Source organism: Bacillus sp. FJAT-25509 (genome assembly GCF_001420605.1).
In the GTDB taxonomy this organism is placed as follows: Bacteria; Bacillota; Bacilli; order Bacillales; family Bacillaceae_G; genus Gottfriedia.
The window spans coordinates 173,014-230,424 of the sequence record NZ_LJIZ01000032.1; the positions used below are offsets into that span (position 1 = coordinate 173,014).

Sequence of the window (57,411 nt, forward strand, 5' to 3'; positions counted from 1 at the left end):
GTAAAGTACGTTTTTCTCCAGCTGTACTTCGTTTAGCACAAGAAAATAATCTTGATCTTTCATTAATTCCTGGTACAGGAAATAATGGTCGAGTTACTCGAAAAGACGTTTTAAATGCAATCGCAAATGGTGTACCTCAAGCGGCACCAGCACCTGTTGCAGTTGAAACTCCTGCTCAACCAGTTGTAGCACAAACTGCTCCTGCTGCCCAAGTAGCTAAAGCACCTGCTGCAGCACCAGCACCTGTTATTCCTACAGCAGTTGGTGATATTGAAATTCCAGTTACAGGCGTACGTAAAGCAATTGCTTCAAATATGTTACGTAGTAAACATGAAGCTCCACACGCTTGGATGATGATCGAAGTAGATGTTACAAACTTAGTAAATTACAGAAACAGTCTTAAAGATTCTTTCAAGAAAAAAGAAGGTTTCTCTTTAACATTCTTCGCATTCTTTGTTAAAGCTGTAGCGCAAGCACTTAAAGAATACCCAATGATTAATTCAATGTGGGCTGGAGACAAAATCATCCAAAAGAAAGATATTAACTTATCGATCGCTGTTGCAACAGACGATGCATTATTTGTTCCAGTAATTAAAAATGCTGATGAGAAAACAATCAAAGGTATTGCACGTGAAATTACAGAATTAGCTACAAAAGTTCGTACTGGTAAATTAAAATCAGACGAAATGCAAGGTGGCACATTCACAGTAAATAACACTGGATCATTTGGTAGTGTTCAAAGCGCGGGTATCATTAACTACCCACAAGCTGCAATTTTACAAATTGAAAGCATCGTAAAACGTCCAGCTGTAGTAAACGGTATGATTGGCGTTCGTGATATGGTTAACCTGTGCTTATCACTTGATCACCGTGTACTTGACGGATTCATTTGTGGTAAATTCTTAGGAAGAGTAAAAGAAATCCTAGAAAATACAACAAAAGAAAATACGAACGTATATTAATTCTTAAACGAAAGAGGTTGTCTTAAGGTGGCAACCTCTTTTTTTTATGTTTAAAAATAGATTTGTTGCTGAGGTAGTGAAAATAGACATATAAAATCACGCATAATGAAAAACGCCACCGAGATACCCCTCAACCATGCAAAGGTAATAAAAAAAGGATATATTTGTTTCCTCTTTCCTGAATTTATAAAATGCCCTTTTGTAATGACCTGTGATAAAATTAAATAATTATAAAATTCTGTATTTTATTAAAAAAGGGGTGGGCATTATGCTAGTTGAACAAAACGGCTATTACATATCAACTAATAAAGAATTATTAAACAGAGAAGTTATTTATCATTTTTTAGACAAAGATTCATATTGGGCAAATGAAATTCCTTATGAGTACATTGAGCGATTTATCAAAGGATCTTTCTGTTTTGGTGTTTACAAGGGGAGTCCAGGAGAAAATGAACCAACACAAGTAGGCTTCGCTAGAGTAGTTTCAGATGGCGTCACATTTGCCTATTTAGCAGACGTATTTATTCTCCCAGAATATCGTAAACAAGGCTTATCAAAATGGCTAATGGAACAAATCATGAGTTATGACAAACTCTCAACTGTACGAACATTCATGCTTGGTACAAGAGATGCTCACAACTTATACCGCAAATTCGGCTTCGAAGTGATTGATAATAGTAAAAACCGATTCATGGCTATATTAAAAGACAATCTTTATCGTGATACGAAAAACAATAGGGAATAGGATGTCATTCCTCTTCTCTATAGCCCTTATGTCTCCATGCAATACCATTTCCTAAAATAACTTTAGCATTGGCTATATTAGAAGCTTTCCCCCCTTTCCTAAGTCTTTTACGCAACCTCCAGTTCACTTTTAGGTCCCTGAACTAAAACCTTTACAAACTGTAACATTTGTAAGATAATTTACAAATATGTGACATCTTAGAGAAATAGGGGGGGATAAGATGTTTAAAAATTTATCTGCCGTACATCCTGTTGCTTGGAATATCGTTATAGGAACTTTATTCGTTAGGTTTGCTAGCACAGTAAGTATGCCGTTTTTAGCTATTTATTTAACTTCAGTTAAACATATCTCACCTGCAATGGTTGGGCTCATGTTAACAGTTTCATCTTTTTTAGGGGTACTTTTCAGTTTTATTGGAGGAACTCTTTCTGATCGTATTGGAAGAAAAACTATTTTATTATCGAGTATTTTCTTATGGTCTATTACATTAGTTGGTTTTGGACTAGGAAATTCTTTCGTCTGGTTTTTCGTGCTGAACTCGATCTTAAATATTTGTTCATCATTTTTCGAACCTTCTTCAAGAGCATTACTTTCTGATTTAACCGACGAAAAATCAAAACTGTTAGTCTTTAATTTGCGCTATGCTGCGATTAATGTTGGAGTTGCAGTAGGTCCTTTAGTTGGTTTATATCTAGGAAGCTCTAAAAGTACATTGCCATTTGTATTATCTGGAATTGTGTACTTTTTTTATGGTTTAACATTATTATTTATGTTATCAAAATATAAAATTGGAGAAGGAAAGTCTGCTTCAACAACTAACAAAGTTACGATGAAGGCGTCGTTTTCAATTTTACGTAAGGATATCATCTTTGCTTTAACAATTCTAACAATCTGTTTTTATGGGCTTGGTTATTCACAAAGCTTTTCAACAATGTCTCAATATTTCGCGAATGCACCACAGTTTCATAATGGAGTTAAACTGTATGCGTATTTAACAACAATCAATGCAGTAACTGTAGTAATACTTCAATTCCCAATTGTAAGTAGAATGAAGAATTTTTCACCTACTGTATCTATGATGATTGGAAATGTGATTGTTAGTTTAGCGGTTGCTGGATTTGGGTTATTTACTAACTTTTTCTTATTAGCAATCGTAATGATTGTGTTAACTGTAGGAGAAATATTTGCATTTACATTTACAGATGTATTTGTCGATCAGCTTGCTCCTGAAGAATTAAAGGGTACTTATTTTGGGGCAATGGGATTCTCAAAGCTTGGCTTCGTTTTCGGGCCAGCGCTTGGTGGAAGTTTATTAGCTTACTTCGGATATGAAAATGGCGGCCGTGGTTTTGTTATTATTAGCGCAATCGCTTTTATAAGTTTTCCAATGATGTATTTTGTAAATCGACTTTTTCAAAAAAGAAATGCAGTCAAGGTTGAATCGGATACAAAATTAACGGTTAATTCTTAAAAGAACGCAAATAAGCGTTCTTTTTTTGTTAGAATAAATATTTTTTCCATTCATTTCCAGTAACTAATTGTGATACATTTAAAGTAAGAATAAAAATAGCGAGGATGGGGAGTTATTTTGAATAAATATGGTAGGCTTTCTTTAATGATGGTTGGTATCAGTATAGTTATAGCTCTTTTTATCCATGATCACACTCAACAACTAGGCATATTCCTTTTATGCTTTTTAATCTTATCAATAACAGGGGTAATTTTTGCATTCCTCTCAAAAAAACTTACAAATATTATTCTTGGCGTCGTCTTAAATGTTGTCACATTTATTTTTTTCTTCTTATTAGTATTTTCGTTCGGTATTGGTGAAGCTTAATTATTAGAGTTTTTTCATTAGATACTAAAAAAGTATGCTTTCGTTCATTTCCTCATATATTTGTATAAACAAACGATATGGAGGGAGAGATATGGACGAACTTCTTTTTGATCAGTTTAAGTTATTAAGTTGGGACTGTATAATATTAGAAGGTGCTAGTGAGCAAGAAGAAGAACTAATGAAAAATGTATTATCCACGTTACATTCAGTCGGATTAAAAAATAAGATTGATGCAAAAGTTTTATTTATTGCAGGAAATGTGGAAAAGATTGATCAGTTTGTCATAAAAAATCCATTCGTAACCGTAATAAGAGTTGTTGAAGAATTAAATGAAGATTACCAATACGCCATATCTACTTTAGCTCATTTGCCGAATGTAATCGTAGAGTTAGTGAATGATTAATTAATGCGTTAAAAAGATTCATTTGAAATAATAAAACTAACAGGTTCAAAAGCTTGAATTAATAGCCGCTTAATTGGTAAGATGAAAAAAAGAGCATGTAAGGAGTAGATGAAATGAATATGAATTTTAATTTTTTTATGAATGATGTTGTCCATACTGCACGTCAAGAAATCGTAGCGGCTGGTTATGCAGAGTTAAAAACACCTGAGGACGTCGAGCAAGCACTAGAAAAGAAAGGCACTACACTTGTAATGGTAAACTCAGTATGTGGTTGTGCTGGTGGTATTGCGCGTCCTGCAGCAGCACATTCAGTGCACTATGATGCAAGACCAGACCAATTAGTAACTGTGTTTGCAGGGCAAGATAAAGAAGCTACTGCGAGAGCACGTGAATATTTTACAGGTAAAGCACCATCTTCTCCATCGTTTGCACTTTTAAAAGATGGTGAGCTTGTTGCGATGGTTGAGCGACATGAAATCGAAGGCCATGATCCAATGCAAGTTATTCAAAAACTTCAAAATTACTTCGATCAATTTTGTGAAGAAATTTAAATAAAAAAGTACAAAAATTTATGGGGGAAATTCCATAAATTTTTGTACTTTTTTTGTGCATAATAATATTATTATGTAAACTGAAATGAAATGAACCGTTCTAATTAATGGATAGTTTGTAAATAAAATAAAAAATAAAAAAGAAAGATAATGCAGCTAAGGAGCATGTAAAAATTAATAGCATTAATGCATCCTTATATGCTGTTTCGTCATATTTTACTCGAAAAGCGAAAGATTCTAGTTTATGTTTTTTGGATTTTCTATATTGGTTTAAATCGATAATATTTGATTGATCCACAACACACCTCTCCTTTGTAGTACTAATATATTATTTAAATTTTAAAATATTCTAAAAAATTAGTAAAGTTGTTTTACAAACAAATAAATAGCAAATTATGCCATAATTAATAGAGATAAAATATACTAATATGCTTGAAAGGTAAGTGGGAATTTGTGAAATATACTTTATGCTTTATCAAACGAAATGATGAACTATTAATGTTAAATCGTATAAATGCTCCTACAATGGGAATTTGGAATGGTGTTGGTGGAAAAATAGAAAATGGGGAAACAATCGAAAGATCAGTGCAAAGAGAGATTGCAGAAGAAACTGGAATACATATTGAGTTGAAAGATATTACTTATAAAGGGAAAGTGACCTGGCATGAAGAAGATGTGGATTTCGGAGGTATGTATGTATTTCTGGCCGAGGTTTCTAATAACCTAAAATATGATACGCCTTTAAAAACAGATGAAGGAATTTTAGATTGGAAAAAAATAGATTGGGTAATAGATGAAAAAAATCAAGGAGTAGGAGAGTGTATTCCATATTTTCTTCCTATACTATTAAAAAACGAGCGGAATCATCATTATTCCTTTTATTATAAGGAGAATAAGGTTGTTAATGTAGTAATAGAAGAGGAAGTTTTAGTATAATAAAATAATTTATAAATGAATAATGTAATCATTTTTATGAAAATACCATTTCCATAATGGTATTTTTTTTATGAATAAGCATGAAAACGCTTAAATTTGGGGGAATTTATGTTTTTGGTAATTTAAAATGTAGTAATATGCGAGATTTGTCGAAAACTTTTTGAAAGGTTTGAAAAGTTTGATAACAACTCTGTCATTCACCTAGATGAATAAATATATAAATGTAGTGAATATTAATGAAAAAATTTTTTAAATAATATCCTTGTAAAATTAGGCTGTATCTAATTTTTTTGTCGAAAACCTGAAAAATATAGTTGCATATTTATTAGTATGTGTTAAAATTCATTTTGTGGAATAATTATTCATTCGAAAAAAATGGTTGTTTAATAGAATACTAAAAAGATAATATAAATAATAAGTTTGAATTTTTAAAAAATTAGGGGGAAGCATTAATGAAAAAATTAGTCGGAGTTTTAGCTGCATCAGCATTATCAATTGGAATGTTATCTGCTTGTAACAAGTCAGATGATAAAACCTTAATCTTAGGAACAAGTGCGGATTATAAGCCTTATGAATTTATTGACACAAAAGATGATAAAATAGTCGGGTTTGATGTTGATTTAGCTAAAGCGCTTGGTAAAAAAACTGGTTACACTATTAAAGTAAAAGACATTGATTTTAATTCATTAATTACTGCGATGAATGCAGATAAAGTAGATTTTATTATGGCAGGTATGAAAAAGACACCTGAGCGTGCGAAAAATGCAGATTTCACTCAACCATATTTCACTGATCAAAATGAAATAGTTGTAAATAAAGATTCAAACATTAAAAGTGTTAAAGATTTAAAAGGAAAAACAGTCGGTGTACAAGCTGGTTCAATTCAAGAAACAAAAGCAATTGATGTTTCTAAAAAAGTTGGATTTAAAGTTGAAAACCGTAACCGAATCCCTGAGATGGTAGAAGAATTAAAAGCTGGAAGATTTGATGCTGTTGTTATCGAACAATCTGTAGCAAGTGGCTATTTAAATAAATTACCTGAAATGCAAGGTGAATTAATGCAAGAATTCTTTGAAACATCTGGATCAGCAGTAGCTCTTCCAAAAGGTAGTAAATTAACACCTAAATTTGATAAAGCACTAAAAGAATTAAAAGAAGATGGAACTATTGATAAATTAGTTAAAAAATGGTTCGGAGAATTGAAGTAATACGTAAGTTTTTAATAGATTAAAAGATAAAGCTATAGGGTATGGCAGAAGATATAAAAAATGATAAGTTTTGTTGTAATCAGGGGAGGAATTATTGATGGAGAGAGATTGGAGTCACTTATTAGAAAAAATGCCTTTACGTCTTGCGCCAAGCATGGCAAAGGATCATCCTAACTTACCGGTTGTAAAGGAAGAAGGCTGTTACTACTATGGTGTAGATGGTAAGGAGTACTTAGACTTTACATCTGGAATTGCTACTACAAATGTTGGACATCGTCATCCAAAAGTAGTACAGGCAATTAAAGATGGTGCTGACTCTTTAGCTCATGGTCCGTCGGGTGTTATTATTTACGAATCGATTTTAAAGCTAGCAGATGAGTTGGCTGAAATTCTTCCTGGTAACTTAGATACTTTCTTTTTTGGTAATAGTGGAACTGAAGCAATTGAAGGTGCTATTAAGCTAGCTAAACATGCTACTAAACGTCCATATATTGTTTCATTTATTGGTTGTTTCCATGGCCGTTCTATGGGAGCATTAAGCGTTACGACATCAAAAAGTAAGTATCGAAAATTTTTACAACCAACAGGCTCTTATCAAATACCGTATGCAAATGTTTCAGAATGCCCTGAAGGTTATGATGAAGAACAATATGTAGTAGAACAATTAGAAAAAGATTTTAAACGTTTATTTAATCATCAAGTAACACCAGAAGAAGTAGCTGCAGTTATTGTAGAGCCAGTTCTAGGTGAAGGTGGATATATAGTACCACCTAAAGCATGGTTAAAGAAAATACGAGAAATCTGTGATAAAAATAATATTTTACTAATTTTTGATGAAGTTCAAACTGGATTTGGTCGTACAGGAGATTGGTTTGCTGCACATACTTTTGATGTAACGCCAGATATTATGGCAATTGCAAAAGGGATTGCAAATGGTATTCCTTTAAGTGCGACTGTAGCATCAAATGAACTAATGAAACAGTGGCCACTAGGTAGTCATGGAACAACATTTGGAGGAAATCCAATAGCTTGTTCAGCTGCACTGGCTGTTTTAGAAATTATTAAAGAAGAAAAGCTTTTAGAAAATACGAAAGAAGTTGGAGCTTACGCTGTAGAAAAACTGAATGCATTAAAAGAAAAGCATCCGGTAATTGGAAGCATTCGCTCAATTGGGTTAATGATCGGCATTGAAATCATTAATCCCGCTACAAAAGAACCAGACGGTGATGGATTATTTAAAATTCTTGATCTGGCTTTGGAAAAAGGTGTTTTATTCTATTTCTGTGGTAACAACAGTGAAGTCATTCGAATGATTCCACCATTAACAGTTACGAAGAATCAAATCGATGATGGGTTAGCAATCTTAGATGAAGCATTAACTGAATATGAGCAATCCATTGGATATGAATTATATGAAACAAAGGGCATTGGTTTCTAAACCAGTGCTCTTTATCTAAACAGACTTTGTCGAATAAACTTGGCAATTTAAAAGACAAATAGTAAAGGAGTACTACAATATGAACTTAGATTTTTCTCAAATTGTCCCTTCAATTCCATATATATTGGCCGGATTAAAATTAACACTTCTAGTAGTTGTTTGTTCAATTTTATTAGGTCTTGTTTTAGCAATATTACTTGCATTAATGAAAATTAGCCGTGCAAAATGGCTAGTTGTAATAGCAGATTTTTATACATCAATTTTTCGTGGAACACCGATGGTTTTGCAATTAATGATTATTTATTATGGTTTACCACAATTAATTGGTGTCGATATCGAAAAGTTTCCAGCAGCCGTATTGGCCTTTGGATTGAATTCAGGAGCTTATGTATCAGAGATCATCCGTGCAGGTATACTAGCAGTAGATAAAGGTCAACAAGAAGCTGCATCAGCTTTAGGGATCCCTTATCGTAAAATGATGTCAAAAATTATTTTACCTCAAGCATTTAAAAATATTTTACCAGCTTTGATGAATGAGTTTATTACGTTAACTAAGGAATCAGCAATGGTAACAGTAATTGGTGCATCTGATTTAATGAGAAGAGCTTTCTTAGTAGGTGGAGAGACTTACTCATTTATGGAGCCACTTATTTTTGTAGCTGCAATCTATTACATTATCATTATGATTTTATCACTTCTAGGTAAATCTGTTGAAAGGAGAATGCGTACAAATGATTAGAATTACTAATTTAAATAAAAGCTTTGGAAATGTTCATGTATTAAAAGGAATAACAACTATAATTGAGCAAGGATCTGTTGTTGCTGTAATTGGCCCATCTGGTTCTGGAAAGTCTACATTTTTACGTTGTATGAATTTATTAGAAACTCCTTCAAATGGTGAAATTTGGATGGATGATATTGAAATTACAAATCCTAAAAGTAATATAATGAAAATTCGTGAAGAAGTAGGTATGGTATTCCAGCATTTTCATTTGTTCCCACATATGACAGTTCTAGAAAATATTACGTATGCTCCGATTAATGTAAAAGGTATGAGTAAGGCTAAAGCAGAAGAAAATGCGAAGGCTCTACTTGAAAAAGTTGGTCTTCTTGAAAAAGCAAACGTATATCCTCCTAAACTTTCAGGTGGTCAAAAACAACGTGTAGCTATAGCAAGAGCACTTGCAATGGAACCTAAAGTAATGCTATTTGATGAACCAACATCAGCTTTAGATCCAGAGATGGTAAAAGAAGTACTTGAAGTAATGAAATCATTAGCTCATACTGGTATGACAATGGTCATCGTTACACATGAAATGGGTTTTGCAAAGGAAGTTGCAGATCGAATTCTATTCCTGGACGAAGGAAATCTAGTTGAAGATGCAACGCCAATCGAATTATTTACAAAACCTAAAACAAATCGTGCAAAGTTATTCTTAGAGAAGGTTTTATAAGACATTTAATCACTTATAATATGAAGAATCCCTACTTTTCAGTTGAAAAGAGGGATTTTTTTATTGACAAAAAATTCTTTGATTTGGTTTTAACTTGTCTAATTATGTTTTCAGTTTGTAAGTCAGCGGAAGTTTTTTGTATTTCAAGTTGATCTTGAGTTTTAATTCTACAAAAAATAATTTAAAAATTAGAACTTGTTAATTCTTGTCTATCGAAAACATTTATTAAAGTGTTTCTAAATGAAATACAATTATCTTAGTTTCTGAATATTCTTTCATTTATTTTTAGCAATAATATTTTCAAATTTTTCAAGAAATAAAAACTTGAAAGGGGAGTATGATGATGGAATTGGACCAAAACTCTAGTACGAGTATGAGTGAAAGCAAATACTCGGAAGTTGCAAAATCTCATGAGTTTAAACAGTTACTGAAAGCAAAAAGAAAGTTTATCCTACCAATGTCTTTATTCTTTTTTTGTTTTTACATTGCATTACCTTTAATGACTTCTTATTCTAAAGCACTGAATACAAAAGCAATTGGGGAGGTCACATGGGCGTGGATATTTGCATTCGCTCAATTTGTTATGACATGGGTACTATGTATGATGTACAGTAAGAAAGCTGCATCCTTTGACAAAATGGCAGATCGAGTATTGGAAAAGTTAAATAAAGGAGGGGAGGAAATTTGAATACGACGGCATTTACTTTATTTTTAATTATCGTACTTGGAACGCTAGTTATTACATATTTCGCTTCTAAAAAAACAAAAGACGCGAAAGATTTCTATACAGCCGGCGGTGGGTTAACTGGATGGCAAAATGGATTTGCAATTGCAGGAGACTATATGTCAGCGGCATCCTTTTTAGGAATTGCAGGTGCGATCGCTTTAACTGGATTTGATGGATTTTTTTATAGCATCGGATTTTTAGTTGCATATTTAGTTGTTTTATATTTAGTAGCTGAGCCTTTACGAAATCTTGGTAAATATACGTTAGCAGATATGATAGCAGCGCGATTTGATCAAAGAAAAGTAAGAGGGGTAGCCGCGTTAAACACAATGACAATTTCAATCTTTTATATGATTGCACAACTAGTTGGTGCTGGTGCACTGATTAAATTATTACTAGGAATTGATTATACGACTGCTGTTTTAATAGTAGGTATATTAATGACTGTTTATGTAATATTTGGAGGTATGAGGGCTACTAGTTGGGTTCAAATTGTAAAGGCAATACTTCTTATGCTTGGAACATTAGTTATTTCAATCATCGTATTTGCTAAATTTAATTTCAACATTAACGAAATGTTTAGCCAAATGAGAACTGCAACTCCACTAAAGGACTCATTTTTAAATCCAGGTGTAAAATACACAAATGGATTAGACACAATTTCACTTAATTTAGCACTTGTTCTTGGAACAGCTGGATTACCTCATATACTGGTCCGTTTCTTTACAGTCCGTGATGCGAAAACGGCACGAAAATCAGTCGTATATGCAACTTGGTTAATCGGAGCGTTTTATATTATGACGATTTTCCTTGGATTTGGGGCAGCTGCATTTGTTGGAAATTCTGAGATTATAAAAGCAAATCCAGCAGGAAATATGGCGGCGCCACTTTTAGCTGAAGTATTAGGTGGTAACTTTTTATTTGCTTTTGTTTCAGCTGTAGCATTTGCAACTATTCTTGCAGTAGTAGCAGGTCTTGTACTAACTGCTGCATCTGCTTTTGCACATGATTTTTACAATGAAATTTTAAAACAAGGTAAAGCAACTGAAAAAGAGCAAGTTTCAATGGCTAGATATGCCTCGATTGGTGTTGCTTTAATCTCAATCTTACTTGCAATATTTGCACAAACATTAAATGTTGCCTTTTTAGTATCTTTAGCATTTGCTGTTGCTGCAAGTGCGAACTTACCAGTCATACTCTTTACAATCTATTGGAAACGTTTTAATACGACGGGCGCAATTACTGGTATGTTAACGGGATTAATATCTGCCATCATACTAGTAGCAATAAGTCCAAATATTTGGAGTCCAATTGAAGGAAAAGCCATTTTTGTTGGAGATCCATTAATAAATTTAACGAATCCAGGGATTATATCGATTCCTTTAGGATTCATAGCTGCATATTTAGGTACAGTTCTTTCAAGTAAAAAAGAAAATGAAGCTAAATTTGATGAAATTCTTGTGAAGTCTAATACCGGCCATGGTGTATCTGGTATTTCTACGCATTAATCATAATTAGAAAAAAAGAAACTGAAGAAAATTCCTCAGTTTCTTTTTTATTTAGGAAACAAATTAATTTACTCATCACTTTGTTTTAATTTTAAAGGTTTTGTAGAGATAATTGTTTCAATGTTTTTACTGATTAATTTATTATTTTTACGATTTTCGATTCTTGCTTTTGCTATTTCAGCAAGTTCTCGTTCTTCTTCAGTTTCAAGAATGATAGTTGGAACTGGTACCGTTTTATTATCTTTCATTCCAACAAATGTTAAAAATGAAGTAGCTGCAACTCGGCGATTGCCTGTAATCAAGTTCTCTGCAATCGCTTTTACGAAAATGACCATAGATGATGTTCCTGTAACTACGACAAAGGATTCATAAGAGATACAATCCTCTTCTGTAACAGGATGTAAGAAGTCTACATGGTCAATCGAAGCAGTAACACATTTCAATCTTGAATGTTTAGAAGCAGTAATTGAAGCAGTCATATCCATGTCAGCAAGAATTTTTCCACCAAATAAAGTTTGGTGATTGTTTAAGTCAGTAGGGAAAACTCGAACAGTTAAAGCTGACCGTGACTCATGGCAATATTTTGAACTCATAAATTCACACCTTTTATTAGAATAATGATATTTTTACCAATCTATTTATTATTAAGCGTAAATATGAGATGAAATTTTCATTAGATATATTTGAGAATGTGCCCTATTATCGTAAAGATTGAACGTACGCTTTAATGGAGCTTAGGCAACGTTGTTTTTATCAATCTTGATCATATTTTTATCTTTTCTTAACTTTAACCTATTAAATGAATCAAATAGCTCATAAAGTAGAACATAAATAATAGGTGATATTATGTATAGAATTGGTTCAAGGATTGTTAAAACAGCGTTAGGGAGTGCGGTAGCAATTTTTATTGCACAATCGGTGGGAGTTCATTTTTACGCGTCTGCTGGAACATTAACAATATTATGTATACAAACAACCAAAAAGCGTTCATTAGATACAGCATTAAGAAGGTTCGCTGCATGCTTACTAATCATACTTTTTTGTATTTTTTTCTTTCATATTTTTGGCTATACACCTTTTGCAATTGGATTATTACTTTTATTTTTTATTCCAAGCTTAGTAAAACTTAAAATTCAAGAAGGAGTCATTTCTAGTACGGTGATCATGCTACATCTATATGGTCTTAAAAAAATTACAGTTCCGATCATAGTAGATGAAATAACTGTAATTGTAATAGGAATTGGTGTAGCTTTACTTTGCAATTTATATATGCCTAGTTTAGATGATCAAATAAAAAACTATAAAGTACAAATAGATTCTAAATTTTGTTTTATTTTTGAGAAGATTTCTATTTTTTTAAAAGAACCAGCTAATAAGTGTTTTTTAGAAGAATATGATGAAACAGTAAAATTGCTTCAAGAAGCGAAAAGAATTTCTAAATTAGAAATCGATAATCATTATTTTAAATCTTCGAATGATGAAGATTATGAATACTTTTTATTAAGAGAGAGGCAACTTGAAATTATTCACCGTATTATTGACACGGTTTGTGACATTAAAGTGAGTAACGAACAATCTCATATTTTATCCAAGTTTTTTAATGACTTAAGTTTTTCAATCAATCCAATTATAAGTGGCGTTATATGCTTACATCAGTTAGAAGAAATCTATCATATGTTTCGTGAAATGCCACTCCCACAAACATCTGATGATTTTGAAACAAGAGCAGCGGTTTTAACAATCATTAATGAAATGGAAAGTTTTTTGATTATGAAATCAAAGTTTAAGGGAAAATACGTTAAGTGAAATTAAAAAGGAGTTGCTTTATTTGCTTAAACTAGTTCTATCACTACTTTTAGTAATTGGTCCAGTATGGCCACTTGGCCAAAACCCGAGGGTAGGCGAACCATTTATTATCATTAACAAAGAAGTTAATAATTTAGCATATATAGAAGATGGTAAAGTCCTAAGGATCTATCGAATTGCTACCGGAAAAACAGCAGATTTAACTCCTGAAGGTATTTTTAATATTACTTATAAAGCCAAAAATCCATATTGGCGCAAAAAGAATATTCCAGGAGGCGATCCTAAAAATCCTCTAGGAACTAGATGGATTGGTTTTGACGCATTAGGTACAGATGGTTCGATTTATGGTATTCATGGAAATAATGACCCTTCAACAATTGGTAAATATATATCAAATGGTTGTGTAAGAATGTACACAAATGATGTGAATGAACTTTTTGATAAAATCCCATATGGAACGAAAGTATTAATCACAACATCAACAAATTCATTTGAACAACTAGCTCGTGAACAAGGTGCGATCAGATAATAAAGAGGATCCACCATCAAAATCTCAAGATCTTGATGATGAATCCTCATTTTACATATTCTTTTTTCTTTTATAACATAGCAGCGATACCTGCAAGTAAAGTAGTAGCAAGCATTGAAATTAACATAATCATAACGACTACTTTTTGTGTTTTTTTTCTCATGTGATTACCACCTTATATTAAAGAATTACTATTTATTAATCATTATAAGAATAATACAAGTGTTGTCCTATTTTAGCATAAGTATGATTATTTTTACAGTATTAGCAATATATCAACGAAAATCACACATTTATTCAAATAAAAAGGTCTCATAAGCATTTATAGCTTACGAGACATCCCTGTTTTTACTTGGAATTTTACTTAATTCCAACCGCATCAAATGCTTTGTTTACTGTAGTTACTTCAGCGGAGCTTGTACCGTAAAGGTCAGAAGCTGCTTTAACACATGCTGCACGTGCTTGGCTGAAAGTAGAGGAAGCTGTTAAGTAAACAGTATTTGCACGATAGAAAATTTGAGCTAGTTTATCATTTCCGATTCCTGTAACAGTCACGCCGTATGCAGTTCCACCTTTAGCAATTAAATATGCAGCTTTATTAATAATACCGCTATTTGTATGAACTCCTCCATTGTCAGATGTTCCAGTGTAACGTTTTGAATAGTTGTCTGGATCTCCATATTTAGTTGGATCACTCATCGAACGAAGTGCATCACCTGCAATTTTTGGCGTATAAATATCTTCACCAATCTCGTAATCAGGGTTTTTATTATTATAGAACTCTATTAATGTACCAAAAATATCAGAAATTGCTTCGTTTAATGCACCAGATTCATTCTGATAAGTTAAATTTGAGCTCTTTTCTGTTACTGCATGAGTTAACTCATGTGCTACTACGTCAATACCACCTGATAATGGAATAAATGTTGTACCATCACCATCGCCATAAACCATTTGCGTACCGTTCCAAAACGCATTGTTGTAATTACGGCCATAATGGACACTCGATTTTAGTGCACCGCCTTTAGTATCATAGGAATTACGTCCAAAAACATTTTTATAATAATCAAATGTTAATCCAGCAAAATAATGTGCATCAACTGCAGCGGCATCATAAGTACTATTTAGAAGGTTATCTGGACTCGTCCAAAGTGTACCTGCAAGACGTGTTTTGTTAGCCGCATCATAAGTGAAAATACCACCTGAGGCTCTAGTATTATCTTGTAAATAATAAGATGAACCTGATAAGGTCATGTTTAGTGTTTTTGAATCACCAAGCACGCCAACTCCTGTTCCAGTTGTATTCGTACTACTCGCTGTACCGCCCGGTTTTGCAGCAGGGGCACTACTATCTGCTTCATCTAAATTATTATAGCTATTTAATATTTTTCCTGTTGATGCATCAATGAAATAATTAAAGTTACCAGGTTTAGGAGAAAGGAAGTTTAAGTTTACAAGGTAAGCGTAAGTAGCTTCATCACCATTTGTATAAACTACTAGATCAGCTGTAGGGTCTTTTTCATATGTAGGAGTATAACCAAGATCGGCTTCTGCAATTTTAATTGATTTGTTGGCATTTACTTTCTTTTCAGATTTAAGTCCTTTTTTCGTATCTAGATTAGGAGCTACCGTACCAGAGAAAACTGTTAGAACACCATCGTCTGCAACTAATGCTGTTTGAGTAGAACCCCAAACGGGTACACCATTATATACTTGTTGCAGTCTAAGAGCGGTGCCTAACATATCTTTATTGCTAGACTTGATGATGAATGATTCTTCTGAGGATTTTGAATCGAGTTTGAATTTATCTTTGTTAGCATTGAGATAACCATGTACAATGCCCTCGGGACTTTGAGTTGATGACTTTGTCAGCTGACCTGAAACAAATTCAGGAGATCCTACAGATTCATTATACTTGTAGCTAGATAACACATTTTTTGGTGCAGCATATGTATTTGTTACTGAAAAACTACTTGCTGCTAAACCTAAAGATAACCCAACTGCCAAAACTTTTTTGTTCACTTAAATTCCTCCCTAGTTAACAAATAGTGATAACGTGGTAATAGTATCATGTAATCTAGTAAGTTTACAAACTACAAAAAACTGCATTAATTGCACTTTTTTTTGAAAAAATAAGTCTTTTATATCGTGTCTATTTAACCTCTCGATTGTTAAGTAGACATATTGTTGTAATAAAAGAGAAAAGTGAGAAGAATGCCGTCGAACTTTTTTTGCATACTTTAAATTTTGGTTTTTTGCTTAAATCATGGTATTTTTTTTCCTCTTTAAAGGAGCAGAATCTGATCGGTGTTCTAGGTTTCAATATTACATCTGCATTGTTATCGCTACGGTTTTAATCATGTTTGTCCACTTTCTTGAATATTATTTAAATAATAGCTTATGTACTTTTGAACAGATTACAGTACATAAAAAATCTCATATGTTTCTAAAAAAAGCATTGATTTGAAGGAGAGGGCAAAAAAATGTTCACAAATATAGATCATATGGCAATCTGTGTAAAAAATTTAAACGAGAGTATTAAAAAGTATGAGGGTGATTTAGGTTTATCATATTCATACCGTGAAATAGTGGATGACCAAGGTGTAGAAGTCGCGTTTTTTAAAACAAATAAAATTAATATTGAATTAATCCAACCACTTTCATCTACGAATCCTGTACATAAATATATTGAAAAAAAAGGGGAAGGGTTGCATCATATTGCTTTTAAAGTAGATGACATCGAAAAATCATTATTAGAACTAAAAAAACGACAATTCAATTTAATCCATCACTCACCACGTAATGGGAGTGAAGGTTCAAAAGTTGCCTTTATACACCCTAAACAATTCGGAGTATTAATCGAAATTGTTCAAAAAAGGGGGGAGTTTAATGAGCAAGTATGATGATTTATATAAACTATATGAAAAGAAATCTGAAATAGAGCAAGGCGGAGGATTTGAACGGATTGAGAAACAACATGAACGTGGAAAGTTTACAGCACGAGAAAGAATAGACATGCTATTAGATGAAGGTAGTTTTGTTGAGTTATTTAGTTTCGTCCAGCACCGTTGTTCAGATTTTGGAATGGATGAACAAAATGGTGCATGTGATGGAGTGGTCACAGGTTACGGAAAAATTAACGATCGAACGGTCTTTGTCTTTTCACAAGATTTTACCGTGTTCGGTGGTGCATTAGGTGAAATGCATGCGAAAAAAATAAGTCAATTAATGGACATGGCAGTACAGTGTAAGGCTCCGATTATTGGATTAAATGATTCAGGTGGTGCGAGAATCCAAGAAGGTGTCCTTTCTTTAGATGGTTATGGACATGTGTTTTATCGAAATACGATTTATTCTGGGGTAGTACCACAAATTTCGGTTATTATGGGGCCTTGTGCAGGTGGTGCTGTCTATTCTCCAGCAATTACAGACTTCGTTATAATGGTTAATGGTACTAGCCAAATGTTTATTACTGGTCCTAAGGTAATTGAAAGTGTAACAGGTGAAAAAATCTCAGCAGAGGATTTAGGTGGAGCTAAAGTCCATAATGAGATCAGTGGGAATGCCCATTTCCAAGCTGAATCGGAAGAAGAAGCTCTTAAAATCGTTCGAAATTTAATAGAGTATTTACCGGCTCACTGGGAAGAAAAAGCACCTACTAAAATGAAAACTGAAAAAGATCTTGATGATTTAATGGAGCTTATACCTGATGAAAGTAGTCGACCTTATGATGTTAAAAAAATAGTAGAAATGATTGTAGATGATGATTCCTTATTTGAGGTTCAAAAATATTTCGCTAAAAACTTAGTTGTGGGATTTGCTAGATTAAATGGTGAAGTAGTAGGACTAGTTTGTAATCAACCTAAATTTATGGCTGGAGGTCTAGATTTACATTCAGCTGATAAAGGGGCAAGATTTATTCGTTTTTGTGATAGTTTTAATATACCAATCATCACGTTTGTTGATGTGACGGGGTTTTTTCCTGGTGTAAAACAGGAGCATGGAGGTATAATAAGGCATGGTGCTAAGCTTTTATATGCGTACTCTGAGGCAACAGTTCCAAAAGTTACAGTCATTACGAGAAAAGCATTTGGTGGAGCTTATGTTGCATTAAATAGTAAATCGATTGGAGCGGATTTAGTATTTGCATGGCCAAACGCTGAAATCGCTGTAATGGGTGCTGCAGGTGCTGTAAATATCTTATACGGAAAAGAAATCTCTCAAAGTAATCGTCCAGATGAGTTAAGATCTGAATGGATGGATCAATATAAAGAGAAATTTTCTAATCCTTACGTTGCTGCAAAATATGGTCTAGTTGATGATGTTATTGATCCAAGAATGACTAGAAAAAAGCTTATTCAATCTTTAGAAGTATTAAAAAACAAAAATGAAAAGCGCCCAGCTAAAAAACATGGTAATATACCTTTGTAGACATTTTTTTACATATACAATTTGGAGGCATGACAGAAATGATTAATGAACAACGTATAGTCGATGAATTTTTAGAATTAGTACAAGTAGACTCTGAAACTAAGTTTGAAGCTGAAATTGCAAAGGTTTTAAAACAAAAATTAGAAGCTCTTGGAATGAATGTTTTTGAAGACGACACGATGGGTGTTACAGGTCACGGTGCTGGAAATATTGTTGCTACAATTCCTGCTACTAAAGAAGGCGTTGACGGTATTTTCTTCTCTTGTCATATGGATACAGTAACTCCAGGTAAAGGAATCAAACCATCAATCAAAGATGGATACATCGTTACTGATGGAACTACAATTCTAGGTGCAGATGATAAAGCTGGTATCGCAGCATTTTTAGAAGCTGCAAAAATCATTAAAGAACAAAATATTGAGCATGGTGAAATCCAATTCATTATCTCAGTTGGTGAAGAATCTGGATTACATGGTGCTAAAGCAATGGATCCAAAATTAATCACTACTAAATTTGGATATGCATTAGATAGCGATGAAGAAGTAGGTAACATTATCGTAGCAGCTCCAACTCAAGCTAAAGTAATTGCTACAATTTATGGTAAAACTGCACATGCAGGTGTTGCACCTGAAAAAGGCGTTTCAGCGATTACGATTGCTTCTAAAGCAATTGCAAGAATGCCACTTGGTCGAATCGACGAAGAAACGACTGCTAATATCGGACGTTTCGAAGGTGGTAGTGCAACAAATATCGTATGCGATCAAGTGAATATTTTAGCTGAAGCTCGTTCATTAATCGGTGAAAAAATGGAAGCTCAAGTAGCTAAAATGAAAGCTGCCTTTGAAGAAGCAGCTACTGAAATGGGTGGACGTGCTGAAGTAGAAGTACAAATTATGTACCCAGGATTTAAATTTGGTGAAGGAGACCACGTTGTTGAAGTTGCAAAACGTGCAGCAGAAAAAATTGGACGTACTCCTGCATTACAACAAAGTGGTGGAGGATCTGATGCGAACGTATTCGCAGGTCACGGTTTCCCAATCGTAAACTTAGCAATCGGTTATGAAGAAATCCACACTACAAATGAAAGAATGCCAATCAAAGAGTTAGTAAAAACTGCTGAAATGGTCATTGCAATTGTAGAAGAAGTTGCAAAATAATTAAGTAAAAAAAGGGCTGTCTTATCTGTCAGATTAACTGACAAATAGGCGCCCTCTTTTTAATTTTAAACATAACTAATATATAGAATCTACTAATGAGAGGGGTATCTCATTAGTGCCATTGATTTTTATATGATTTGAACTTTATTTTAAAGATAATTAGCAGCTTTTTATCCAATTTTTAATCGAATTAGAGCAAATTTGCTAGTTTTTCATTTGAAAGGATCAACTATTGTACGATTTTTGGCTTTAATACCTTAACGAGTATGAATAATTATTTATTTGCGATTCTTTGGAATTTAATTGCGATTTTCAGATTTACACCGGGAGTCGAGTAACATTCGCACATTCGCTCCAATCAACTTATCTATCAAAAGAAGACGAGACACTATTATGTCTCGTCTTTTTTGTGTTATCACATATGTATTTCTCAAGACTCTAAAAGCCTACTCTAATTTGTAGTTAATCGTTTTCTAAATAGGAAAAAGAATAAAATTGCAATCAATAAGGCAGTTGAAAACATGACTAAACTGTACTTTGCAAAAATTGTGGCCACTTTATCCCATTGTTCACCTAAAATTTTTCCTAATGTTATAAAAGTGAATCCCCAAAGAATTGCTCCAATAAATGCAAACGTCGCAAATTTTCTAAAGGAATATTTATTAATAGCTGCAAAATAAGCAGTTAAATGTCTGATTCCAGGTATAAAAAATCCTATAATAAGAATATACGGTCCAAATTTTGAGAATAAGTTTTTTGTGATATCAATTTTTTTCTCTGTAATATGAACTTTTGGTCCATATTTTTTTAATAAAGGTAAACCAAATATGTATCCGAGTAAATAACTTAATGAGATTCCACAAATGATTCCGATAAAAGCACAAGCTAGAGAAGGTAAATATGACATTCTACCTTGAAATACATTATAACCTACGTATGTTAAAAGAATTTCATCTGGTAATGGCAGACCTATTATTCCACCTATTAATGCTAAAATGATGCCAATATAACCATAGTGACTAATTAATCCGTTTAAATGATGAACCATTAATAATACACATCCTCGATTTTTTCCGCTTAAATTAGATTGTGATAATATCATTGTGTACAAACAAATGTATTTTATAGCATTTTCTTTAATATGGCAATTCAAAATTCAAATAATTTTGTTATTATTAGAATAATTTAATACTATTTAGAAAATAAAGAAATTTAGGTGGGGAAAATGATTAATTTTTTTGAGATAAATCAAATTAAATATAGTAGTAAAGAAACAATCATGATGTTTCATGGTTGGGGTTCAACGATTGATTCACAAATACAACTTGGTAATCAGCTATCTGAATTAGGATTTAAAGTTGTTATTCCCGAAATTAAATATTTCGATCAAAAGGTTTTACAAACATACTTTTGGAAAACGATATTTGAAACGATTGAAGAAGAAGATGAATTGATCGATCAGCTTAATTTACAAAAAGAAAATACAATTCTGTTAGGTAGTTCAATGGGTGGTTTTATAGCAAGTGGAATGTTTTTTTCCAATACTAATTATGCTGGATTAATTAATATTAATGGATCAAGTTCTTATATTTATTCTCAGAAGGATTTTCGTAAAAAAGATAGAAGAGTACCATTAAATGATAAGGAATTGGAAACGTTTGTAAAATATGATCCTAAATTTAAAAATAGTTCGATAAGAAATCCTATTTTATTCTTACACGGAGAACTGGATTTTAGTTATTCCAATTGATGGGCAACTCGATTTGTTAGCAACAAAACAAAATGATTATATAGATTTTCTTAAATATAAGGATGTAAATCATACGATTACAAATTGTATGAAAAATGATATATTCAGTTGGCTTGATCAGAATTTTAAATTGGAGGAGTTTTAATATGAGTGAAAATTCACTACCAAATGGATTAGCTAAACCTGCTATTAGAGCACTAACTTCAGCGGGTTACTTACATTTGGAGCATTTCACACAATTAAGTGAGGCGGAAGTATTAAAATTACATGGGATGGGACCTAAGGCGATTACGACAATTAAAAATGCATTGGAAGAGAAAGGATTTTCTTTTAAAAAATAATATTGGCTAGATCAAGGACTGATAGTATTTCAGTTCTTTTTTTTTTGTCATTATTAAGTAATGAAAGTGGTATAAACAATCTTTAATTAAGTCTTTTTTACCAGAAGTTGTTAGGATATTAAATTAAATTATCGTGATATAATGTTTTTTATTGATTTAATTTCATAAAAAGGGGGGAGACTTCTGAAAGCAAACTTGTCTCCTATACAAAAAAAAGGAAACCGATATTATTTAACAGTAAATAAGAAATTCTGGTTTAGCCATTTTATTTCATTTTCTTGGTTACTTTTTTCAATATATTTATCGATTCCTTGGGTAAACGATTTATCTGACATTGTTACTACGCCAGTAGCAATCATCATAATAGGTGGTATTGCATATATACCGGGCTATATGAGCACTTTTTTAGTCATAAGTTTACTACTCGATAAACAACCGAATTTTAAAAATGAATTTCCAAATGATTCGGTAACTGTATTAGTGGCTGCTTATAATGAAGAAGGCGCTATTTTTAATACGTTAAAATATATTTCAGATCAGGATTATTCTGGTGAAATAAACGTTATCGTTATTAATAATAATTCAACCGATGGTACAGATCGTGAAGTAATGAGAGCGAAAAAAGAGTTGAATTCAAATATTACTTTATTACATCAATCAAAACCCGGTAAGTTTCATGCACTTAATTTAGGCTTGGAGTATGTAAAAACACCATATGTCATTACACTAGATGCAGATACATTAATTCATCCTTCTGCGGTGAGATACTTAGTTTCAAGAATAAAAAGTAGCCCTTCTGATGTTTGTGCTGTAGCTGGCTCAATGTTAGTTCGTAATAGTCGCGAAACATTTTGGACTAAGATTCAAGAGTGGGATTACTTCTTAGGCATTGCTTCCATAAAAAGACTTCAGGGATTATATCAAGGAACACTTGTTGCACAAGGGGCTTTTAGTTTATATAAAACTGATTGTGTAAAGGAAGTAAAAGGTTGGCCAGATGCGATTGGAGAAGATATCGTATTAACATGGAGACTTTTACAGAAGCAATGGAAGGTATACTTTGAACCATTAGCAGTAGCCTTTACCGATGCACCTACAACATTTGGTCATTTTGCTAAACAAAGATCAAGATGGGCTAGAGGTATGGTTGAAGGACTGATTGAAATAAAACCGTGGCAACAACCACAAGTTTATACAAAGTATTTAACTGGTATTAATCTCGTGATGGTTTACTTAGATTTTATTTACACTGTCTGTTGGATTCCTGGATTGATATTAGCGTTTTTTGGTATCAATATTATTGTTGGTCCAATGACTTTATTAGTTCTCCCATTGACATTTATTAGTTATTCAATTCTTTATTTTTATCAGAAAAACTATGTTTTCCGCAATTTAAATTTAAGAATAAGAAATAATCGTATAGGATTTATATTCTTCTTATTATGCTATCAAATGATTATGTCACCAGTTTCACTTTATGGCTATATTCAAGAATTCTTTAAATTTAAAAGAGTTTGGGAATAAAAACTTTATCATCATAAGGAAGGGGATCACAAAAAGTAACTATACTTTTTGTGATCCCCTTTTTGTTTTTATAAATTAGTTGTTTCTTTCTTTGTAGAACTATCTAACTTCATCTTTAATTGAACTTCTTGCTCAGCGATAATATCATCATCTTCGGCATTATCACGAACAACCTTTTGGGTTAAAATTGAGCCTACTGCTACTAACAGCATAACTGCAATATAATAACCTTTTTCGTTTAATTCCATATCTGCATTGTAAAGTCCGATACAAAACAAAAATACTCCTGCAACTAATGTAAAGTATGCCAAAACAGTAAATGCTGGTGTGTTTCTACGTCTGTGCTTCTGCAAATTAATCACGCTCCGCGTAAGATTTAACAAAATTGTCTGACGTTAAAAAATGCTATTAAGAATGTATAAATGATTTCAAAAAAATTCTTAACGTCTCATATTATTATATAAAATTTGTCGTTGAATAGTAATAAAATTCTAATAAATTAGTAAATTGGTAAATATTACTGGAATTTTTTGGGAGAAATCTAAATAGAAATAGAGAAATACAAAAAGATATCTAATCACAAATATATAGGGAATATTTATTTGGAGAGGATGGTCAGATTTTGAGTAATAGAGGTGCTGGTATTGGAGGAATCGTTTTTGTAGGCTGTATGTTTCTAGGCGGTGGAATTGGAAGTTTGTTACATGAACCACATTCAGGATGGCTAATCGGAATGGGTGTTGGATTTATTGGGCTCGCTTTAACAAGAGTTCTAATAAAAAGCTAATTCTGGACCTTGCTGTCATTCAAACAATTAAAAAAGGAAACTAAAAAGAACCACAAGGGGGATCTGTTTACCTTTGTGGTTCTTTCAATTGAAAAGAATTTTGTTCATTATAAATAAAATCGATCCCTAATTTCTTTTGATGGGATCATACACGATTCATTTTTTCCAAAGAATTTAAAACGATTTCTTGCGATCAGTCTATATAAATAGTCACGTATTGTTTTTGGGATTATCATAAAGGCATAGCAAAATTTTGGCCAACCTTCTAAATTTTTTGCAATAGAAAGTGCAGCTGAAGACTCAATTTTTATTTTTCCATTTTGTAAAAGAATAATTGAATCAATTGAACAAAGTTCGGGGTGATCCTTCTTAAGCTTTTCACCAAAGGTTGATTGTAGAGCGGCAAAATGAAAATAACCTTTTTGGTCGTGTTTAATAATAAATTGAACAGCTCCATTGCATAAAATACATTCACCATCAAATAAAATTATTGGCCTCTCGCTCATAATATATCCCCTAAAGATTATTCTTGGTTTACCATATGGTAAGCAACATTTCTTAAATGTTGTAATAATGGCTCTTTAATTTCTTCATCTAAATCGACATCATCCATAGCTTTTCCCATGCAATCCAACCAGTCATGAGCTAATTCAATTGTAATTGGAAATGGCAAATGACGCGCGCGCATTCTTGGGTGACCACGTTCCATACTATAATATTGTGGTCCCCCTAAAAACTGTGTTAAAAATAGCTTTTGTTTACGTGCTGTTTCTTCCCAGTCACCAGGAAATATTGGTGAAAGCCTCTCATGTTTTGAAACATAAGAATAAAAAGTATCCACAAGCTCCTCTAATTTTTCTTTCCCTATATAATCATACATTGATTGATTTTCGTTACTCAAAAGAAAATACCTCCATTAATTTCAAAAAATACAATATAGATAGGTTTATTTTATCTCTTTTTGTTCTTTATGAGAAGTAAATTGGAACCTTAAGGGTAATGAAAATCCCTCTTCTAATTCGAAGAGGGGTTTCCTTCATAAGCTTCAATTAAGTTATTTATACTGATTTTATTTTTAGTTTTGAGAATTGCTTTCATTACTTGTTCAGATTTTTCTGGATTGGAGTCATTTAATAATTCAGGTAAAATGGTCGGAACAATTTGCCATGAGACGCCAAATTTGTCTTTTAACCAACCACATGCTTGTGCATTTTTATCTCCATCCTTTGATAGCTTTTCCCAATAATAATCTAATTCTTCTTGTGAGTCACAATGGACGATGAATGAAATTGCTTCTGTAAATTTAAAGTGAGGACCACCGTTCAATGCAACAAAATCTAGCCCTTCCAAACTAAATTGGATGGTCATAACAGCTCCTTCCTCCATACTGTTTGGGTCATGTCTTTCTTTTCCATAACGAGTGATTCTTTCAATTTTTGAATTTTTAAATATAGAAGTGTAATAATTTACAGCATCTTCGGCTTGGGTATCAAACCATAAATTCGTAGATATTTTTTGAATTTTACTTTGCATAGCTTTTCTCCTTTATTACAAAAACGTTTATAATAATTAGATATTAGTTAGATTTGATTCAAACTTTATAAGTTTTAACTATATTCAACATTAATACACGTAAATAGGAAATATAAAAAAATGATATTATACTAGCATAGGAGGTGTAGCAATGAATCAATGGGCACCAAAGAGTGGAAGAGTCATTTTACATGTTGATATGAATTCATTTTTTGCTTCAGTTGAAATAGCGAATGATCCATCATTAAAAGGTAAACCAGTAGTTGTGGCCGGCAATGAAAAAGAGCGAAGAGGAATTATTGTAACTGCAAGCTATGAAGCGCGAGCTTATGGAATTCGGGCAACAATGCCATTATGGGAAGCGCGGAAAAAATGTCCTGAGATGATTGTTAAAACTCCAAATTTTGAAGCTTACCGAAAAGTCTCAAGGCAAATATTTGAAAAATTAGGTGCAATAAGTCCTAAAATTGAAGTGGCTTCAATTGATGAAGGCTATATTGATCTAACTGAATGTGATGAAAAACTAGGTCATCCAATTAAAATAGCTGAATTAATCCAGTCAATGTTGTTAGAAGATCTGGATATGCCATGCAGTATCGGAATTGGTCCAAATAAATTTCTTGCGAAAACAGCTTCAGATATGAAAAAACCACTTGGAATTACTGTTCTTCGTAAAAGAGATGTTCCTACTATTTTATGGCCAAGAAAAGTAGGAGAGATGCATGGAGTTGGTAAGAAAACTGAAGAAAAGTTAAATGAAATTGGCATTATTACAATAGAAGATTTAGCAAAAAGTAATGAAAAACAAGTTCAAGAATTATTAGGTGTAAACGGTATATCTTTAAGAAATAAGGCAAATGGAATAGATGAGAGAGAAGTCGATCCTAGTCGTATGCTTTCACATAAGACAATTGGCCAATCAACGACATTTTCATTTGATGTTTTTGAGGAACCTATGATTGCAGAAAAATTTGAAGCTCTATCTAAACGAGTAGCTGAACGTTTAATTAAGAAAGGTTTAGTTGCAGACACTGTGACAATTACACTACGATTTAGTGATCGAAAAACAATAAATCGAAGCAAAAAACTTTCTACACCTGTACAACAAGCTAATGAAATCTTTAAAGAAGCATTTGATTTATGGAAAAGAAATTGGAACGGAGAACCATTACGTTTAATTGGAGTAACTGCATCACAACTGAATCCAAAAGATGAAATATCAAAGCAATTGGACCTATTTTCTTTTGAAAAGGACGCCAAACAAGAACCATTATTTGAAACATTACATAAATTGCAAGATAAATATGGAGAACAAGTTATTAGTTTAGGTAGACAAAAAAAGAAAATTGACTCAACCAATATATTAGATATATTGAAATCTACAGAGTAAACAGCTGCCGAGCTTTCAATCGAAGGTCTTTTTAAGTTGCCTTCGTTTTGAACGGAAAAAGACGGTCTATAAATAGACAGTCTTTAATTCGTTAATATAACCGTTTAAACTTTCTCAATAATAATTTTAGTTGCTGTTGGAAGATACTGTTCTACTGCATTCAGTACATTTTGATCATCTTGATATGCTCCGACTTGTACTCCATCTACGATTACTCTATGCATTTCAGAATTAGTCTTATGCGTTAAGTTAAATGCTTTTACTAATCCATTTACATGCCCTTGAGCTACTTTTTGACGCCAATTTGGGTCTTTCAGTTTTGCAGCATCACTTGCATTATCAATGAATCCATTTTCAGTCAAAATCGCTGGCATATTTGATTCACGTAATACATGAAAATTAGCTTTCTTTTTACCACGATCAGTTAGACTATTTACCTTTACGATTTCTGGATGTAAAATGTTTTGATATTGAGCTGAAGTAGACGTATCTGACAAACCATCGTATATATAATCCTCATAGCCAGACGCTGATGTATTAAATGAATTAATATGAACAGATAAAAAGTAGCTGGCACCCCATGAGTTTGCATCGTTAGTACGTTCAGATAAAGAACGATCAGTGTCGGTAGATCTGCTCATTCTAACATCAACGTCATTATAGTTATTCAATAAATCTCTTATTCTTAATGCGATATCCAAAGTTAGGTCTTTTTCCTTTAATCCATTTCCTACTGCACCTGAATCAGAGCCACCATGCCCTGGATCTAAATAAAGTTTGAACATTAAATTAATCCCGTTGCCACAATCTATAAAAATATATAAATAGATGTTTGCTTCCTGTGTTCTACGTGTCCGATTTTGCAGAAGCTACTCTCGTTTGGTCTAACACTCCAAGTGCGTAAATTCGGATACAACGAATCCTACATAGTTGATTTACTGTTTCTTAGCAAACAATTAGGCAACGTTTCCTCCTTTCTTTTATAAAGTTTTAGAGGTTTTACAGAAATTTATTGCGTTTTATCTGCTAATGACCCTCCTAATGATAAAGTATTCAAAGTAACTTTTACTTGAAATGGACAAGCATCTAATGTATATAACCAAATTTAAGCCTTTTAGATTAATTAGCCATTCATTCTAATAGATTCTTTTATTTAGATTGATAGTTAAGTAGGGGATTACTAAAATATTGTCGAATTTAAAGATTAAGTTATTTTGTTATCCAATAGAACTATTGCAAAAAAGCCAAGGAGGAAAGAGTATGTATACAAAAATGAAAACGAGTGAACATGTTTATTCATCACATCGTAATGTGGTTTATGCTAGAAATGGTATGGTCGCTACTTCCCAACCATTGGCTGCACAAGCGGGCCTAGATATTTTAAAAAAAGGTGGTAATGCAGTAGATGCAGCAATCGCTACAGCTGCATGTCTAACAGTAGTAGAGCCAACTTCAAACGGTATTGGTGGAGATGCTTTTGCATTAGTTTGGATGAACGAAAAGTTATACGGTTTAGATTCAAGTGGTGCAGCACCTAAAAATATATCGATCGAAAAAGTAAAAAATTTAGGGTATGAAAAAATGCCTAAATATGGCTGGATACCAATAACCGTCCCTGGGGCTCCTGCTGGTTGGGTAGAATTATCGAATCGGTTTGGCAGGCTTTCGTTAAAGGAAGTGCTGCAACCTGCAATTGAATATGCTCGTGAAGGTTTTCCGATTTCACCTACTTTAGGTAAGTTTTGGAAAAAGGCTTATGAAATATACAAAAAGGAGTTAAACTCTGAGGAGTTTGCTGCTTGGTTTGATACGTTTGCTCCAAAAGGAAGAGCTCCTGAAGTAGGAGAAATCTGGTCGTCACTGGATCATGCAATAACTTTAGAAAAAATAGCAGAAACAAATGGAAAAGATTTTTATAAAGGTGAAATTGCAGATAAAATTATTGCTTCATCAAATCAATATGGTGGTTTTTTAACTAAAGAAGATTTAGAGTCCTTTAAACCGGAATGGGTAGATCCAATTAGTATAAATTACAGAGGCTATGATGTGTGGGAAATTCCACCTAATGGTCAAGGAATTGTCGCTCTGATGGCGTTAAATATATTGAAAAATGATCTGTATGATGACAAAGAGAACGTAATGACATATCATAAACAATTTGAAGCAATGAAGTTAGCTTTTACTTGCGGAAAGGAATATGTAACAGATCGAAAGTTTATGAAGACTTCAGTTGAAAGTCTATTAAGTGATGAATATGGAAAAGAACGCTTTTTAGAAATCACGGAAACTGCTCAAACACCATTACCAGGAAGACCGCCTAGTGGAGGCACTGTTTATTTAGCAACAGCTGATGGAGATGGAAACATGGTTTCCTTTATTCAAAGTAATTATATGGGTTTTGGGGCAGGTATTGTAATTCCTGGAACTGGGATTGGATTGCAAAATAGGGGTTATGATTTTAGCTTAAATGAAAATCATGCCAATGCTTTAATTGGTGGAAAAAAATCATATCATACGATTATTCCGGCATTTTTAACAAAAAATAATAAAGCAGTTGGACCATTCGGTGTAATGGGTGGTTATATGCAGCCTCAAGGTCATGTTCAAGTAATCATGAATAGTATTGATTTTCATTTAAATCCACAAGAAACCTTAGATGCTCCAAGATGGCAATGGATTGAAGGGAAAATTGTTGAAGTCGAACCTAATTTTCCTCAAGAGATTATAAAAGAATTACAGGCTAAAGGTCATGAAATTAAGGTTGCAAAGGATACTGGAAGTTTCGGACGAGGCCAAATTATTTGGAGAAATGAAGATACGGGCGTTTTAATGGGTGGTACAGAATCAAGAACGGACGGTTGTATAGCAAGTTGGTAAATAAGAAAAGGAATTGATTTAATGAAACAATTGGATATATTCATCGCGTTTTTTCGAAGTAGTATTTTAGGATATGGTGGAGGACCATCTACGATTCCTCTCGTTTATAAAGAAGTTGTCGATACATATAAATGGATGAAAGACGAAGAGTTTTCTGAAATATTAGCAATAGGGAATATGCTCCCAGGTCCAATCAATACAAAATTAGCAGGTTATATCGGTTATCGTATTGGTGGTATAATCGGAATGCTTAATGCAATCGTTGCAACCATCTTACCGACGATTATTTTAATGATTATACTTTTAACATCATTAACGTCTTTTAAAGATATAAAATGGGTTAATGGGATGAAAGAATCAATTGTACCTGTCGTAGGAGTAATGTTAGGTGTATTAACATGGCAATTTTATCAAAGTTCAAAAAAAGGATTGAAAACACCAACAATATTAATTCATTTAGTTGTTGGATTGTTTCTAATTCAATTTTTACACATACATCCAGCGATCATAATTGGTGGTTTACTAGTATTTGCAATCTGCCAGCCAGTAAAGGCAACTTCCTCAAATGAACAAAAGACGAGGAAGGGGAGTACAAACGAATGATTTATTGGAAATTATTTCTTTCATTTCTTTTCACGAATCTTTTAGGATATGGCGGTGGGCCTGCTACGATCCCATTAATTCAAAATGATGTTGTTACACGAAATCATTGGTTAACTCAACAAGAATTTCATGAAGCGTTTGCCATGGGGAATGCCTTACCAGGGCCAATCGCAACTAAAATGGCTGGATATATTGGATACAAAATTGGAGGAATCTTTGGATCCTTTATAGCAGTCTTTGCAACGGTAATCCCTTCTTTATTACTAATGATTTTTTTAATTGGATTACTTCATAAAAATCGTGACTCAATTCGAGTGAAGAGGATGACAGCGTATGTAAAACCGACAATTGTAGTACTATTAGGCGTACTTACATATCAATCATTTTCTGATTCGTTTCATGATATTGGAGCATTCCAAGTAATTTTTATTGCAGTTTGTACATTTTTCTTAATGGAAAAATTTAAAATTCATCCGGCTTTTGTAGTACTTGGTGCATTAATTTATGGTGCCATTAATCTTTAAAAAAAAAGAAACCAATTAATTGGTTTCTTTTTCTTTCTCTTTTTCTTTGCTCATAACTTCTTCATAATCTTTATTAAACCAAAGCGGATCCATATTATCTACTTCGCCATTATAATTAATCAAAATTTCTTCGCCAGCTTTAATGTCTTTGTAAGCGAAAAAATCAAATGTGTGATTATCAAAGTTAATATCGTAAGTCGCATTTGCATCATAAGAATGGTTGAATAGCATTCCGTATCCTAGAAGAATAGCTGAATGATTAATACCATATTCAAATGCATAGTCAGCTAATAAAGTTTTCTCGATATGCTCATGTTCCTCGTTCGGGTAAGAAATAACAGGCGCCTCATGTATTAGCTCACCTTTTGCAATATCACGTGTTGCAAAGACACCTCGGTTAAATTCACCGTCACTCAACGTAGAAGTTTTAATTTCAATCATAATTACACCTATAATTCTCTCTTAAGTCTTATAGATAGTTTGCCATTATTTTAGATATAAATCAATTTTTTTATCTAATTAGCGTTATTCAGATAAAAGTAGGCCTCTTTTTCAATCTAAAGAAGTGGTAACTACTATTTGAAGAAAAACTAATAAAATTAAAAAAATCTAAGTATATATTTTGCCAAATCATCAAATTATAAAATTGTTATATATACATATCGGGAGGCAGATTATAATGAAATTTTTTTATAAGATTGTGATTTTACTGATTGTAATGTCTTCTATTCTTCCAGGTAATAAGCAGGTAAATGCTACTACCAAAAAGGATTTTTTACAAATTGAAGGATTTAAGCCAAATCACATTGTTAAACAAATTCCTAAACTAACTGATATTTTTCAAGTTTCAACGAATCAGATCCTAGTAACGTTTGATTCACAAGTTGATATTGATTTAGGAACAAACGCTTCAGTATATTGGATTCAAAGTTTATCTGATAAAATCCCTACCGGCATTGCATCACTAGGAAGCAAGAGCCAATTTAATGCAAGGAATGCATTATCAAATAACCAAGTTACAATTACGAAGGTACAAGGAGATAACAATTCGTTCTTGTTAACTTTTAAACAAGAAATACCTTCAAATAAGCGATTTAAACTAGCAGTTCGTCATTTACACGCTCCTGGTGGAAAACCATTTGATGGTATAAATGGTATGAAAGTATTTACAGGTAAATAATTTATATTGTAGATTGTCTACACTGTAATCCCCTATAGAAGAGGGGATTTTTTTGTGCCCCTGGAATGAATAGCTTTCTTTTTTAAAAAAATTCAAAAAAAATATAAAATATAGAATTGACTTTAACGTTGCGTAAAGGTGTATTGTAAAGAAGTCAGGAGGTAATCGCCATGGAATATACAGTACAAAAGCTTGGACTTCTAGCAGGAATCAGCACTAGGACTTTAAGATACTATGATGAAATTGGAATTCTTAAGCCGGCAAGAATTAACTCATCAGGATATCGGATTTATGGTCAAGCGGAAGTAGATCGCTTACAACAAATCTTATTTTATAGAGAACTAGGCATGAATTTAGAAAACATAAAAGAAATTATTACATCACCTGATTTTAATAGTGCCAAGGCATTAAACGAGCATCATGAGCAGCTTCTTGATAAAAGAAAGCAATTAGATTTATTAATTTCAAATGTTGAAAAGTCAATTGCTCTAGCAGAGGGGAGAATGACAATGTCGAATAAAGAAAAATTTGAAGGCTTTAAGAAAGATATGATCGAAGAAAATGAAAAGAAATATGGAAAAGAAGCACGTGAAAAATATGGGGATGAAGCTGTTAATAAAGCAAATCAAAAAGTAATGAATATGACAGAAGAAGATCATAAAGAAGTAACGCGACTTGCTGACGAATTAGAAAAAACATTAGCTGAAGCATTTAAAAAGGGTGATCCATCAAGTGAAATTGCACAAAAAGCAGCTGATTTGCATAAACAATGGTTAACATTTTATTGGAATAAATATAGTAAGGAAGCGCACGCGGGTTTAGCACAAATGTATGTTGACGATGAGCGCTTTAGAGCACATTACGATAAAGAACAGCCTGGAACTGCTGAATTTTTAAGAGATGCAATTCATATTTACACGCAATATAAAAAATAAGGCAGAGAAGGTGTACTAGACTGTTCTTAGTACACTTTCTTTGTGAACTTATGAAATGTTCATCAGTAATTGAAACAGCAAAAAGAAGAAAAAAGGTAACTCATGAAGGGTTCATGAGGAAGTAAAACAATAAAAAATAAGAAAATACCATACTCATAAAAGGTTTATGATATGTAAAACTAAAATGAAGATGTTGTCATACTCCTAAGACTCCTATGAGATATGCAGAAGGGCTAAGATCCTATGACGGATATTAAATTAACATTTATTAATGATGTAATTATCATTTTTGGGTTAATCTATTAATTGTTTTAAATGTTAATATGTTTGAGCAATTTTATGATTCCAATAATTAATTAATTAATGTTCGATATTAATTGACATACAAACTGATTAATAAACAATTGTTAGTATACTCTAAGTAAAGGCTATTTGATTAGGATTTATGGCAGACTTTTTTTGATTAATAAGTTGATTGGAACGAAAGGGGTGCTCGACTCCTATGGGATAAGCGGGAAGCCTGAGACCCCGCAGGCTAGCCGAGGAGGTTAAAGAATCTCGCCCCATGGAAAGCGAGCATCCTGTAGTGGAAATCAACATCACTCTACTCCTTTTACGAAAATTTGATGGTTTAATTGACAAGGTTGTTTTTCAACAGCGTGAAAAAGTGTACTCAGATTCGATCTAAGTGCACTTTTTTTATATTTTTTTGGAAAAAAATAGTAAGTATATTCAACGAAATTTGGTATAATTATTTTTATGATTAATTAATTTGAAGCAAATTTTGTAGAGAAGTATTATAAATTTTTAAATAATGGAATGTTTATGTACAATATAGGTAAGAATTTGATTTAAATAATTCAATTTTTAAACTAAGGATGTACTAAAATGGATGAACAATTTATACCGAGGAAAGAGCGACATAAGAAGCGCTTTATTAGAAAGCGTCAAAATATAGAGCGTGAAAAAATAAAATTTAGTACTTACATATTAAGTGTATTTTATTATTTTTTATTATTTTTAATTTTTAATCTCGTACAATTTTATATATTTCAGCATTTTAATCACACAATTAAATCAGTTGGGCATTTTGATTTAGCTAGAGCAATCATATCAGGATTGATTTATTTACTATGTATTATTTGTATAGAGGATACTTATAGAAGATATCGAATCCCTTCGACTTTTATCCGAATATTATTACCAATTTTAGTGTTTATTTTAGCAATCATCACAATGTATACACTAATCAAAGTATTTTACTAAAACATTGTTAAGCGAAAACACCAAAAAGTATTACTTCATTAAATGATGTAATACTTTTTTTATTGAACTTAAATAGTAATTTTGTTAGAGAATGGTAAGTATGGGTAGGGAAGTTTTAACGTGTGCTGTGTAAAGGCTAAAAGATGGGGGATCAAATCGATTGTCTTTGAAAGTTATTTATGAATCTTTTTCATTCAATTCTAATAATCTCTTTTGAATCCAAACAGCCGCTTGAGTACCATCGCCCATTGCTATTGTGACTTGTTGGGAATGGGCTACTAAATCGCCAGCTGCCCATACATTTGGAACATTCGTCTCCTTTGTCCGCGGGTCTACAATAACATGCTTATTATTTAAAAGATTTACTCCTAGTTGAATAGCCAGATTATTTTGTACTTCATTTCCACCAAAACCAATAAAAGCTCGGTCGCCATAAATTATTTTACCACTTTGTAAACAAATTCCTTTAAAAGTGGAATCGTCTTCTTTTAGAACTTCCTTAATTTTTTCTTTTCGATAGTGAATTCCAATTTTCTGTAGTTGGTCATTTAATTTGGAATCAAGGTCATGTCCGTCGTGATTAATATAAGTTATTTGTTTTGACCAATAAGCTAATGTTATTGCAAGATTTGCACCAACATTTCCAGATCCAAGTATTAAAACACTTTTATTTACTATTTCGTATCCGTCACAGTCTGGACAAACAAAAATTGTCGATCCAAGACAGTCGACTAGGTTTTTAATTTGAGGAATTCGATCGATTAGCCCAGTTGCTAATAAGACTGTTTTGGCAGAATAAGATTTTCCTGCGTCCGTCTCCAATAAGAATTGATTGTTTACGTTTTGTATACTTATTACTTTATCTTGGGTGAATGATACACCATAATCTTCAGCGTGATTTCTTCCAAGTTGTCTTAGCTTTTGTCCACTTATACTATTTGGCCAACCTAAAATATTACGATATGTTTTACATAATGTAGAACGCCCATAATTTGAGTCAATTACGAGTACCTTCCTTTTGTATCGACCAAGCTGAATTGATGCCTGTAAACCTGCGAAACCTCCCCCTACTATGATACATTCATATAACTCTTTCATAGTCTTGTCTCCTAAATCAATTAATACAAAATCATATATGTTCAATTTTTCCAATTAAGCAATTTCTAAACACAATTAATCTAATTGTTGAAAATTAAAAGATTTTTGATTGATATATTCTGAATATTTAGGTACGATTTTTCTATTAACTTAATTTGATTTGTTGTTTTTAGTAGAGGGAGTAAAAATGAGTGCAGATAAGATTGCCCTATCTAATTCTAGAACGAAGGGGATTATGCTCGTATTAACTGCGGTAATATTATGGGGGATATCAGGAACTGTAGCACAGTCAATTACTTTTTAGAACAATGGAACGACACATACAAAGAAACTGGCAAAGGATTAATGTACAATTCTTGTTCTGCTAAATTAACAAAGTTGAAAAAAGAATTAGTATGGCTCAAAGAAGTTGACAGTATTGCTCTTCAATCCTGACTGAAAAACCTCGCAGATTCGTATTCACGATTCTTCAAAGTATATTCATGCTTCTGAATCTAGTTTACTTGCATTGTGTGGAACCATTATCCGCAGCTGTACTATCAGTAATTTGGTTAAGAGTAAATTTTGAAATGCTAGACTGGATTGGTAGCCTATGTATTATTAGTACAATTGTCATTTTATCGATGGCTGATCGAAAAGGGGCTAAATGATTTTTATCTGTCACAAAAGAGCATAAAAAGACAGGACTGAATAATTTTAACTTGTTAAGATGTAATTAAGGGAGGAGTCATATGGCTTGGATTGAATCATTACAAAAAGCAATTGATTATATTGAGGACAATTTATTAAACGAGTTAACAATTGAAGAAATATCTAAACAAGCTAATTCATCTGTTTTTCATTTTCAGCGAACATTTTCAATTTTAACTGATATTAATATAGCTGAATATATAAGACGAAGAAGATTGACATTAGCGGCCAATGAATTAACAACGACTGATCTTAAAATAATTGACATTGCCTTGAAATATAGGTATGACTCTCCTGAGGCTTTTGCAAAAGCGTTCCGAAGACAGCATGGTGTAACCCCAAGTGAAGCAAGAAAGTTTATCGGTAATTTAAAATCATATAACCGCCTCGTTATTCAGGTGAGTTTGAAGGGAGCAGAACCAATGCAATTTAATATTGTTGAAAAAAGTGCTTTTCAAGTAGTTGGAGTGAAAAAAGAGTTTTCTTATTTAAACGATCAACAACAGCAACTGATTCCAAAAATGTGGGAAGAGGTTAATGAAAATGGTACGAGTGATCGGTTGTACGAAATTAACAATGGTGACATTAAAGGTGTTTTAGGTGTTTGTATGATGAGCGAGGAGCAAAAATCAAAAAATCTACTAGAATATTGGGTTGCAACCGAATACGAAGGAGATGCACCAGAAGCTTTTTATCATCATGAAATTCCTGCATCAAAATGGGCTGTATTTGGTGTTCACGGAGCAATGCCGCACGCAATGCAATCAGCATGGAAGAAGATTTTTTCGGAATGGTTTCCTTCAAGTGGCTATTCACATGCAGGAATCCCGGAATTTGAACTTTATCCAGAAGGAAATCCATTTAGTGAAGATTATTATACTGAAATTTGGATTCCGGTAAAATAAAAACGATCTTTTAAAGCGTTTTAAAAGGTGCTTCTCAATTAAGAGAGCACCTTTAAGTTTGTTGCCAAATCCTAAAAACTTGATTATCAGACTGATTGCAAGCGCTTGTCTTTCGAGGCGCGGAGTTACCTTAGAACGGTAATGAACACCGCAGTCAGGCGAAGCAAGGAAGAAAGCGAGCGTTTGTCAATAGTCTGAAAGGTGCTTCTCTTAAGAGAGGCACCTTTACCTTTATGTATAAATTTATCCTCTTAATGCTTCTAAAACTACTTGTGCTTTGTAGCCTTCTGAGAAATCTATGATTGTTGCTTCTTCATCTTTTAGAGCTTTTACTAAATGATTAATTAATGAATCATCTAAAGATTGATCGGCTTCAATTTGCCTAATTGGCTCGCCGATTTTTCCTCCTTCTAAATTAGCCCAGTTCACTAAAGAAAGAGTTCCTTTCGAACCGTATGCTGTAAATTTAATCTCTTCTTCACCTGCAATTTGGCTTAATCCATCTATTAATACAGGAGTACCATCTTCTAATTCTAAAAAGGCGATAATGCCATTTTCGGATGCAAGAGGGTCAGCGGGATATTGTATATGTTTCGTATAGACTTTCATGTCACCAAAAATCTTTTGAATTTGTTGAATATAATGCACACCAACCTCTAGTACGTAACCTCCTTGTTCTTTTGTAGCAACCCATTCATTTTGTTGCCATAGTCTCGGCCAATTTGGAAAACGCATCTTTAATTCGATTCTTCTTAAGTCACCAACATATCCTGAACGAATAAGGCTAGCAAAAGACTTACTACCGACATTGTAATTTAATGGAAAGTTCATAGCATGAAAAATACCTTTTTCTTTCGCTTGAGTATAAAGTCCTAGAGCTTCCTCTGTTGAATTTGCCAAAGGCTTTTCACAAAGAACATTAATTCCTTTTGCGATTACATCAGATACTACCGAATAGTGATATTTAGGAGGTACAGTAACATAAACGAGGTCAAGTTCAACATTTTCAAGCATCTCAAGATGATTTGTAAAGGTTAAAACTGATTCGAATTGGTTACTTGTTTCTTGAACTCTTTCTGCCAATGTGTCACATATTGCTACTATTTTTGTTTCTTGGTGGTTTGAAAATAAAGGAATTAATCTTTGGCCAATTGCGCCAAGGCCAATAATACCAACTTTTATCATGAGAAAAACACCTTTCAAAATAGATTTATATTGTAATTATAGTAAGAAAAATTAAATAATTAAAGAAATAGATACGATGTTCTTATCTTAAGAAGATTGAGGCGCTACAAATTGCTCATTGGAAGTTAATTTTTGAGTAAAAAGTTTTGTGAATTACCAAGTTTAAAAAGGGAATTTCGACATAGAAAGAGAATATAAATTATTAAAAAGTAATGGAGGTGACATTATGGAGAAGAAGCCGTTGTATTATGATGGTAGTGGGGATGGAGAAAAAGTAATTCAATCAGAAGTTGTAAAAAAGCAAATGAGTATTGTTACTGAAGTAAGAAAAAGTTTAACTGGTAATCCGTTTGTGATTGATTGGAGTCAAGTTAGTGTAGCAGGGAAATAATTAGTTTTTTATGTTTGTTTGTTCTTGATAGAGAACTGGTTATAAAAATGAATCAAAAAATTATTTTTCCCAGATGATTTTTTAAAATTAAAAAGAATGTCCCATATGTTAGTAATGAAAACAAACTTAAGGGACATCCTTTTTGATTACAGATTATTAACAGTTTCCATCAATGTCGCAGCTTAATGAAGACTGCTCAACTAGTTTTTGGTTGTTTAAAGCTTGTATAAATGCTTCTTTACTTTGAACACCTTGTAAAACTTGATCACCAATTATAAAGGTTGGTACTGCATTAATAAAATTTGGGTTTTGGATCGATGAGTCATACTTTGTATTTGAAACAGCTTCAATGAATTGAGGACGGTCTAAGCCAAGTTTTTCAGCGATATCTGCAAGTACGTTTACATCACCAATTTCTTTGCCTTCTGTCCAAAAGTCTGCTAAAACTGCTTGGGCATATTCAGTGCCTTTTCCATTTTCCTCTGCGAATAAAAAGCCTCGATGAGCTTTTTTAGTTGAAGGATGGGGATCCATAGTTGGTAAAATCATCTCAACACCAAGCTTTTGAGCAAGTGGTTGAACACCGAATTTCCATCCTTGTTGGATATAAGAACTATTTGGACTTAATGGTTCAGCTCCATCAGGTCTTAATTGGAATGGTTTCCATTCAAGCTCTACATCGCTAACTTCCTTTAGAGCGTCCTCAAGTGGTTTTTTTCCTAAATAGCAAAACGGACATACATAGTCCGAATAAATTGTAACTTTCATTATGAAACCTCCTAAATCAATTAAAGAAAGTATATACAAAATTAGAACTAAATCTCAATTTATTAGCTTCGAAATACGAAATTTTTTTAAGGGAATAACTGTTCTACAAGTAAAAAAGAAATAGAGCACGAGAGCTCTATTTCTTAAAATCATTGTTAGAATGATCATCAGGTGGTGGATTCGTTTCGATTCTAGCAGTGTTAAGATCAACAAATGAGTTTAAAAAATATTTTCTTCTTAAAAGTAAAACGGATAATAGTAATAGGCCACAAATTGATGTGAAAATCATACCAGTAATCAATCCACCTATATACATGAATGTATCCATTTGTGATGTAAATAGTGACCAAACTAAAATTGAAAGGATTCCGTCTGCTAAAACAATGGCAAGCGATACTACTAAAAACGGTAAAAATTGTCCAGTTTCTTTTGTTTTCTTTGAAACATACCTATATCCGATTGGTACAGATAAAAAGATAATAAAACAATAGAAGAGTAATATGAAATCTCGAATTGACATAGTATCACACCTAACTTTTTTTGTTGGTACTATACTATATGCAGAATATTCATATAATTGGACAAGATTTTTTTATTTACCAATTTTTACTTTTTTCTTTTTAATTTCTGCTTTTTCAGGCTTTGTAGGAGAGAAGTTTTCAAAATCTTTTTTTGTTTCTGGTACTTCGATATGTCCTGTTCTTATGTTGGCTTTATATAAATCAACTTGTTCTTTTGTGTCTTTATTTAAATTCTTATCTGTTTTTGCAAGATCAACGCCATTTTCTTTTATGCCCCATCGCAAAATGCGTCCACCTTGAAAGTTCCCTTTTAATTTCTTTGTTATTACTTCATCTACGCCTTTATCAATTCGTTTAATCGCTGATGTTAAAGTGACATTTTCCGGTAATCCTTGTTTATATTGATCCCGGTCAACACCAATTACCCAAACCTTTTTACCATTTTTCTTTAATTTTTTAGCTTCAGTAAATACACCTAATCCTGTTTTACCTGCTACTTGGAAAATTATATCTACACCTTTATCATTGTATAAGGATTTTGCTAATTTACTTCCATCTGCAGGATTATCAAATGAATTTGCAAATTCCGTCAATACTTTTATTTTTGGATCGACGGACATAATACCTGCTTTAAATCCGTATTCAAACCTTTTTATAAATGGATCTTTTGTACCACCGATAAATCCAATCTTATGCGTTTTAGTGTTCATCGCTGCTGCAATACCAGCGAGGAATGCTGATTGCTCTTCACGATAGGTAACACTTACGACATTTGGTTTTTCTACAATCCCGTCAATGATGACAAAGTCTGATTTCTTTTCTTTACTCGCAACTTCAGAGATGGCTTTTTGAAATGAATAGCCAATTCCAAAAGTTAAATCATAATTTTTCTTTGCATACTTCATTAATTCTTTTTTTGCTGCTTTGTCTGTTGGGGCATCAGTTTTTACATAATTTTTCTTTTCCTTCCAACCATGTTTCTTTCCAGTTTCAATAATCCCATCCCAAACTGCTTGGTTAAATCCTTTATCGTGAATTTCAGTTTTACCCATAACAATTCCAATTTTAAAATCTTTTTCTTTTTCTTTCTCTGATGCACTTATATTATTATTTCGATTAGCACAGCTGGTCAAAGTAAGGCAAGCAATTAATGAGATTGTGGTGATTTGGAAAAAACGTCTTCGCATTGTTTTCCTCCATAAATTAAATTTAAAAAACTAAGCTCTATTGTGTAAATTTCCCAATCAATTCATAAATCATTCTTTAAAGTGTTGGCAATTTAATATACAAGTGGTACTGTAACAATTAGAAATGAATTAAGATGGAGGCATTAACGTGAAGCTTGTATTTTTAGGAACGGGAGCAGGAATGCCATCAAAAGGTAGGAATGTAACAAGTATTGCATTACAGCTTTTAGAAGAAAGAGGGGCGACTTGGCTTTTCGATTGTGGTGAAGCAACACAGCACCAAATATTACATACGCCAATTCGGCCACGACGAATCGAGAAAATTTTTATTACTCATTGCCATGGTGATCATATCTTTGGATTACCTGGATTATTAAGTAGTAGAACTTTTTTAGGTGGAGAAGATTTATTAACAATCTATGGACCTAAAGGAATAAAAGAATATGTAGAGACTAGCTTTAAGATTAGTGGTACTTATTTAAAATATCCGATTCATTATGTTGAAACTACTGAAGGTATTGTTTTTGAAGATGACCAATTTATTGTTCAAGCAGTTGAACTTGAACATGGAATTCAATCATTTGGTTATCAAATTATTGAAAAGGATTTACCTGGAGAATTGAACGTAGAGGAATTGAAGAAGATTGATGTAAAACCAGGGCCAGTTTATAAATTCCTTAAAGAAGGGAAAACAGTAACTTTAGAAGATGGAAGAATTTTAAATGGTAAGGATTTTATTGGGCCTTCAAAAAAAGGTCGACGCATTGCAATAGCAGGAGATACTCGCATAACTGATAAAAGTAATCTACTTGCAAGAGGTATGGATGTATTAGTGCATGAATCAACCTTTGCAGATGATGAAACAACTCATGCATATGATTATTTCCATACTACAAGTACTCAAATTGCAAATGTTGCTAAGTGTGAGGGAATTAAAACCCTCTATTTAACACATATTAGTGCAAGATATCAAGGAGAAGCTTCAAAAAAATTATTAGATGAAGCATATGAAATCTTTAATAATACATATATAGCGAATGATTTTGATGAATACGATATCACCAGAAACGATTGATAAAATACAAATGAAACAGTCAGTTAAGATGCAGTACTTTTAAAAAGTTGAGAAGTGTACATAAAAGAATAGTTTAGAGACATGATATAAGTATTCTGCGTAAAAGGAAGGTCATGGCTTTGAAACAGTTAAAAGTTATCCTTTTATTTATTTTTAGTTTCCAATTTATTTTTAACAGTTCTATTGATGTATCAGCTGAAAGTAAAAATCGATATTACTACGAAAAACAAGGTACTGCTATTTGGGAAGTACCTGTAAAAGAGAAGGTATTAGCAATTACATTTGATGATGGGCCGAATGATGAATATACCCCAGAAGTTTTAGATTTGTTAAAGAAGTATAATGCTAAAGCAACATTTTTTTTAGTCGGTGAGAGAGTTGCGAAATTTCCTGAAGTTGCATTGAGAGAAATAAAAGAAGGTCATGAAGTTGCGAATCATACATTTACGCATGCTAGACTTCAGTATTTAACTGATGAACAAATAAGAGATCAATTACATAAAACTCATGATGCAATTATAGCGGCAACTCATGTCGAGCCAGTATTATTTAGACCTCCATTTGGTTACTATAGTGAGCGTTCGATAAATACAGTGCATGATCTTGGCTATTTAACTGTTATGTGGTCTTGGCATCAGGATACATTTGATTGGCAAAATCCTGGAGTATATAAAATCGTATCAAATGTACTAAAAGATACTAGAAATGGAGATATTGTTCTTTTTCATGATCACGGTGGGGACCGTAGTCAAACAATCGCAGCACTGAAACAAATCTTACCGGCTCTTCAAAAGCAAGGCTATCAGTTTGTAACGGTATCACAACTATTACAATTAAAAGCTGGAGTTAAACTCCCCAATTTTTAGTCAAAACCAGATCAATGGATTATCCAAATTGATCTGGTTTTTTGTTTGTCTTGCTTTTCTACTTCTTAAGTCTGATATAAAACCATTCCTCAGGCCATTATTCCAATATAAAAACTTGTATAAGATAAGAGTATAAGTTGAAAGGAGGCGACGAGGTCATGAAGAAGTTCTTAACTTTTATCCTCGTACTAATATTAATTGGAGTTGCTTTAGCGAATTTAGGTGGCTTGATTACGTTAGCACTTGGGTTAGTAATCACATATTTCGGTTTTAAAAAGTTTATGAAAACAGATTCGATTTTTATGAAAATCATCTGGACAATTATTGGATTAATCGGTTTATCGATAGCAATAAGTGGTCTTCCTTCTTTAATAGGTGTAGCAGCAGCAATATTGCTTTATTACCTATATAAAGATTATAAAAATCAACAGAAACTTAAAGATGATGAATTTAATATTTATGATGAAAATTTCAACCCTATAAAATAAGAGGAGTGTATGACAATGAAAAACTTATTTACTCGTATTAAAAATCAAATCTCAGCGGATTTACATGGTTTATTAGATGAGAAAGAACAACAAAATCCTATCTCACAATTGAATTACTTCATTAAACAATCTGAAAGTGAATTAGGAAAAGTAAGGGGATTACTTGAAAGACATTATTCATTACGTACGAAATTCCAGGTCGAACGTGAGGCAGCACTACAAATGGTGCAAAAACGTGAAGAGCAATTAAAGGTTGCAAATGAAGCAGGTGCAGAAGATCTAATTAAACGTGCAACTGAAGATCTAGCTTTTTATAAAGAACAAGCTGAAAAGTTTGTTACGTTAATCGCTAAAACAGAAGAAGAAATTAGCTTTATGCATGAACAAGTTAATCAAATTGAAAAAAAGTTAAAAGAGCTTCATACGAAAAAATATGACTTAATGTCTCGTCAAAACATGGCTCACGCGACAAAAAAAATAAATGAAACTCACCATTTGCTTAATAGTAAAATGCCGTCAATTGACTTCAACTACTTCGAAAAACAAATTCGTGATTTAGAACTAAGAGTACGATCAGAATTTGATCTTCAATCATTTGATTACAAAATTGACTTATTAAAAAAAGAACTGACAAATAAAGTAAAGCAAGAAGCATAATTGTTTCGAGAAGAAGAGATCACACGAATCTCTTCTTTTTTTATGTAGATAAAAAATAACAAGTAATTTCAAAATTTAGTACTGGAGAAGAAGATTAGTGAGGTAGATTTCCAATACAGGATGTTATGAGTAAGTGATTTACTAGAATTAGCTATTTCAGTGACTCATGAACCCGATTTTTAGTCTTTTTTTGATTATTTGGAATGAATTTCTCTTTTAATAATATAGATATGATGTTGACTTTAAATAGTATTGTAAAATTATTTGAAAATTTAGAATTAGTTAGTGGAACAAAAAAGGTACATTTTGAGAAAGGGCGAATTTATTATGAAAGGCTTCGAGATCGTTTTAAAAGACATTGTTATTTATTAACGTAAGTTCCGTAAGATTCCCTCATAAATAAACATCAAAAGATCTACATTGATGAGCGTATAAGGAGGTTTTTAGAGTTCAATCATTTGGATGAGGGCTTGAATCGAAGCTATTTATGTTAACAATGCTTTTAATAAAATCATGCGACTTGATGGAGTTTTTATCTGAGTAATTGTGTTATTAAAAGAGAAAAATTAAGAATGATTAATAAAATAAATTTTGAAAGTAGGGTTATTATTGAGAATTAAGGGTAATATCGTAAAAAAACATGATGTAGTTCATTGTATGGTTTCGACTGAGGCGCAATTTGCATGGGATCTTTTAAAGAAAACAAAATATCGATGTATTCCAGTTTTAAGTGAAAATGATAAAGAGTATGTTGGAAATCTTTATCGTGTTGATTTAGCTGAGTATTTAGTAGATAACGATTCTTTGCAAGGCAAAACAGTAAATGATTTTGTTCGCAAAGAATGTCCACCTATACAGGAGGATTCACCATTTTTCAAAGTTTTCTTTACGATTAAACGTTTTCCATATTTAGCAGTAGTAAACGATCTAAATGAATTTGTAGGAATTTTAACGCATAAAACAGTTTTTGAATTATTAGAAGAAGCATGGGGAATGAAGGACGGCGGTTATTCATTAACTGTTAGTACAATGGAACATGAAGGTGCATTAGCAAGATTAGCTAAGCTTGTAAATAAATATTCTAATTTGAAGAGCTGTCTTACCCTTGATAGTGATTCAGTTTATAGAAGAATTTTAATTACACTACCACCAACTATTAGTGAAGACGATTATATTAAGTTGAAAAAAGAAATCATTAAAAAAGAGTTTCATATTATGCATGAAGAAGTTGCAACAAATCATGCTACTCAAAAATGATTAAAAAGAAGAGCAAGGGGATCAAAATACCTTCCCTTGCTCTTTTATTTAATATGTTGTTTTTTTGATGCCAGTCAAACAGGCATGGATATAGTTAAAACCTTAATTTAGCTTTTTATGTACTTCATCATGATTTGATTGTTTATCTTTCTTTAATGAATCGAATTTTAATTGTAGGAGAGTTGATACTTTTTGAGGGTAGCTAAGTGGTTTGCCCTTTGCTTCTACCATTGAGCTACCAACAACATAACTGATTGTTAGAAAGCCAACAATTAAAACTAATGTGACGATTAAAGCAATTGTGATGAGAATACGCTTAATACTTGCTCGTAATACTCTACTGTTTGTTATTTTCATCAGAAAACTCTCCCCCTTAGGACAACACAGTTACCTGTATCATTTTATTACCTAAAGAAGAGAGTCATGACAAGCTGATTAAATTTTATTAATTTTTTCATATTCCTCTTGGATCTCACGTGATCGGACAGTTGCTTCAATAAAGCAATTTAAAAATGAATTGGCAACTTCACGGTCTTCAAGCACAGATATTCCAGCTTGAGTAGTACCATTTGGACTTGTAACCTTCTTCCTCAATGTCAATGGCGATTTATTCGTTTCTTGAAGCATTGAAATCGAACCCATTAAAGTTTGTTGAATAAATGGTTTGGCAATATCACGATGGATCCCTAGTGCCATTGCAGCTCGTTCAAATTGTTCAATGACATAATATATATAGGCTGGACCACTACCAAATAATCCAGTCATTGCATGTAATTCATCTTCTTCAACTTTAGCGACAATACCAACACGCTCAAATAATCTTTTTGCTGTTTGCACTTTTTCAAAAGGAACTTCATCTGGATAAGCAAGTGCTGTAGCAGATTTTCTGACGAGTGAAGATGTAGTTGGCATTGCACGAACAATATTTAGATTTTCATTGTCTAGTAACTGCTTAACTGTACTGATTGAAACACCTGCAACTAAGGAAATAATTAATTGTTTTTCGTTGAAAAAATGTTTAATTTGATCAAGAGCGACTGCAACATCTTTAGGCTTCATCGCTAAAAAAATTACACTTGAACCAGAGATTGCTAGCTGACGGTTAGTTGTAGCTAATACACCATATTTTGTATGTAAATTATCTAAACGTTCTAAATCCTCCCTATTAGTGATTGCAATTTGATCACTCTCAATATACCCACTATCAATTAATCCTGCAATTAATGCTTCTGCGATACTACCTGCACCAATAAACGCAACTTTTCCTAGAAACATTACATTCACCTCTCCTCTATTGTAATAGATATTTATATTAGAGAAATAAATGCTATATTCCTTGTTGACATATTGCTTTTATTTATTTTATTAAAAATATTTTTAAATAATTTTTAGATGCAGGCAAAATTTTAAGAAAAAAAGAAATAATTGGGAAATTTTTTTAGTTTTGTAGCGATTAATACCTTTACGGATCCCCGTGTTATTTTGTGATTTCTAGATTCTGATTTTACGTTAATGTAAAATTCTAATACATCTTTGTTTGTATTTTTTAAAATGTATATTAGAATTAACTGTAAGAAGATTCAGATAAGGAGGAATTAACATGATCCCTGAAGATAAGATTTACCAAATTACACTACCGGTACCTTATGCTATGAATACAGTAAATGTTTTTTTAGTTGAAGGAGATTTATTGACATTAATTGATACAGGAACGAACACACCAGATACATTAGATGCACTTAAAGGTGAATTAGATAAAATAGGTTATAAATTAGAAGATATTGAACAAGTGATTTTAACTCATCATCATCCAGACCATGCAGGATTATTGGAAGAGTTTAATGAAGATGTGAAAATTTTAGGCCATGAACGAAATATTCCATATTTAACGCAGGAACAATCATTCCTAAAATACTATAATGAGTATTTTATTGAAAATGCAATATTATACGGTGTTCCAGCGGAATATGTTCAAAGAATGCCACGTACGACTGAGAAAATGCCATATACTAGTAAGCGTTCATTAACTCATATTATTGATGAAGGCGATATAATTGATAGTATTTTTGGATTGAAAGTATTGTACACACCTGGTCATGCAACTTCTCACATTTCTTTAATTAGTGAGGATGATGGCATTGCATTCGGAGGAGATTTATTATTAGATAAGGTTTCATCTAACCCAATCATTGAGCCTCCATTAAATGGTGAAACCGAACGTGTAAGGCCATTACTACAATACAATCACTCTTTACAAAGAATAGCAGAACTGCCGATTACAAAATTATATACTGGACATGGTGAACCAGTTACTGATATTAAAGGGTTAGTAAAAAGTAGATTAGAAAAGCAAAAGGCTAGAGCTGAAAAAGTATATGAAATGATAAAACAACAACCGTTAACTGCATATGAAGTTTGCCAAATGTTATTTCCAAAGGTTTATCAAAAGCAACTTTCACTTACTTTATCCGAAACAATTGGTCAATTAGACTACCTGGAAAACTTAGGTTTTATTAGTTTAAATGAACGAAATGATGGTATACTTGAGTATAAAACGAATGAGCATTCAGTCAGTCAATAATAGAGGTGGGAATTTTTGAGGTTAAGTAACCAAACGGTAGTAATAACAGGTGCTTCGAGTGGTCTTGGGAAAGATTTAGCTTTATCGGCAGCAAAGGAAGGCGCTAATATCGTCTTAATTGCTAGAAGAGAAACAGAGCTAAAAAACTTAAAGGCAAAAATACAAGAAGATTTTCCAGTTAAATGTCATTATTTTGTTGTCGATGTGACAGATGAAAATGCAGTATACGATGCATTTCACCAAATCGAGGAGCAATTTGATGGAATTGATGTTTTAATAAATAATGCAGGGTATGGTCTATTTCAGACAGTTGAACAAATGTCACTTCAAGATATGAAGCAAATGTTTGATGTGAATGTATTTGGAGTCATGATTTGTTCAAAACTTGCCCTAACGTCTATGAAGCTAAAAGGGAAGGGGCATATAATTAATATCGCTTCTTTAGCTGGTAAGATTGCAACTTCGAAGGCTGCAGCATATGCAGGCTCTAAGCATGCAGTACTAGGATTCAGTAACGCTTTGAGACAGGAAGTTGAAAAAGACGGTATCTATATTACGAATATAAACCCAGGTCCGATGGATACACCGTTTTTTGATATTGCAGATGAGTCAGGATCGTATGCTAAGTCCGTTCGTAAAATGATGCTGGACCCTGAAAAAGTTGCTTCGAAAGTTATTTCTTTAATTGGAAATAATGTACATGAAATCGATCTACCTTCATGGATGGGATTTGGAGCAAAACTTTACTCTGTCTTCCCTAAGGTTAGTTATTATTTTATGATGAAATTCGGAAATAAAAAATAACAGAAGCTGTTCATAGAGCGAGCTTAGATGAGTATAGAAAAAAGAGCTAAGAGAGGAATATTCTCGAAGCTCTTTTTATTTAGGACTGTTGTAAAACATTTATAAAGAGAGGATTTAAAATGGGTATTCAAGTGTTGATTGATAAAATAAATAATTTTCCAAACTGTGTGATTCATTCTCATTCAGGCTATCCAGATGTAGAAAAAGGTCATCAACTACCAGACGATTTATATGAATTTTTTACATTATGTGGCGGAATTGATTTATTTATAGGCAGTGATTACTGTTTAACAATTGTTTCACCTGAAGAGTTTATATTGGCAAACCCCGTTATAATCGGTGAAAAAGCTGAATACGATCTATCTTCAAGTTGGTACATTATTGGACGTGATCAGAATAACGATTTTTTAACAATAGATCTAAGTAAGCCGCGTTTAGGCAGATGTTACGATAGCAATTGGGAGACTCATGGTGTAGTTGGCAGTTGTCCGATAATTGCCAATTCATTTACGGAGTTATTGGAACGTTTAGTAATAAATGAGGGAGAACATTGGTATTGGCTTCAAGATGATTTTGCATCTTTAGGAGATGCCTATGAAGATTAAATTGAAATTTGCTTGTGTTTTAAATAATGTGAGTGCAATTGGGCTCTTCCGCATTGCCATAAATAAATAGAGATTTTTTAAAACCTACTTAAATACGATAAAATTCATAGTTTCATAAATGCATAATTTGGTTGAAAATCGGAAACTTGTTGATCCCTACACAGGTAGAGAGATATTATCAAAAATAGATTAACCCGTGGGTGTAATGATGAATAAATTAAACATTTTAGAAATTAAAAATCGAAAAGAAATAATTAATGATATAGAAGTTGAATTTAATGATCTAATTATTGATGGTATTTCTCTTTATCAAAAATTAATGAAATATAACTTCATACCAAGTTTAGGCTGGGGAGTTGTTGAATTTCAAAGAGATATGATCAAGTACTTTTTACTTGAAAAACCACATGAACTTTTATGGTATCGCATTCCTATCTTAATTTGTCCAGATTGTGGGGACTTAGACTGTGGATTTATTTCAGCAAAAATAGATTTACTTGATAACAAAGTTATTTGGAAAGATTTCTATGTGGGTGATTATAATAATGACTATGAAAGAAAACTAGATTTGGGTCCATTTTACTTCGATGATCAAAGCTATAAAAAAGCGATAATTTCAGCACGAAATAGTACAAAGAATAGAATTTTATGCAATTAACGCGTGAGTTTGCAACATAAAGAAAACTGAGACCACATTTTTGTGGTCTCAGAGTGTTGAAATTTAAAATGGTCAATAGAGAAAACGGACATTAAATGTTCATTTTTTGAATAGTCTTTCTATTCATGCTTTTAAATTTTAATATGTTTGAGCAATTTTATGATTCTAATCACACTAGTAATGGATTTTTTCAGAAGTTAAAAATATTGTGAGCTAATTTTTAGAAAAACAAATACAATTGATTAGTTTATTAATTAATGTTCGATATTAATTGACCTACAAACTGATTAATAAACAACTGATAGGATACTTTAAGTAAAGGCTATTTGAATAGGTTTTATTGCAGACTTTTTTATGATGAATAAGTTGATTGGAACGAAAGGGGTGATCGACTCCTATGGATAAGCGGGAAGGCTGAGACCCCGCAGGCTAGCCGAGGAGGCTAAAGAATCTCGCCCCATGGAAAGCGAGCATCCTGTAGTGGAAATTAACATCACCCTACTCCTTTACGAAAATTTGGTAAGTTAATTGACAAGGTTGTTTTTCAACAGCGTGAGACCACATTTTTGTGGTCTTTTTCAGTTACAATCAACATTTTGCTAGTCAATTTAAAACGTCATACTAACCTATTTTTATATCCAATCTTTCCTCAATACAGCTCATTCTTTTATTCGAAGTAAACCCTATTGTTTTTTCATTAGTCTAACTTCATGGGCTTTCAACTATATATATAGTAATGAGATTTAAGTGAAAGATGGTGGGGTAGTATGACTAAACGAGATTATTTAATAAAACCGCTTGTAGGTGATAGTTATCCAACAATTGATCGAGGAGATACTATCTACCTATGGGACAAGCAAGGAAAGAAATATATTGATGGTTCTTCGGGTGCAGTTGCGGCAAGTATTGGTCATGGTGTAAAGGAAATAATTGACGAAATGGTAAAGCAAGCTTCTAAAGTGGCGTTTGTTTATCGATCACAGTTTACGAGTGAGGCGGCAGAACAATTAGCTGAAAAAATAAGTCAGCTAGCACCTGGAGATTTAAACTGGAGTTTTTTTGTTAATAGTGGTACTGAAGCAACTGAAACAGCTATGAAAATGGCAATACAGCATTTTCAAGAAAGAGGAATTCATACGAAAACGAAGATCATATCAAGAAGTATGAGCTATCATGGCATCACGATGGGATCCTTATCTATGTCAGGTCATCCTTTAAGGAGGAAACGTTTTACTAGTTTACTAGAGGATTATCCGATGGTTGAAGCGCCGTATTGTAAAAGGTGCCCATTTGAATTAGAGCCTGGAAATTGTGGTTTACTTTGTGCGACTGCACTTGATCGTACAATTCAGAAATTAGGTTCTGAAAATGTAGCGGCATTTATAGCTGAACCTATTGTTGGTGCGGCAGGTGCTGCGTTAACTCCTCCAAAAGGATATTATGAAAAAATTAAAGAAATTTGTGATAAACACGATGTGCTACTTATTGCAGACGAAGTAATGACGGGAATAGGTAGAACTGGAGAAATGTTCGGAATGAATCATTGGAATTGTGTGCCTGATTTATTAGTCCTCGGTAAGGGATTGGCGGCTGGTTATACGCCAATTGCTGCAGCAATCGCAAGTGATCGTGTAATGCAACCTATTTTAGAAGGCAGTCGACTTGTTATGAGTGGACATACGTTTAGTGCGAATCCTCTCTCTGCAAGTATAGCTTTAGCTGTTTTAAACTATGTCGAAAAAAATGGATTAGTACAAAATTCTAAAATACAAGGTGAAAAGATTAAATTAAAACTAAGAGAATGGCAGAAAGAGTATCCTTTTCTATTCGATATCAGGGGTGAAGGACTACTAATCGGTATAGAAATAGATGAAGATTTCTTTGATTGTAAAAGTGTAACAAATCGTGTAATTGAGATTGCTAAAAATCATGGATTATTACTCTATCCATCTGTTAGTGGTCCATATGGAAGATCTGAAAATAGTTTCTTGCTTTCTCCACCTTTAGTCATTACTGATGAGCAAGTAAATGAATTGCTAACTTTATTAAAGGAAGTATTTAATGAGCTAAATCAAGAAGCAAAGGAGATCGAATAATGGCAATCAATACTTTCGGGAAAATCATTAGTATTGAAGAAGCTTTGCTTTATTTTAAAGATGATATGGTGTTAATGTTCGGTGGGTTTGGAGGAATCGGTAATCCACCAACATTAATAAGGAGCATTTTAGAGAAAGGTGTGAAAGATCTTACTCTAATTGGAAATGACACGGGTTTTCCTGATGTTGGGGTCGGACAATTAGTGACGGCTAAAAGAGTAAAAAAAATGATTACAACGCATATTGGATCAAATCCGAATGCTGGAAAGCAAATGACAGATGGTACGTTAGAAATAGAGTTTAGTCCTCAAGGTACATTTATCGAACGGATTCGAGCGGGTGGAGTTGGATTAGGTGGCGTTTTAGTAGATATTGGGATTGATAGTGTAATAGATGTTGATAAACAGAGAGTGAATGTATTTGGAAAAGAGTATTTAGTTGAAACTCCTCTCATTTCAGATGTTTCAATTGTATATGCGAAAAAAGCAGATCCTTTTGGGAATTTAGTTTTTGATAAAAGTGCTCGCAATACGAATCCTTACGTAGCAATGGCCGGAAAAATCACAATTGCTGAAGTTGAAGAAATTGTTCCTTTAGGAGCATTAGAACCTGAAGAAATTATCGTACCTGGCGCTTTCGTTAACCACATCGTTCAATCGGAAGGGGTGAATTGGAAGTGGGTTTGGGAAAAATAAATCCAAGGGAAATGATGGCAAAACGTGCAGCAAAAGAAGTAAAGAGCGGTATGATTGTGAATCTTGGGATTGGAATTCCTTCACTTATCCCAAATTACTTACCAGAGGATTGTCGGGTAATGTTCCATGCAGAAAATGGCGTGTTAGGTTTAGGCCCTACTCCACAAAAAGGTGAAGAAGACGAGAATTTATGTAATGCTGCAGGATTACCTGTAACATTAATTCCAGGTTCCAGTTATTTTGATAGTAGCATAGCCTTTGCGATTATTCGAAAAGGTTTATTAGATTTAACCGTACTAGGAGCCCTCGAAGTTAGTAAAAATGGCGATTTAGCAAATTGGATTGTTCCTGGTAAAAGAGTACCAGGAATTGGTGGAGCAATGGACTTAGCTCAAAAATCAAAAAAAGTAATTGTTTTAATGAACCATACTAATAAAAATGGTGAACCTAAAATAGTCTCTGAATGTACACTTCCTCTTACATCTCCATGTTGCGTTGATTTAATCATTACTGAAATGGCCGTAATTGAAGTTAAAAAAGAAAGTGGAGAGCTTTGGTTAAATGAAGTAATGTCTCCATATTTAGTCAGCGATGTAATTGAGAAAACTGGTGCCCCACTATTTGTGAACCCAAATGTTATTGTTCATCGTTGGGAGTGATCGAAATTGGATTTGAAAACTAAAATTAATGCCTACATTCATAAAAATAAGAACAAAGCAATTGATTTACTTCAGAATCTTGTTCAAGAAAAAAGTGTTTCAGGAAATGAAGCTGATGCACAAAAAATTATCTCAAATTATTTACAGAATCTTGGATTAGTGATTGATCGCTTTGAGCCGTCAATTGAGGAATTAGCTAAATCATCCTATTTTATTTCAGAACGAACTTCATTTGAAGAAAGTCCGAATATAGTTGCAATCTTAAAGGGGACAGGAAATGGAAGATCAATTATATTAAATGGACATATAGATGTAGTTCCTGAAGGTGAAATAAGTAGTTGGGAGCGCCATCCGTATAGCGGTGAAATCGTAGGGAATCGCTTATATGGTAGGGGAACAACAGATATGAAGGGCGGCAATGTTGCTGCACTATTTGCGATTGAGGCGATAAAAAAATGTAATATTCCACTTAAAGGCGATATCTATTTTGAAAGTGTTATTGAGGAAGAAAGTGGAGGGGCAGGTACGCTAGCAACAATATTACGGGGATACGTTGCAGATGCTGTCCTTATTCCAGAACCAACTAAAATGAAAATATTTCGGAAACAACAAGGCAGTGTTTGGTTTCGAGTAAAAGTAAAAGGTAAAGTTGCCCACGGTGGAACTAGGTATGAAGGTGTTAGTGCAATTGAAAAAAGTATAATGGTTATAAATCATATAAATCAATTAGAAAAACTTCGAAATACAAGATTACTAGATGATCCTCTATACAAAAATGTGCCAATTCCAATACCGATTAATATCGGAAAAATAAATGGCGGTACTTGGCCCTCCTCGGTCTCCGATTTAGTTACTCTTGAGGGAAGACTAGGTGTTTCACCAAATGAAACAATCGAAGAAGCTAAACTTGAAATAACGAGGTGGCTTAAAACACTCTCATTAATTGATGATTGGTTTATTGAAAATCCGGTTGAAGTTGAATTTTTTGGAGCAAGATGGTTACCAGGTAGTATCGATCTTGGGCATCCATTTATGGAATCTCTAAAGAAATCCTATCAATATGTTTATAAAAATGAACCGATTATTGAAGCCTCCCCATGGGGTACGGACGGCGGATTATTTACACAAATAAAACAAATACCTACGATTGTGTTTGGACCAGGGGAAACGAAGGTTGCTCATTATCCAAATGAATACATTGATTTAGATGAATTATTTCGTTGTGCGGAGGTAATTGCCCACACTTTACTAGATTGGTGTGGGGTAGAAGAATAAAAATCATTATACTAAATTAATTGTTAAAACAAGAAAAGAAGACTAATCACATCGACAATGTAGCTATACAAAAGAAGCTGAAGTCCAAAAATATTTTCACGGAAATAATATGAGCTTTTTTTTGAGTCTAAATTGATAAAAAAATTGATTTATTGCACTTATACATTTGCCATGCCAAGAGTATTATGAATGATTGCTTTATTCCATCAATTAGGATACAAAGACAATATTAATTACATCATTTATAAAATTAAGATATGAATCTATGGGTAAAAATTTTGACTGAAAAATAATTATATAATGTTAAGGGCTAACTTTAGGGTTAGTCCTTTTTTCTTGTTTAAAAATAGTGTTATATAATCAGCAAGTGATAAACGTTCAACTCTAATCAAATGAAATGGGCATTTTTTTTCTTAACAAGATGATGGTAATTGTTGAAGGAGCAACACTAGAATGACAATCTAATGGTTTATTTTAATCTAGTATTTGCCCCTAGAACAGTTCCTAAGGTAACAATATATTATTTTTAGAAAATTTAGAATTTAATCTTGAATAAAAGAATAAACTTTAATATAATGAAAAAAAAGGAAATCCTTCAAAAAAGTGAATGGGAGATTAGGAATGGAAGAATTAAAACAAAAAGTTCAAGATGAGTTTGATAACTTTTCGAAGGGTTTAAAAAAGGTCGCGAAATATTTCCTTGCAAATCCGGAAGACTTCGCAATGGACTCAGGTGTTCAAGTTGGACAAAAGATTAATGTAAGCGAAACGACTGTTATTCGATTTTGTCATGCTCTAGGCTATAGTGGCTTTAGTCCATTGCAAAGGGATATCCAGAGCCGACTGTTGAATCGTAAAAGCAGTTTAGTTGAATATCATTCCGTGAAAAACAAGATGGACATGGATCGAGATTTTTCTAAGAAAATGATGCAAAAGGACGCAGAGTTAATATTGCAAACTGCTGAAGTACTAAACGAAGAGGAATTTAATGTGGCAGTAGAACGATTAAGTCAAGCTGAAAGGATCCTTGTTTCTGGTACCCGTTCTTCCCATGCAATGGCACATTGGTTTTCGTTTGCACTTGAACTCATTCGAGGGAATGTTAGGATGTTTAGACCAGATACGGATGATATTGTTTTACGCATGGGTGAAATGAATGAAAATAGTACTTTCGTAGCATTTTCATTCCATCGGTATGCATTAGAAACAATTAATATGGCTAGGGAAGCGAAATTGCGGGGGGCGTTTGTGATTAGTTTTACCGATTCCGAGGTTGCACCGATTCGAGAATATACTGATGTATTATTTACGGTGCAGCTACCAATCAAGTCAACACTAGATGTTAGTCCGGCAGTTTTTTCTCTTATGAATTCTTTACTTGGTGGAGTAGTTGTCAAAAATTCTGATCAGTTTATGAAGCGTACAAAGGCATATGAGAATTTTCATTTGGACCATTTCTTTGGGGAATAAAGGCTATCTTTTTATTAGATAATACCTTCACCTTCCTCTTAATTTTATAAAGAAAGTGGGTATGAAAATGTTTCAAATTAAACGATTGGAGGATATTGCTGAAATAGAATCCATTCAACGAATTGAAAAAGAAGTGTGGAATATGTCACCGATACCTATTCACCAAACATATACAGCATCTCATAATGGTGGGTTGATTTTAGGAGCTTTTCACGATCAACAATTAATAGGGTTTCAATATAGCTTTCCAGGGTATATGGACGGTAGATCCTATTTATGCTCCCATATGCTAGGAGTTTTACCTACCTATCAAAAAAGTGGATTAGGTAAAAAATTGAAAGAGGCACAGCGGAAGTATGCCTTAGAAATGGGCTATTCATTGATTGTTTGGACATTTGATCCATTAGAGAGTGTTAATGCTTACTTAAACCTAAATAAGCTAAAGGGGATTGGTGCTACCTACATCGAAAATCATTATGGCGAGATGACTGACTCACTAAATAAAGGACTGCCTACTGATCGTTTTTTAGTAGAGTGGTGGATTCGTAGTGATCATGTATGTAAGGCCCCAAGTAGGGTCGACTTACAGGGGTACAAACCATTAGTAGAAACAAAGCTTGATAACTTTGGTTTTCCGACAATTAGTAGAGAATATGAAATCGATTTAACGGAAGGTATTTATGCAGTCCCAATACCTGAAGAATTTCAACAAATAAAAAATAAAAGACCTGAGCTTGCAATGGAATGGCGGTACAAAACTAGAAAATGGTTCCAAAAATTGTGTGAAAATGGCTTTGCTGCTAGTGATGTAATCCGAAATCCAGAAGGAAGAGTAAGTTATTATATTTTTGAAAAACGTGAAAAATTATCTATTTAAGCTTCTAAACTCTTTTAAGGAGGAGAGATTTCTTGTGGTTAATTTTCGAAATAGTGCATTAACAATTGATGGGCACTTTGATATTTTAATGGATGTTCAGATCCAACGGGAAAAAGGAAGAAAAAAAGTAATTGAAACAGATTATTATCCTAGGTTTGTAAAAGGCGGAATTAATGTTATTATCGCTTCCATATTTATAGA

At 32.9% G+C, this 57,411-nt stretch carries 65 protein-coding genes and 1 pseudogene (2 of these 66 cut by a window edge); 48 read left to right on the forward strand and 18 right to left on the reverse strand.

Annotated elements, in window-relative coordinates:
* From AN960_RS19825 to AN960_RS19850, 6 genes are all read left to right on the forward strand, one after another.
* A protein-coding gene (locus tag AN960_RS19825) for a dihydrolipoamide acetyltransferase family protein (protein ID WP_056475226.1) crosses the window boundary here: on the forward strand, window positions 1-962 show its 3' portion. 373 nt of this gene lie to the left of the window's left edge; only the last 962 of its 1,335 coding nucleotides appear in the window; the start codon falls outside the window, past its left edge; it ends in the stop codon at window positions 960-962.
* A 268-nt stretch (window positions 963-1,230) separates the two neighbouring features.
* Entirely contained in the window at window positions 1,231-1,707 is a 477-nt protein-coding gene (locus AN960_RS19830; protein ID WP_056475230.1) for a GNAT family N-acetyltransferase, read from the forward strand.
* Window positions 1,708-1,927: 220 nt separating this feature from the next.
* Complete coding sequence (locus AN960_RS19835; RefSeq protein ID WP_056475233.1) at window positions 1,928-3,178, forward strand: MDR family MFS transporter; 1,251 nt, start codon at window positions 1,928-1,930, stop codon at window positions 3,176-3,178.
* Between the two features lie 117 nt (window positions 3,179-3,295).
* Window positions 3,296-3,544 (forward strand): hypothetical protein, encoded by a 249-nt coding sequence (locus AN960_RS19840; protein WP_056475236.1) that lies wholly within the window; start codon window positions 3,296-3,298, stop codon window positions 3,542-3,544.
* A 91-nt stretch (window positions 3,545-3,635) separates the two neighbouring features.
* Window positions 3,636-3,947, forward strand: coding sequence for a hypothetical protein (locus AN960_RS19845; protein ID WP_056475239.1), 312 nt, complete (start codon window positions 3,636-3,638; stop codon window positions 3,945-3,947).
* Window positions 3,948-4,060: 113 nt separating this feature from the next.
* Window positions 4,061-4,498 (forward strand): BrxA/BrxB family bacilliredoxin, encoded by a 438-nt coding sequence (locus AN960_RS19850; protein ID WP_056475242.1) that lies wholly within the window; start codon window positions 4,061-4,063, stop codon window positions 4,496-4,498.
* Between the two features lie 100 nt (window positions 4,499-4,598).
* Here the strand turns inward: AN960_RS19850 and AN960_RS19855 are convergent, their stop codons facing one another.
* Entirely contained in the window at window positions 4,599-4,796 is a 198-nt protein-coding gene (locus AN960_RS19855) for a hypothetical protein (RefSeq protein ID WP_056475245.1), read from the reverse strand.
* A gap of 155 nt (window positions 4,797-4,951) precedes the next feature.
* Here AN960_RS19855 and AN960_RS19860 point away from each other — a divergent pair, with 155 nt between their 5' ends.
* The 7 genes from AN960_RS19860 to AN960_RS19890 all read left to right on the forward strand — a co-directional run bounded on the left by AN960_RS19860 (window position 4,952) and on the right by AN960_RS19890 (window position 11,769).
* The gene (locus AN960_RS19860) at window positions 4,952-5,434 is read left to right on the forward strand and encodes an NUDIX hydrolase (protein WP_156339730.1); all 483 of its coding nucleotides are present in this window, start codon (window positions 4,952-4,954) and stop codon (window positions 5,432-5,434) included.
* Between the two features lie 452 nt (window positions 5,435-5,886).
* Complete coding sequence (locus AN960_RS19865; protein WP_056475248.1) at window positions 5,887-6,642, forward strand: transporter substrate-binding domain-containing protein; 756 nt, start codon at window positions 5,887-5,889, stop codon at window positions 6,640-6,642.
* Between the two features lie 97 nt (window positions 6,643-6,739).
* Complete coding sequence (locus tag AN960_RS19870; RefSeq protein WP_082459605.1) at window positions 6,740-8,080, forward strand: aspartate aminotransferase family protein; 1,341 nt, start codon at window positions 6,740-6,742, stop codon at window positions 8,078-8,080.
* 79 nt (window positions 8,081-8,159) lie between these two features.
* Window positions 8,160-8,819, forward strand: a complete 660-nt coding sequence (locus AN960_RS19875) for an amino acid ABC transporter permease (protein ID WP_056475253.1) — start codon at window positions 8,160-8,162, stop codon at window positions 8,817-8,819.
* On the forward strand, window positions 8,812-9,534 hold the full coding sequence (locus AN960_RS19880) for an amino acid ABC transporter ATP-binding protein (RefSeq protein ID WP_056475255.1): 723 nt from the start codon (window positions 8,812-8,814) through the stop codon (window positions 9,532-9,534). The genes AN960_RS19875 and AN960_RS19880 overlap by 8 nt, the downstream gene beginning before the upstream one ends.
* A gap of 343 nt (window positions 9,535-9,877) precedes the next feature.
* Window positions 9,878-10,222, forward strand: a complete 345-nt coding sequence (locus tag AN960_RS19885) for a DUF485 domain-containing protein (protein WP_056475258.1) — start codon at window positions 9,878-9,880, stop codon at window positions 10,220-10,222.
* Complete coding sequence (locus AN960_RS19890) at window positions 10,219-11,769, forward strand: solute symporter family protein (RefSeq protein ID WP_056475260.1); 1,551 nt, start codon at window positions 10,219-10,221, stop codon at window positions 11,767-11,769. Before AN960_RS19885 ends, AN960_RS19890 begins: the two co-directional genes overlap by 4 nt.
* A gap of 68 nt (window positions 11,770-11,837) precedes the next feature.
* On the opposite strand, the gene AN960_RS19895 is transcribed toward AN960_RS19890, so the two are convergent.
* Window positions 11,838-12,362: an acyl-CoA thioesterase gene (locus AN960_RS19895; RefSeq protein WP_056475263.1), complete on the reverse strand. Its 525-nt coding sequence runs from the start codon at window positions 12,360-12,362 to the stop codon at window positions 11,838-11,840.
* A 253-nt stretch (window positions 12,363-12,615) separates the two neighbouring features.
* Here AN960_RS19895 and AN960_RS19900 point away from each other — a divergent pair, with 253 nt between their 5' ends.
* Both AN960_RS19900 and AN960_RS19905 read left to right on the forward strand, forming a co-directional pair.
* The gene (locus AN960_RS19900) at window positions 12,616-13,575 is read left to right on the forward strand and encodes an aromatic acid exporter family protein (protein WP_056475266.1); all 960 of its coding nucleotides are present in this window, start codon (window positions 12,616-12,618) and stop codon (window positions 13,573-13,575) included.
* Between the two features lie 13 nt (window positions 13,576-13,588).
* Window positions 13,589-14,104: a L,D-transpeptidase gene (locus tag AN960_RS19905; protein ID WP_056475269.1), complete on the forward strand. Its 516-nt coding sequence runs from the start codon at window positions 13,589-13,591 to the stop codon at window positions 14,102-14,104.
* Between the two features lie 70 nt (window positions 14,105-14,174).
* On the opposite strand, the gene prli42 is transcribed toward AN960_RS19905, so the two are convergent.
* Window positions 14,175-14,267, reverse strand: coding sequence for a stressosome-associated protein Prli42 (gene prli42 / locus AN960_RS24615; protein WP_156339731.1), 93 nt, complete (start codon window positions 14,265-14,267; stop codon window positions 14,175-14,177).
* A 197-nt stretch (window positions 14,268-14,464) separates the two neighbouring features.
* Window positions 14,465-16,126, reverse strand: a complete 1,662-nt coding sequence (locus AN960_RS19910) for a M4 family metallopeptidase (protein WP_056475273.1) — start codon at window positions 16,124-16,126, stop codon at window positions 14,465-14,467.
* Window positions 16,127-16,587: 461 nt separating this feature from the next.
* On the opposite strand from AN960_RS19910, the gene mce reads away from it, so the two are divergent.
* The 3 genes from mce to AN960_RS19925 are packed head-to-tail and all read left to right on the forward strand — an operon-like array spanning window position 16,588 to window position 19,692.
* A complete protein-coding gene (gene mce / locus AN960_RS19915) occupies window positions 16,588-17,007 on the forward strand; it encodes a methylmalonyl-CoA epimerase (RefSeq protein WP_056475274.1) in 420 nt (139 codons plus the stop codon).
* Window positions 16,994-18,535, forward strand: coding sequence for an acyl-CoA carboxylase subunit beta (locus AN960_RS19920; protein WP_056475277.1), 1,542 nt, complete (start codon window positions 16,994-16,996; stop codon window positions 18,533-18,535). The genes mce and AN960_RS19920 overlap by 14 nt, the downstream gene beginning before the upstream one ends.
* 38 nt (window positions 18,536-18,573) lie before the next feature.
* A complete protein-coding gene (locus tag AN960_RS19925; protein WP_056475280.1) occupies window positions 18,574-19,692 on the forward strand; it encodes a M20/M25/M40 family metallo-hydrolase in 1,119 nt (372 codons plus the stop codon).
* 451 nt (window positions 19,693-20,143) lie between these two features.
* On the opposite strand, the gene AN960_RS19930 is transcribed toward AN960_RS19925, so the two are convergent.
* Entirely contained in the window at window positions 20,144-20,740 is a 597-nt protein-coding gene (locus AN960_RS19930) for a DedA family protein (RefSeq protein WP_056475284.1), read from the reverse strand.
* Window positions 20,741-20,917: 177 nt separating this feature from the next.
* Here AN960_RS19930 and AN960_RS19935 point away from each other — a divergent pair, with 177 nt between their 5' ends.
* The 3 genes from AN960_RS19935 to AN960_RS19945 all read left to right on the forward strand — a co-directional run bounded on the left by AN960_RS19935 (window position 20,918) and on the right by AN960_RS19945 (window position 23,307).
* The gene (locus AN960_RS19935) at window positions 20,918-21,442 is read left to right on the forward strand and encodes an alpha/beta hydrolase family protein (protein ID WP_056475287.1); all 525 of its coding nucleotides are present in this window, start codon (window positions 20,918-20,920) and stop codon (window positions 21,440-21,442) included.
* Between the two features lie 146 nt (window positions 21,443-21,588).
* Window positions 21,589-21,783: a helix-hairpin-helix domain-containing protein gene (locus AN960_RS19940; RefSeq protein ID WP_056475291.1), complete on the forward strand. Its 195-nt coding sequence runs from the start codon at window positions 21,589-21,591 to the stop codon at window positions 21,781-21,783.
* Window positions 21,784-21,966: 183 nt separating this feature from the next.
* A complete protein-coding gene (locus AN960_RS19945; protein WP_056475293.1) occupies window positions 21,967-23,307 on the forward strand; it encodes a glycosyltransferase family 2 protein in 1,341 nt (446 codons plus the stop codon).
* Between the two features lie 68 nt (window positions 23,308-23,375).
* Here the strand turns inward: AN960_RS19945 and AN960_RS19950 are convergent, their stop codons facing one another.
* Window positions 23,376-23,660, reverse strand: coding sequence for a YiaA/YiaB family inner membrane protein (locus tag AN960_RS19950; protein WP_056475296.1), 285 nt, complete (start codon window positions 23,658-23,660; stop codon window positions 23,376-23,378).
* 269 nt (window positions 23,661-23,929) lie between these two features.
* Here AN960_RS19950 and AN960_RS24620 point away from each other — a divergent pair, with 269 nt between their 5' ends.
* Window positions 23,930-24,094 carry a hypothetical protein gene (locus AN960_RS24620; RefSeq protein WP_156339732.1) on the forward strand — a complete coding sequence of 55 codons (165 nt, stop codon included), beginning with the start codon at window positions 23,930-23,932 and terminating at the stop codon, window positions 24,092-24,094.
* A gap of 107 nt (window positions 24,095-24,201) precedes the next feature.
* Here the strand turns inward: AN960_RS24620 and AN960_RS19955 are convergent, their stop codons facing one another.
* The 3 genes from AN960_RS19955 to AN960_RS19965 form a co-directional block, all read right to left on the reverse strand.
* Complete coding sequence (locus tag AN960_RS19955; protein WP_056475298.1) at window positions 24,202-24,600, reverse strand: thiol-disulfide oxidoreductase DCC family protein; 399 nt, start codon at window positions 24,598-24,600, stop codon at window positions 24,202-24,204.
* A 17-nt stretch (window positions 24,601-24,617) separates the two neighbouring features.
* Window positions 24,618-24,995, reverse strand: coding sequence for a globin domain-containing protein (locus AN960_RS19960; protein ID WP_025672250.1), 378 nt, complete (start codon window positions 24,993-24,995; stop codon window positions 24,618-24,620).
* A 113-nt stretch (window positions 24,996-25,108) separates the two neighbouring features.
* Window positions 25,109-25,627: a VOC family protein gene (locus tag AN960_RS19965; protein ID WP_056475300.1), complete on the reverse strand. Its 519-nt coding sequence runs from the start codon at window positions 25,625-25,627 to the stop codon at window positions 25,109-25,111.
* 151 nt (window positions 25,628-25,778) lie between these two features.
* Between AN960_RS19965 and AN960_RS19970 the strand changes: the two genes are divergently transcribed.
* Window positions 25,779-27,017, forward strand: a complete 1,239-nt coding sequence (locus tag AN960_RS19970; protein WP_056475302.1) for a DNA polymerase IV — start codon at window positions 25,779-25,781, stop codon at window positions 27,015-27,017.
* A 104-nt stretch (window positions 27,018-27,121) separates the two neighbouring features.
* On the opposite strand, the gene AN960_RS19975 is transcribed toward AN960_RS19970, so the two are convergent.
* The gene (locus AN960_RS19975; protein WP_056475304.1) at window positions 27,122-27,802 is read right to left on the reverse strand and encodes an N-acetylmuramoyl-L-alanine amidase family protein; all 681 of its coding nucleotides are present in this window, start codon (window positions 27,800-27,802) and stop codon (window positions 27,122-27,124) included.
* A 475-nt stretch (window positions 27,803-28,277) separates the two neighbouring features.
* Here AN960_RS19975 and ggt point away from each other — a divergent pair, with 475 nt between their 5' ends.
* From ggt to AN960_RS19990, 3 genes are read left to right on the forward strand one after another with little or no spacing between them, the layout of a single operon-like run.
* Window positions 28,278-29,894: a gamma-glutamyltransferase gene (ggt, locus tag AN960_RS19980; protein ID WP_502692557.1), complete on the forward strand. Its 1,617-nt coding sequence runs from the start codon at window positions 28,278-28,280 to the stop codon at window positions 29,892-29,894.
* A gap of 21 nt (window positions 29,895-29,915) precedes the next feature.
* The gene (locus AN960_RS19985; RefSeq protein WP_056475307.1) at window positions 29,916-30,497 is read left to right on the forward strand and encodes a chromate transporter; all 582 of its coding nucleotides are present in this window, start codon (window positions 29,916-29,918) and stop codon (window positions 30,495-30,497) included.
* The gene (locus AN960_RS19990) at window positions 30,494-31,021 is read left to right on the forward strand and encodes a chromate transporter (RefSeq protein WP_056475311.1); all 528 of its coding nucleotides are present in this window, start codon (window positions 30,494-30,496) and stop codon (window positions 31,019-31,021) included. The genes AN960_RS19985 and AN960_RS19990 overlap by 4 nt, the downstream gene beginning before the upstream one ends.
* Before the next feature lie 15 nt (window positions 31,022-31,036).
* Here the strand turns inward: AN960_RS19990 and AN960_RS19995 are convergent, their stop codons facing one another.
* Window positions 31,037-31,462: an SET domain-containing protein gene (locus AN960_RS19995; RefSeq protein ID WP_056475314.1), complete on the reverse strand. Its 426-nt coding sequence runs from the start codon at window positions 31,460-31,462 to the stop codon at window positions 31,037-31,039.
* A gap of 238 nt (window positions 31,463-31,700) precedes the next feature.
* On the opposite strand from AN960_RS19995, the gene AN960_RS20000 reads away from it, so the two are divergent.
* The 3 genes from AN960_RS20000 to AN960_RS20010 all read left to right on the forward strand — a co-directional run bounded on the left by AN960_RS20000 (window position 31,701) and on the right by AN960_RS20010 (window position 34,402).
* On the forward strand, window positions 31,701-32,201 hold the full coding sequence (locus AN960_RS20000; protein WP_056475318.1) for a hypothetical protein: 501 nt from the start codon (window positions 31,701-31,703) through the stop codon (window positions 32,199-32,201).
* Window positions 32,202-32,371: 170 nt separating this feature from the next.
* Window positions 32,372-33,136, forward strand: a complete 765-nt coding sequence (locus AN960_RS20005; protein WP_056475319.1) for a MerR family transcriptional regulator — start codon at window positions 32,372-32,374, stop codon at window positions 33,134-33,136.
* A gap of 888 nt (window positions 33,137-34,024) precedes the next feature.
* The gene (locus AN960_RS20010; RefSeq protein ID WP_056475322.1) at window positions 34,025-34,402 is read left to right on the forward strand and encodes a hypothetical protein; all 378 of its coding nucleotides are present in this window, start codon (window positions 34,025-34,027) and stop codon (window positions 34,400-34,402) included.
* 177 nt (window positions 34,403-34,579) lie between these two features.
* Here the strand turns inward: AN960_RS20010 and AN960_RS20015 are convergent, their stop codons facing one another.
* On the reverse strand, window positions 34,580-35,500 hold the full coding sequence (locus AN960_RS20015; protein WP_056475325.1) for an NAD(P)/FAD-dependent oxidoreductase: 921 nt from the start codon (window positions 35,498-35,500) through the stop codon (window positions 34,580-34,582).
* A 291-nt stretch (window positions 35,501-35,791) separates the two neighbouring features.
* Between AN960_RS20015 and AN960_RS25190 the strand changes: the two are divergent.
* Window positions 35,792-35,932 (forward strand): annotated as a pseudogene (locus AN960_RS25190) (IS200/IS605 family element RNA-guided endonuclease TnpB); the annotation flags it as partial.
* Between the two features lie 299 nt (window positions 35,933-36,231).
* Window positions 36,232-37,095 carry an AraC family transcriptional regulator gene (locus AN960_RS20020; protein ID WP_056475327.1) on the forward strand — a complete coding sequence of 288 codons (864 nt, stop codon included), beginning with the start codon at window positions 36,232-36,234 and terminating at the stop codon, window positions 37,093-37,095.
* Window positions 37,096-37,338: 243 nt separating this feature from the next.
* Here AN960_RS20020 and AN960_RS20025 read toward each other — a convergent pair whose 3' ends face one another.
* On the reverse strand, window positions 37,339-38,280 hold the full coding sequence (locus tag AN960_RS20025; RefSeq protein ID WP_056475330.1) for a Gfo/Idh/MocA family protein: 942 nt from the start codon (window positions 38,278-38,280) through the stop codon (window positions 37,339-37,341).
* A 226-nt stretch (window positions 38,281-38,506) separates the two neighbouring features.
* Here AN960_RS20025 and AN960_RS24825 point away from each other — a divergent pair, with 226 nt between their 5' ends.
* The gene (locus tag AN960_RS24825) at window positions 38,507-38,671 is read left to right on the forward strand and encodes a hypothetical protein (protein ID WP_172795443.1); all 165 of its coding nucleotides are present in this window, start codon (window positions 38,507-38,509) and stop codon (window positions 38,669-38,671) included.
* 156 nt (window positions 38,672-38,827) lie between these two features.
* Here the strand turns inward: AN960_RS24825 and AN960_RS20030 are convergent, their stop codons facing one another.
* The 3 genes from AN960_RS20030 to AN960_RS20040 form a co-directional block, all read right to left on the reverse strand.
* Window positions 38,828-39,439 (reverse strand): DsbA family oxidoreductase, encoded by a 612-nt coding sequence (locus tag AN960_RS20030; protein WP_056475333.1) that lies wholly within the window; start codon window positions 39,437-39,439, stop codon window positions 38,828-38,830.
* 136 nt (window positions 39,440-39,575) lie between these two features.
* Window positions 39,576-39,959, reverse strand: coding sequence for a hypothetical protein (locus AN960_RS20035; RefSeq protein WP_056475336.1), 384 nt, complete (start codon window positions 39,957-39,959; stop codon window positions 39,576-39,578).
* 72 nt (window positions 39,960-40,031) lie between these two features.
* Complete coding sequence (locus AN960_RS20040) at window positions 40,032-41,147, reverse strand: BMP family lipoprotein (protein WP_056475338.1); 1,116 nt, start codon at window positions 41,145-41,147, stop codon at window positions 40,032-40,034.
* A 148-nt stretch (window positions 41,148-41,295) separates the two neighbouring features.
* Here AN960_RS20040 and rnz point away from each other — a divergent pair, with 148 nt between their 5' ends.
* The 5 genes from rnz to cbpA all read left to right on the forward strand — a co-directional run bounded on the left by rnz (window position 41,296) and on the right by cbpA (window position 45,490).
* Window positions 41,296-42,222, forward strand: coding sequence for a ribonuclease Z (gene rnz / locus AN960_RS20045; RefSeq protein WP_056475341.1), 927 nt, complete (start codon window positions 41,296-41,298; stop codon window positions 42,220-42,222).
* Window positions 42,223-42,341: 119 nt separating this feature from the next.
* The gene (locus AN960_RS20050; protein ID WP_286131762.1) at window positions 42,342-43,088 is read left to right on the forward strand and encodes a polysaccharide deacetylase family protein; all 747 of its coding nucleotides are present in this window, start codon (window positions 42,342-42,344) and stop codon (window positions 43,086-43,088) included.
* Between the two features lie 158 nt (window positions 43,089-43,246).
* Window positions 43,247-43,576: a lmo0954 family membrane protein gene (locus tag AN960_RS20055; protein ID WP_056475344.1), complete on the forward strand. Its 330-nt coding sequence runs from the start codon at window positions 43,247-43,249 to the stop codon at window positions 43,574-43,576.
* Window positions 43,577-43,591: 15 nt separating this feature from the next.
* Entirely contained in the window at window positions 43,592-44,233 is a 642-nt protein-coding gene (locus tag AN960_RS20060) for a PspA/IM30 family protein (protein WP_056475347.1), read from the forward strand.
* A 609-nt stretch (window positions 44,234-44,842) separates the two neighbouring features.
* Window positions 44,843-45,490 (forward strand): cyclic di-AMP binding protein CbpA, encoded by a 648-nt coding sequence (cbpA, locus tag AN960_RS20065; protein WP_056475349.1) that lies wholly within the window; start codon window positions 44,843-44,845, stop codon window positions 45,488-45,490.
* A 102-nt stretch (window positions 45,491-45,592) separates the two neighbouring features.
* On the opposite strand, the gene AN960_RS20070 is transcribed toward cbpA, so the two are convergent.
* Complete coding sequence (locus AN960_RS20070) at window positions 45,593-45,847, reverse strand: hypothetical protein (RefSeq protein WP_056475353.1); 255 nt, start codon at window positions 45,845-45,847, stop codon at window positions 45,593-45,595.
* Between the two features lie 78 nt (window positions 45,848-45,925).
* Entirely contained in the window at window positions 45,926-46,765 is an 840-nt protein-coding gene (gene proC, locus AN960_RS20075) for a pyrroline-5-carboxylate reductase (protein ID WP_056475356.1), read from the reverse strand.
* 325 nt (window positions 46,766-47,090) lie between these two features.
* Between proC and AN960_RS20080 the strand changes: the two genes are divergently transcribed.
* The 11 genes from AN960_RS20080 to AN960_RS20130 all read left to right on the forward strand — a co-directional run.
* A complete protein-coding gene (locus AN960_RS20080; protein ID WP_056475360.1) occupies window positions 47,091-48,071 on the forward strand; it encodes an MBL fold metallo-hydrolase in 981 nt (326 codons plus the stop codon).
* 15 nt (window positions 48,072-48,086) lie between these two features.
* A complete protein-coding gene (locus AN960_RS20085) occupies window positions 48,087-48,875 on the forward strand; it encodes an SDR family NAD(P)-dependent oxidoreductase (RefSeq protein WP_056475363.1) in 789 nt (262 codons plus the stop codon).
* A gap of 119 nt (window positions 48,876-48,994) precedes the next feature.
* Window positions 48,995-49,480 carry an SMI1/KNR4 family protein gene (locus AN960_RS20090; protein ID WP_056475367.1) on the forward strand — a complete coding sequence of 162 codons (486 nt, stop codon included), beginning with the start codon at window positions 48,995-48,997 and terminating at the stop codon, window positions 49,478-49,480.
* A gap of 208 nt (window positions 49,481-49,688) precedes the next feature.
* On the forward strand, window positions 49,689-50,138 hold the full coding sequence (locus AN960_RS20095) for a hypothetical protein (RefSeq protein WP_056475370.1): 450 nt from the start codon (window positions 49,689-49,691) through the stop codon (window positions 50,136-50,138).
* A gap of 767 nt (window positions 50,139-50,905) precedes the next feature.
* Entirely contained in the window at window positions 50,906-52,234 is a 1,329-nt protein-coding gene (locus AN960_RS20100) for an aspartate aminotransferase family protein (RefSeq protein ID WP_056475373.1), read from the forward strand.
* Entirely contained in the window at window positions 52,234-52,929 is a 696-nt protein-coding gene (locus AN960_RS20105) for a CoA transferase subunit A (protein WP_056475375.1), read from the forward strand. Before AN960_RS20100 ends, AN960_RS20105 begins: the two co-directional genes overlap by 1 nt.
* Before the next feature lie 11 nt (window positions 52,930-52,940).
* Window positions 52,941-53,588 carry a 3-oxoacid CoA-transferase subunit B gene (locus AN960_RS20110; RefSeq protein WP_502692560.1) on the forward strand — a complete coding sequence of 216 codons (648 nt, stop codon included), beginning with the start codon at window positions 52,941-52,943 and terminating at the stop codon, window positions 53,586-53,588.
* A 6-nt stretch (window positions 53,589-53,594) separates the two neighbouring features.
* On the forward strand, window positions 53,595-54,863 hold the full coding sequence (locus AN960_RS20115; RefSeq protein WP_056475381.1) for a peptidase: 1,269 nt from the start codon (window positions 53,595-53,597) through the stop codon (window positions 54,861-54,863).
* 621 nt (window positions 54,864-55,484) lie between these two features.
* Window positions 55,485-56,333: a MurR/RpiR family transcriptional regulator gene (locus AN960_RS20120; protein ID WP_056475384.1), complete on the forward strand. Its 849-nt coding sequence runs from the start codon at window positions 55,485-55,487 to the stop codon at window positions 56,331-56,333.
* 67 nt (window positions 56,334-56,400) lie between these two features.
* A complete protein-coding gene (locus AN960_RS20125) occupies window positions 56,401-57,210 on the forward strand; it encodes a GNAT family N-acetyltransferase (protein ID WP_286131763.1) in 810 nt (269 codons plus the stop codon).
* Window positions 57,211-57,244: 34 nt separating this feature from the next.
* Window positions 57,245-57,411, forward strand: partial view of a dipeptidase gene (locus tag AN960_RS20130; protein WP_056475390.1) — the 5' portion only. 838 nt of this gene lie beyond the right edge of the window; only the first 167 of its 1,005 coding nucleotides appear in the window; its start codon is at window positions 57,245-57,247; the stop codon falls past the right edge of the window.

What these genes read in the sequence shown, in the direction of transcription:
- AN960_RS19830 (WP_056475230.1), top strand. Translation starts at nt 1,231, where the DNA reads ATGCTAGTTGAACAAAACGGCTATTACATATCAACTAATAAAGAATTA.
- AN960_RS19835 (WP_056475233.1), top strand. Translation starts at nt 1,928, where the DNA reads ATGTTTAAAAATTTATCTGCCGTACATCCTGTTGCTTGGAATATCGTT.
- AN960_RS19845 (WP_056475239.1), top strand. Translation starts at nt 3,636, where the DNA reads ATGGACGAACTTCTTTTTGATCAGTTTAAGTTATTAAGTTGGGACTGT.
- AN960_RS19850 (WP_056475242.1), top strand. Translation starts at nt 4,061, where the DNA reads ATGAATATGAATTTTAATTTTTTTATGAATGATGTTGTCCATACTGCA.
- AN960_RS19865 (WP_056475248.1), top strand. Translation starts at nt 5,887, where the DNA reads ATGAAAAAATTAGTCGGAGTTTTAGCTGCATCAGCATTATCAATTGGA.
- AN960_RS19870 (WP_082459605.1), top strand. Translation starts at nt 6,740, where the DNA reads ATGGAGAGAGATTGGAGTCACTTATTAGAAAAAATGCCTTTACGTCTT.
- AN960_RS19875 (WP_056475253.1), top strand. Translation starts at nt 8,160, where the DNA reads ATGAACTTAGATTTTTCTCAAATTGTCCCTTCAATTCCATATATATTG.
- AN960_RS19880 (WP_056475255.1), top strand. Translation starts at nt 8,812, where the DNA reads ATGATTAGAATTACTAATTTAAATAAAAGCTTTGGAAATGTTCATGTA.
- AN960_RS19885 (WP_056475258.1), top strand. Translation starts at nt 9,878, where the DNA reads ATGGAATTGGACCAAAACTCTAGTACGAGTATGAGTGAAAGCAAATAC.
- AN960_RS19895 (WP_056475263.1), bottom strand. Translation starts at nt 12,362, where the DNA reads ATGAGTTCAAAATATTGCCATGAGTCACGGTCAGCTTTAACTGTTCGA.
- AN960_RS19900 (WP_056475266.1), top strand. Translation starts at nt 12,616, where the DNA reads ATGTATAGAATTGGTTCAAGGATTGTTAAAACAGCGTTAGGGAGTGCG.
- prli42 (WP_156339731.1), bottom strand. Translation starts at nt 14,267, where the DNA reads ATGAGAAAAAAAACACAAAAAGTAGTCGTTATGATTATGTTAATTTCA.
- mce (WP_056475274.1), top strand. Translation starts at nt 16,588, where the DNA reads ATGTTCACAAATATAGATCATATGGCAATCTGTGTAAAAAATTTAAAC.
- AN960_RS19920 (WP_056475277.1), top strand. Translation starts at nt 16,994, where the DNA reads ATGAGCAAGTATGATGATTTATATAAACTATATGAAAAGAAATCTGAA.
- AN960_RS19925 (WP_056475280.1), top strand. Translation starts at nt 18,574, where the DNA reads ATGATTAATGAACAACGTATAGTCGATGAATTTTTAGAATTAGTACAA.
- AN960_RS19930 (WP_056475284.1), bottom strand. Translation starts at nt 20,740, where the DNA reads ATGGTTCATCATTTAAACGGATTAATTAGTCACTATGGTTATATTGGC.
- AN960_RS19935 (WP_056475287.1), top strand. Translation starts at nt 20,918, where the DNA reads ATGATTAATTTTTTTGAGATAAATCAAATTAAATATAGTAGTAAAGAA.
- AN960_RS19940 (WP_056475291.1), top strand. Translation starts at nt 21,589, where the DNA reads ATGAGTGAAAATTCACTACCAAATGGATTAGCTAAACCTGCTATTAGA.
- AN960_RS19955 (WP_056475298.1), bottom strand. Translation starts at nt 24,600, where the DNA reads ATGAGCGAGAGGCCAATAATTTTATTTGATGGTGAATGTATTTTATGC.
- AN960_RS19965 (WP_056475300.1), bottom strand. Translation starts at nt 25,627, where the DNA reads ATGCAAAGTAAAATTCAAAAAATATCTACGAATTTATGGTTTGATACC.
- AN960_RS19970 (WP_056475302.1), top strand. Translation starts at nt 25,779, where the DNA reads ATGAATCAATGGGCACCAAAGAGTGGAAGAGTCATTTTACATGTTGAT.
- AN960_RS19975 (WP_056475304.1), bottom strand. Translation starts at nt 27,802, where the DNA reads ATGTTCAAACTTTATTTAGATCCAGGGCATGGTGGCTCTGATTCAGGT.
- ggt (WP_502692557.1), top strand. Translation starts at nt 28,278, where the DNA reads ATGTATACAAAAATGAAAACGAGTGAACATGTTTATTCATCACATCGT.
- AN960_RS19985 (WP_056475307.1), top strand. Translation starts at nt 29,916, where the DNA reads ATGAAACAATTGGATATATTCATCGCGTTTTTTCGAAGTAGTATTTTA.
- AN960_RS19990 (WP_056475311.1), top strand. Translation starts at nt 30,494, where the DNA reads ATGATTTATTGGAAATTATTTCTTTCATTTCTTTTCACGAATCTTTTA.
- AN960_RS19995 (WP_056475314.1), bottom strand. Translation starts at nt 31,462, where the DNA reads ATGATTGAAATTAAAACTTCTACGTTGAGTGACGGTGAATTTAACCGA.
- AN960_RS20000 (WP_056475318.1), top strand. Translation starts at nt 31,701, where the DNA reads ATGAAATTTTTTTATAAGATTGTGATTTTACTGATTGTAATGTCTTCT.
- AN960_RS20005 (WP_056475319.1), top strand. Translation starts at nt 32,372, where the DNA reads ATGGAATATACAGTACAAAAGCTTGGACTTCTAGCAGGAATCAGCACT.
- AN960_RS20010 (WP_056475322.1), top strand. Translation starts at nt 34,025, where the DNA reads ATGGATGAACAATTTATACCGAGGAAAGAGCGACATAAGAAGCGCTTT.
- AN960_RS20015 (WP_056475325.1), bottom strand. Translation starts at nt 35,500, where the DNA reads ATGAAAGAGTTATATGAATGTATCATAGTAGGGGGAGGTTTCGCAGGT.
- AN960_RS20020 (WP_056475327.1), top strand. Translation starts at nt 36,232, where the DNA reads ATGGCTTGGATTGAATCATTACAAAAAGCAATTGATTATATTGAGGAC.
- AN960_RS20025 (WP_056475330.1), bottom strand. Translation starts at nt 38,280, where the DNA reads ATGATAAAAGTTGGTATTATTGGCCTTGGCGCAATTGGCCAAAGATTA.
- AN960_RS24825 (WP_172795443.1), top strand. Translation starts at nt 38,507, where the DNA reads ATGGAGAAGAAGCCGTTGTATTATGATGGTAGTGGGGATGGAGAAAAA.
- AN960_RS20030 (WP_056475333.1), bottom strand. Translation starts at nt 39,439, where the DNA reads ATGAAAGTTACAATTTATTCGGACTATGTATGTCCGTTTTGCTATTTA.
- AN960_RS20035 (WP_056475336.1), bottom strand. Translation starts at nt 39,959, where the DNA reads ATGTCAATTCGAGATTTCATATTACTCTTCTATTGTTTTATTATCTTT.
- AN960_RS20040 (WP_056475338.1), bottom strand. Translation starts at nt 41,147, where the DNA reads ATGCGAAGACGTTTTTTCCAAATCACCACAATCTCATTAATTGCTTGC.
- AN960_RS20055 (WP_056475344.1), top strand. Translation starts at nt 43,247, where the DNA reads ATGAAGAAGTTCTTAACTTTTATCCTCGTACTAATATTAATTGGAGTT.
- AN960_RS20060 (WP_056475347.1), top strand. Translation starts at nt 43,592, where the DNA reads ATGAAAAACTTATTTACTCGTATTAAAAATCAAATCTCAGCGGATTTA.
- AN960_RS20070 (WP_056475353.1), bottom strand. Translation starts at nt 45,847, where the DNA reads ATGAAAATAACAAACAGTAGAGTATTACGAGCAAGTATTAAGCGTATT.
- proC (WP_056475356.1), bottom strand. Translation starts at nt 46,765, where the DNA reads ATGTTTCTAGGAAAAGTTGCGTTTATTGGTGCAGGTAGTATCGCAGAA.
- AN960_RS20080 (WP_056475360.1), top strand. Translation starts at nt 47,091, where the DNA reads ATGATCCCTGAAGATAAGATTTACCAAATTACACTACCGGTACCTTAT.
- AN960_RS20090 (WP_056475367.1), top strand. Translation starts at nt 48,995, where the DNA reads ATGGGTATTCAAGTGTTGATTGATAAAATAAATAATTTTCCAAACTGT.
- AN960_RS20095 (WP_056475370.1), top strand. Translation starts at nt 49,689, where the DNA reads ATGAATAAATTAAACATTTTAGAAATTAAAAATCGAAAAGAAATAATT.
- AN960_RS20100 (WP_056475373.1), top strand. Translation starts at nt 50,906, where the DNA reads ATGACTAAACGAGATTATTTAATAAAACCGCTTGTAGGTGATAGTTAT.
- AN960_RS20105 (WP_056475375.1), top strand. Translation starts at nt 52,234, where the DNA reads ATGGCAATCAATACTTTCGGGAAAATCATTAGTATTGAAGAAGCTTTG.
- AN960_RS20110 (WP_502692560.1), top strand. Translation starts at nt 52,941, where the DNA reads ATGATGGCAAAACGTGCAGCAAAAGAAGTAAAGAGCGGTATGATTGTG.
- AN960_RS20120 (WP_056475384.1), top strand. Translation starts at nt 55,485, where the DNA reads ATGGAAGAATTAAAACAAAAAGTTCAAGATGAGTTTGATAACTTTTCG.
- AN960_RS20125 (WP_286131763.1), top strand. Translation starts at nt 56,401, where the DNA reads ATGTTTCAAATTAAACGATTGGAGGATATTGCTGAAATAGAATCCATT.